Raw genomic sequence first — 57671 nt, 5'->3', positions numbered from 1 at the left:
AGCCGAAGGATTGTCTGTAACAATATCGCGATCGATGTACTCAACCCCATGCTCGTCCAACCAGGCCTTGGCCTTTTTACACGTCGAGCATTTGGGATATTCAACAAACAGTACGGTCATGGGGATTCCCTTCTTAGAAAAGACAAGTGTCTGGCAAACAGCGCATCGATGGCCATCTGCGACCGATGCCGATATTGTAGCCAGCGCCGACGTGCAGGCGGTCGTGGTTTTCCATCTTGAGGTTAACGTCTCGCATGGGCGCCAATGGGACAGGTCGCGCGCTGAACCAGCACTGACACCAGCAGCACCAGCAGCATGGCGACAACGTAACCCGCGGCATCAAAGCCTAAGTCGATAACGTCGAAATGTCTTCCGGGAACAAAAATCTTATGCACCTGGTCCCCGACGGAGCATACGGCGCAAAAGGCCAGGACGGGCACACACCGCAATCGGGTGAGCAACATGCGCTTATCCAAGCACACCGCCGCCGACGAGGCAAACAGCCCAACAAAGAAGAACTCTACGGTATGGGCGACACGACGGATGTTGATGCCCATCCACATGCGAACGGGGGCAATCGGATCGGGATGGGCGACGGTAGCCGCTGAGCCCGCATCCCCGGCGGCATCTCCCGCCTGGGTCTCCCCCGCAGTCTCGGGCTGCACGCTGGCGCTTTGCCCCTCCACCACGTGCGCGGTAGACTCGCTGAGCGACGATGTCTGCTCCACGCTCTGCTCCGTCAGCATCCAAATACTCGCCAGCGTCACGACAAGCAGGACAACCGATATCCATCCGACTATATGCTTCGCGCGCGCCAAGGGCTAACCTCCGTCTGTTATTGAGCAGCAGCGAGTGTACCCCCAAATGTCACCGTCGCCATAGCGGAATCCCAAATGTTCAAAACAAGGCGCCAGATGGCTGCGGTGTCCCTACTCCGTCTCGCGCATCCAGCGATCGAAGGTCCCCACGCACACACCTAAACGCTTTGCCGCCTGACTCCGGGTAATATTGCCCGCCTCATAGATATCGCGCACTCGTTCAAATTGCGGAGGGCACGGCTTGCGGGGTCGACCAAAACGCACGCCGCGCGCCCGCGCCGCCGCGATTCCCTCCGCCTGACGACGGTGGATGTTCTCTCGTTCCACCTGCGCCACGTAACTCAACAACTGCAAAACGATATCGGCGATCAGCGTGCTGGTCACATCCGATCCGCCGCAATCTCTCGCACGCGTATCGAGCAACGGCATGTCCAGCACAACGATGGCCGCACCAAGTTCCTTGGTTATACGACGCCATTCCTCGAGTATCTCGCTGTAGTTTCGACCCAGCCGATCGATGGAAAGCACCACCAACACGTCGCCGGAAGCCAAGGCATGAAGCAATTCCCGATACTGCGGGCGATCAAAGTCCTTACCGCTCGCACGGTCGGCAAAGACATTCGCCGGCTCCACGCCATAGGCGCTCAGCGCATCCAACTGGCGATTCAAATTTTGATCGCGCGAGCTCACCCGCGCATACCCATATACCGTTGCCACAACATCCCCGCTTTCTCGTAAACCCGCCAAAAAGGGACAGGTTTGTTTTGGTAGGTCCTATCTCCCAAAAGCATATGAAGAAGCGGCCGAGCTCATGGCAGGGCAATTAAGAGACACGCAAAGAGGGCGGCCCCGAAAGACCGCCCCCTTTGCTTTGCCGATACTCACTGCGTGCCGGTTAATGAATGAGCTTAAAGTCCAAATGTCCGCGAGTAGTGTTGACGCGCGAGACCTCGATAATCACGCGCTGTCCCAACTCAAAACGACGCCCCGTGTCGGCACCCGTCAACGTGAGCGCGTCCTCGTCAAACTCAAACCACTCGTTACCCAGGCTCTTAATGGAAACCAGCCCCTCAACCTGCGTCAAATCGAGACGCACGAATAATCCCATGTTGCTGACCCACGAGACCGTTCCGGCATAGCGCTCGCCCAGGCGGTCCTCGTAGTACTGCGCAATCTTGATTTTTTGCGTCGCATGGCTGGCAGCGTCGGCCGCACGCTCGGCGTCGCTGCACGCGCGGCAGATTTGCGGCAGGATGCGCGGAAGCGACTCTCTGCCTTTTCCGATCAACCTCGGCGTACGCACTAAGGCGTCTTTTCCGCCCAGCTGCTCGTATGCCAGCTGCAGCTTGAGCACGCGATGCACCACCAGATCGGGATAACGGCGAATGGGGCTTGTAAAGTGGCAGTAGCACGGCGCGGCGAGCGCAAAGTGACCCTCGTTGCGCGGCTTGTACAACGCACGCTGCATGCTGCGCAAAAGAAGCGTGTTGACGAGCGGCGCGTTAGCCGTGCCGGCAGCGGCATCAACCGTCGCCTGTAACTCGTCGGGATTTCCCAGAGCAATGCCCGCCGCGCGGCGATCATCGATGATACCGAGCTGCGCCAGCGCCACAGCAGCACCATGTAGGCTGTCGGGGCTGGGGTCATCGTGCACGCGATAGCATGCCTCGATATCGCGGTCGGCCAGCCACTCGGCAACGCACTCGTTAGCCAGCAGCATTGCCTCCTCGATAAGCGAGGTTGCGCAGGAACGCTCGCGTGCCACAATCCGTACGGGCACGCCGTCCTCGTCCAGCAGCGCGCGAATCTCGGCCGTATCAAAGTCGACCGAACCGCGTGCGCGACGTATGCGACGCCGAAGCTCTGCGAGTTCGTTTGCGGCGACCAGGAAATCGGCCAGGTCGACGTTACAGCTACGAGCAGTGTCCTCGCACGCAAGCCCGCGCTCAAGCGCTTTCTCGCGCGAGGCTTCGGCCGCAGCGACATCTTCCGCAGCGCCCTCCAACACGGAATACTCAACAGCGCCGGCACGCACCAGCAGCGCCTCGGCGCCGTCATAGTCCATACGCACACGCGAACGAATCACACTGGGATAGGGATCGTAATGGCGCACACGGCCCTGCGCGTCGAGCTCGATATCGACGGTAAACGCCAGGCGATCCTCATCGGGGCGCAGGGAACACAGGTCATTAGACAGGCGCTCGGGCAGCATGGGGAGTACACGGTCGGCAAGGTAGACCGACGTCGTGCGGTGGCGGGCCTCCAGGTCGATATGCCCATCCCAGGCAACATAATGCGAAACATCGGCAATATGTACGCCCAGCTTATAGCCACCCTCGGGCGTGCGCTCGAGCGAGATGGCATCGTCAAAGTCGCGCGCATCAACCGGGTCGATGGTGATGACAAAGCGATCGCGCAGGTCACGACGAAGCGGGTCTTTAAGCGCTGCAGTCACATCGAGCGAAAGCGCCTCTGCCTCTGCCAGCGCCGCCTCGGGATAGCTGTCGGTATAGCCATAGCGTGCCATAACGTATTGGACGCCCAGATCGGGCGCATCGTCACCGCCGATGCGGCGCTCAAGAGTCACCGTTCCCGACTCCAAGCGCGTCGGGTAGGTCAATATGCGCGCGACGACGACATCGCCAGGGCGCACGCCCAGGCGCTCCGCCGAAGTGTCCTCGGGCAAAATAAAGAAGTCAGCCTTCAGGCGCGAATCGAGCGGCTCGATCACGCCAAGCGGGCCGGCCATCTGATACGTACCCACCACGCTGATGGCGGCACGTTCGACGACGCCTTCAATCACGGCGCGACGTTCACCATGCGGGCTGTTCTTAATGCTCACGGCAACGGTATCGCCATCCATGATCTCGCGCTTGCCGCGGCCCATGACCTTGTAGTCGCCGTTCTCGGTTATGACATAGGCACTGTGCTCATGGAGCTGCACGCGGCCAGTCAGGCTCGGACGACGCTCGCTGCGCACCGGCCCACGCTTATTGCGAGCTCCACGCTTATGCTTGTTATTGCGCCCCATGGCGCCTCCTTACTATCGATAGCCGTTTACACCCCAAGAGTCTACCCAAATGATCCCTAGGGGACGGCAGGATTGCGAATCACTCGAATCGACCGACCCCCTAAGTGATCCGTTTTCCTCCGTCCCCAAGGGATCAAAAAACGGGCCGTCCCAAAAGGAACGACCCGTTGGAAGGAACGAATTCCAAGCATGCCTACACGCGCAGGTAACGGCGCATGGCGATGGCAGAGCCAAAGAGGCCGATGAGCACGCCGACAAGAATCAGTGCGGCGTAGGTCACCAGATAGTACTGCATCGGCAGCGTAAACGACATCCAGCCGACACTCTCCTGCAGGCGCGGAACCAGCAGGTTGCGCAGCAACTCCAAAACACCGATGGAAAGCAGCGAGCCCAGAATGGCCTGAAGCACGCCCTCGGTAATGAACGGCCCGCGAATGAAGCCGTTGCTGGCGCCCACCAGGCGCATAATCGCAATCTCGCGACGACGCGCCGTGATGGACAGGCGAATCGTGTTGTTGATAAAGATGAACGCGATAAAGGTCAGCAGGCCGACGAGCACCACGGCGGCGATACGGATGTAGTTGGTCACCTGGAACAGGCGGCTCACTTCCTCCTGGCCATACAGCACGCTCGCGTTGACGTCGCCGTCGTCCGCGATCTTTTGGAAGTCGGCGTTCTTCTTGAGCTTCTTGGCCGTGCTCTCGACCTGAGACGGGTCGTCCATCTCAATCGCGAACGAGGCCGGCAGCGGGTTCTGGCCGTCGAGCGCGCTCATGGTGGCGTCGGCGTTGCCCGACATCTTGCTCGTGTACTCGGCCAGCGCGGCGTCCTTATCCTTATAGGTCACGGACTTGACGTTGCTCCACGTCTTGAGCTCGGCCTCAAAGGCCTGGACGTCTGCCTGATCGGCGTCATCGCTAATAAAGGCATTGATGACAACCTGATCCTCGACGGTACCGATCACGGAGTTCAGCATCGCGGAACCCATAATGAACAGGCCGATGATAAACAGCGAAAGGAAGATCGTGATGACGGCGCCGAGCGAGGTGGTCCAGTTACGGAAGAAGTGGCTGATAGCCTCTTTGAGCGAATAGCCCACGTTAGTTGGTGCCATAGTTGCCGTAACCTCCCCTCTCCTGGTCGCGGATTACGTGGCCGCCCTCGAGGGCGATCACGCGACGGTGCATGCTATCGACCATCTCGCGGTCGTGCGTGGCAACGATCACGGTGGTGCCGGTACGGTTAATGCGCTCGAGCAGCTTCATAATGCCCAGCGAAATCGCGGGGTCGAGGTTGCCCGTGGGCTCGTCGCAGATAAGCAGCGGCGGACGGTTGACCATAGCGCGGGCAACGGCGACACGCTGCTGCTCGCCACCGGACAGCTGATCGGGCAGAGAGTCCATCTGATCGGCCAGACCGACCAGGCGAAGCACCTCGGGCACCTGGCTGCGAATGACGCCCTTGGGCTTGCCGATGCACTGCAGGGCAAACGCCACGTTTTCGTAGGCGGTCTTCTGCGGCAGGAGCTTAAAGTCCTGGAACACGGCACCGATCTGGCGACGCAAGAACGGAACCTTGCGGTTCTTGATCTTCATGAGGTCCTGGCCAGCGACCAAAATGCGGCCGCTCGTCGGCTTGACGTCGCGGTTGAGCGTCGACAGCAGCGTGGTCTTACCCGAGCCGGAGTGACCGACCAAGAAGACAAACTCGCCAGGATAGATCTCGATGTTGATGTCGTCGAGCGCGGGCTTGTTGGGCTGTGCCGGGTAGATCTTGGTGACATGCTCCATGAGGATGACGGGCTCGACACCGGCCTGCTTGGCCATCTTCTTGCGGCTGGCCTGCGGATCGATGGGCGCAAACACCGACGTAAAGTCGGGGTTGTTGAGCGCATTGTCGAGGCTTGCGACCTCGGCGGCCTGATCGCTCTCGACTACGGGAGCCGCGGGCTGCGTAGGATCGGGAATACCGGCAAAAAGACCGGACTGCGCAGGCTGTGGCGCCGGAGTCGCAGGAGCCAAGGGGTCGGGAATACCGGCCATGACAGGCTGCGGCGCAACAGCGTCCGCCTGGGGCTGATCCACGCGAGCGGTCACCTTCTGCACGGGCTCAAAACCCGCGGCCTCGGAAAGCTCGACATCATTGGTGGGATTGTAGGCAAAGGGATCTGATGCCGGCTGTGCCTGATCTGCCGGCTGTGCGGGGATCGGGCTAAACAGCTGATCCTCTGAATCCGGGGTGGCGAAACGAGTGCCCGCGGCGCCTGGCTGCGTCTTGGGGGCGTCATCGCCCGCACCGGAGGTACGGAAGTGGTTACCCACTGGTGCTCCTTATCGTCGTGCGTTTAAACTACATGAGCGCTTTGTATTTTAGCAGCATTAGCTTTGCTGCACATAAGAAGCATGGCGGGGTTTGGCCTCACCGGCCGGGCGCAGGGTTACCTCCCAAATCGTCCTCGGACATGTCGGAGCTCCCGCTGCGCACTACGTGCGGCGTGAGCTCCTCCGTCCTGCGGAAAGATTTGGGAGGTAACCCTGCGCCCGGCCTGCGGTAACTAAGGGGTCGCCGCGTTTTACTTGAGTGCAGCAGCGCTATGTTTGAGGGCTGAATTGTACTTGACTGGGATGGACCCTTATCCCAAAGGAGGCTTTTTCTTGATGTGGGCTTGATTTGATTGTTGCGCAACTTGGATTTGGATTGTCGATTTACAGTGGCCTCGATAGGAACGTCTATGGTTGTGGGGGCTGGTATGAATTGTCCTTATTGTGGAGCTGAGTTGCGCGATGGCGTGAGGTACTGCACGGTGTGCGGGGCTGTCGTCAATAGCATCTCTGCTGATTCTGAGCTTCGGGTAAAGCCTCGGAACCACGTTGCGGCCATCCTTGCCTGCATGCTAGTAATTGGCATTGTCGGTGGCAGCTATATGGGTCTTCATCTGCGACAGATATTGTCGCACTTTGTATCTGCCCATTCGGAGCACGCCATCGTGCTGGATGTCGCGGCTGCGGGCTGGGACACCGATAACGGAGCATCGCGCGTTCCGATACACATTACGGGCAAGACCATCGACGGAATAACGGTCGACAGGATTGAGTTCGTCGCCTCCGATGGCTCTGGCATCAATCTCACGCAAGGTGTATACACGCTTGAGGCAGCAGGTTCCCCTATCGCTGCGGACGGCACCATCTATCAAATTCCATGCACGAGTGCCACGCTCGTCCTCGATGACGCCTTTGCCATGAGCGAAACGATCGATCTGGCCGAGCTTGCAGAACAGGATTCGATTCTCACCTTCTGCCCCATTGATGCCGCCGATGTGACCAATGACGAAATCTATGATGCCGCTTTGCTCGCCATGACATACCGAGGCAGCGATGCCCCCGATGTCGCCGCACTGTGCCAAGCCGCAATCAATCGTCGCGACGGAGCCAGCACAAGCGGGAACGCCTTCGAAAGTTGCGGTGAAATACAGATTAATTGAGCCTTTAGGCTGGCAAAACAGTCCTTATTTCACCGCAACAGAAACAGGGGCGCTCTCCAAGAGAGCGCCCCTGCCGGGTTTCCATAGTACTGGCGAAGCAGTCCTTGAGATCCGCCTTGCCTTATGCCAGGAACTCCTTGGTGGTCGCCACGATGTTGGCGGCGTCCAGGCCGTACCTGTGCAGGAGCTCGGCACCCGGACCGGACTCGCCGAACGTGTCGTTGACGCCGATCTTCTTGAGCGGCGTCGGGCACTGCTCGCACAGGACATCGGCAACGGCGCTGCCCAGGCCGCCGATCACGGAGTGCTCCTCGACGGTCACGACGCGACCGGTCTTGGTGGCGCTCTTGACGATCAGGTCAGCGTCGATGGGCTTAATGGTGTGCATGTTGATGACCTCGGCGTCGATACCCTCGGCAGCAAGCTGCTCGGCAGCCTCGAGGGCCTCGCCGACCATCAGGCCGCAGGCAATGATGGTAACGTCGGCGCCCTCGCGCATGATGATGCCCTTGCCCAGTTCAAACTTGTAGGTCTCGGGGTCATTAATGACCGGCGAGGCCAGACGGGCAAAGCGCATGTACACAGGGCCGTCGCACTCGTAGGCGGCGCGCGTCACGGCGCGGGCTTCTACGTCGTCAGCGGGAACGATCACGGTCATGCCGGGGATAACGCGCATAAGGGCGATATCCTCGCAGCACTGGTGCGTGGCGCCATCCTCGCCCACCGAGATACCGGCGTGTGTGGCACCGATCTTGACGTTGAGGTGCGGGTAACCGATGGAATTGCGGACCTGCTCAAAGGCGCGGCCGGCGGCAAACATGGCAAAGGTGCTCGCGAAGGCAACGCGGCCGGTGGTTGCGATACCGGCGGCAACACCCATCAGGTTGCTCTCGGCGATGCCCACATCGAAGAAACGATCGGGACAGGCGGCCTTAAACTTGCCGGTCTGCGTGGCGGCGGCCAGGTCGGCGTCGAGGACCACAAAGTCATCGTGCTCGTTGGCGAGCTCGACGAGGGCCTCGCCGTAGCTTACGCGCGTGGCGATTTTCTTGACGTCTGCCATCCTAGAGCTCCTCTCCGGCGGCCGTGAGCTCTGCCATGGCCTGCTCAAACTGTTCATCGTTGGGGGCCTTGCCGTGCCAACCAACCTGGTTCTCCATAAAGGAGACGCCCTTGCCCTTTGTGGTCTCGGCGATAATGGCGGTCGGCTGACCCTTGGTGGCGCGAGCCTCGGCAAAAGCGGCGCGAATCTGATCGAAGTCGTTGCCGTCGGCGAGCTCCACCACATGGAACTTAAAGGCGCGGAACTTGTCGGCGAGCGGCATGGGGTCGTTGACCTCCTCGACGGGGCCATCGATCTGCAGACCGTTGTGGTCGACGATCACGCAGAGGTTGTCGAGCTGCTGGTTGCCGGCAAACATGGCGGCCTCCCAGACCTGGCCTTCCTCGCTCTCACCATCGCCCAGCAGGGCGTACGTGCGGTAAGTATCGCCCCAGTGCTTAGCGGCAACGGCCATGCCCACGGCGGCGGAAATGCCCTGGCCGAGCGAGCCAGTGGACATGTCGACGCCCGGGGTGTCGTTCATGTTGGGGTGACCCTGCAGGTGGCTGCCGATGTGGCGCAGCGTCTCGAGATCCTCCTTGGGGAAGAACCCGCGCTCGGCGAGCACGGCGTACAAGCCCGGAGCGCAATGGCCCTTGGAAAGCACAAAGCGGTCGCGATCGGCCTTGCGGGGATCGGCCGGGTCGACGTTCATTTCCTCAAAGTACAAATAGGTCATGATGTCGGCAGCGCCGAGCGAACCGCCCGGATGGCCAGACTTGGCAGCGTGCACGCCGGTGACGATGCCCTTCCTTACCTCGTTGGCAACCTTTTTGAGCTCTTCGTCGCTCATTGTGCCTTCCTTTCATCCTCTTAAGACAAGATGCGCACGGCACCGAAGGTAATCCCAACACAGCCGCAATGCACGTACGTCATTCATTATGCTGGAAACCGATGGCTTTACCAGAGTATTTATCATTATTTGAACAATTGAGCAGGCAGAATCGCTGATGAAACGGTTTACCAATGTGAACGTCTTTTGGATGGAACGTAGTCGGCCCTACGCGTTAATATCCTTGAATCCCTCACCGAAGGCTTCCGTAACGTCGGCGACCGTCACAATGGCGCGAGGATCGCGCTCACGCACGATCGTTTTGAGGGTGTTGAGCTCTCGACGGCTAACGATCACCATGATCACCGGCTTCTCGACGCCCGAATACATACCAGTCGCCTTTAATTTGGTGCAGCCGCGTCCCAGACCATACATGATGTCGGCCGCGATATCGGGAAAATTCTCCGAGATGATAAGTACCATACGGCGCTTATTGCCGCCATCGACCACAGCATCGATCACATAACCGCTAATGACCATCGAAAGGCCTGCATACAGCGCGTTTTCGACCGAGAATACCGGGGCCGAGAGCGCGCACACGGCAACGTCGATCGCCATGACGGTCGAGCCCACCGGCAGCGAGGTGTTACGCGAGATGATTTGGCCAATCGTGTCCGAGCCGCCGGTGTTGGCGCCGGCGCGCAACACCATGCCGTAACCGATGCCCGTGATAATGCCGCCCCACATAGCGGGAAGCATCAGGTCTGCATGTGCCAGAGGCGCTACAAACGGGGCAAACAGATCGGTAAAGAAGCCCAGCAGCACAAAGCCCGTCGCCGTCTGCACTACATAGAACATGCCGCCCTCGCGCATAACGATCAGCAGCAGCAAGGCATTCATCACGATGGTCTGGATACCGACAGGAAGCGACACGCCTCGCGCTGCGCCGACTGCCTGGATAATCGTCGCAAGGCCCGTAACGCCACCGGCTGCAAGACCGTTGGGAATCAAAAACAGGTCGGTCGCGATGGCGGCCAAGGCACACCCCAACATGATCTGGGGTAGATCGTGAAAGAAGTTCATCGAAAGAATGCGCTTGATGTCCAGACGATATGCCATGCTGCCTCCTTCAAAAAAGCGCACCCCATCGGATGCGCTTTGAACTTCTTCATGTATTCGATTCTACCGATTCGCCAAACAAAAACCACCCCTGTGCAGGGTATGTTCTGGATACAAAACCACCCTGCTCGGAGGGTTTTAATCCATTTCCACATAAACTGAGCGGTTTATGCAGACGGGGCCTCCGCGTCAGCGTTGCCGGTAGCCCAACGGTGATAGCCAATCACAAATGGATCCAGATCGCCGTCGTCAAGAACGGCCTCGACGTTGCTGGTCTCCACGCCCGTGCGCAGGTCCTTAACCATCTGGTACGGGTAGAGCACGTAGCTGCGGATTTGGTTGCCAAAACCAATTGTGGTCTTGGGCCCGCGAATCTCATCCAGGGCCTCGGCGCGCTTTTCGAGCTCAATCTCGTACAGGCGCGCCTTGAGGATCTGCATGCACGCGGCCTTGTTTTGAATCTGGCTGCGCTCGTTTTGACACGTGACCACGATACCGCTGGGGAAATGCGTTACGCGCACGGCGGAGTCGGTGGTGTTGACACCCTGGCCGCCCGGGCCGCTTGCATGGTACACGTCGACGCGAATGTCATCGGGGCTAATCTCGATATCGATATCGTCGGGCAGCACCGGAATGACCTCGACGCCGGCAAACGTAGTCTGGCGGCGCTTCTTGTCGTCGGTGGGGCTAATGCGCACCAGGCGGTGAACACCGGCCTCGGCACGAAGCATGCCAAAGGCATCCTTGCCTTCGACGGTAAAGGTCGCGCGATCGATGCCGATAACCTCGGCCGCGGGGCAATCGTTGATGGTGACCTTCCAACCGCGGCGCTGGCAGTACTTCATGTACATCTTAAAGAGCATGAAGGTCCAATCCTGGGCCTCCAAGCCACCCTGCCCGGGCTTGATGGTCACAATTGCGTCGCCGTGATCGAACTCGCCGGTAAACCAGCTCGCAAGCTCAAGCTCGTCGATGGCGCGGGAAAGCCGCTCCGCCGTGGCGGCAGCCTCCTCACGCAGCGCGGCAGCATCGGGGTCATCGCCCATTTCCTCGGCAAGCTCCAGCGCGGCGCGAGCATCGGAAAGCTCACCGCGCGCCGTATCCACGGCGGCGATGTCCTCCTTGGCGCGTGCAATCTCCTCCATCGTGGCGCGAGCGGCATCGGCATCGTCCCAAAAGCCCGGGGCGACGCTTTTGGCCTCGAGCTCCGCCACGCGGGCGCGCTTCTCGTCCAAATGGAGATACGACTCGACCTCGCCGAGTCGGTCCGCAAACGCGTCCAACTCGGCGGGAGTTACCTCTAGAGTCTCGGCCATTAACGATTCCTGCCGTGGCAGTACTTAAACTTCTTACCGCTACCGCAAGGGCACAGGTCGTTGCGGCCCACGTTGACATAGGGGTCATCGCTCTCGGACTTGCGATAGGTCGTCACCTTGCCACCGTTGTTAACGGCAGCCGGACCACCCTGGACGGCGGTGCGGGCCTGCACCTGAGCCTGCTTGCGCAGTACCGAATCGCTGTTGTCGCCATCGACCTCGGCGGGACCAGAGAAGCGCGCACCCTTAAGGGCGGGGTCCTCCTTGTGCTCCACAGCCTGCGGGGCAGCTTTGAGCTCAATGCGCAGAACAGTGCGCAGGTAATCCTCGTACATGGTATCGACGAGTATCTGGAACGCGCCGTAGGCCTCGGTCTTGTACTCAACCAGCGGGTCGCGCTGGCCAAAGCCGCGCAGGCCGATACCGGTCTTGAGGTAGTCCATCTCCTGCAGGTAGTTCATCCAACGCGTATCGATTACGCGCAGCATGACCTGGGTATTGAGCTCGCGCATCAGGTCCTCGCCCAGGCGCTCGGCCTTCATGTTGTAGCACTTCTCAACATAAGCCAAGACATCGGCGGCCAGGGCCTCAAAGTCCTCGTCGGGGAACTGAGGGGTATCGATATGCCCGGTCAGCTCGACGACCCATTTGCGCAGACCCTCAAGATCGCGCTCGCCCTCGTGGCTGTCCTTGGTGCAGAACTCCTGCACACAGCGGTACACGGTATCGTGCATGACCTCGGTGATGTGGTCGGTCAGGTCCTTGCCGTCCAGAATCTTGTTGCGCTCGGCGTAGATGACCTGGCGCTGCTTGTTCATGACGTCGTCGTACTCAAGAACGCTCTTACGCATGGAGAAGTTGATGCTCTCGACCTTGTGCTGGGCATTCTCGACGGCCTTGGAAATGATCTTGTGCTGGATGGGCATGTCGTCGCCCATGTCGGCCGTAACCATCATCTTGGAGACGCGGTCCATCCTGTCGCCGCCGAACAGGCGCATGAGGTCATCCTCGAGTGACAGGTAGAACTGGGTCTCGCCCGGATCGCCCTGACGACCGGAACGGCCACGCAGCTGGTTGTCGATACGGCGGGACTCATGGCGCTCGGTGCCGATAACGGTCAGGCCGCCGGCGGCAAGCACGCGCTCGCGCTCGGCCTTGCAGGTCTCCTTGGCCTCGGCGTTAAACTGCTCGAGCTGCTCGGGCGTCACGTCCTCCATGGTCAGGCCCTCGTGCTCCAGGCGCTCGCGCACCAGCTCGTCGGGGTTGCCGCCCAGCAAGATGTCTGTACCACGGCCGGCCATGTTGGTAGCGATGGTCACGGCGCCATAGCGACCAGCCTGGGCCACGATATGGGCCTCGCGCTCGTGGTGCTTGGCGTTGAGGACCTCGTGCGCGATACCGCGCTTAGTGAGGGCGGCGGACAGTTTCTCGGAGCTCTCGATGGAGACGGTGCCCACCAGGACCGGCTGGCCCTTGGCGTGACGACGCTCAACGTCGTCGGCAACGGCGTTGTACTTGGCCTGGATGGTGCGGTAGACCAGGTCCTCGTGGTCAACACGCTGCACGGGCTTGTTGGGGGGAATGACCTCGACGGGCAGCTTGTAGATCTCGCGGAACTCGGCGTCCTCGGTGAGCGCCGTACCGGTCATGCCGGAGAGCTTATCATACAGGCGGAAGTAGTTCTGCAGGGTGATGGTGGCAAGGGTCTGGTTCTCCTCGCGCACGAGCACGCCCTCTTTGGCCTCGATGGCCTGGTGCAGGCCCTCGGAATAGCGGCGACCCTCCATGATACGACCGGTGAACTCGTCGACGATCTTGACCTCGCCGTTGGTGACCACGTACTGCTTGTCGCGGTGGAACATGTACTGGGCCTTCAGCGCCTGCTGCAGGTGGTTGACCAGCTGGCCGGAGAGATCGGCATAGATGTCATCGATACCCAGGCGGCGCTCAATCTTCTTAAGACCGCGCTCGGTGGCGGCGATGGTGTGCTTGGCCTCGTCCATGACGAAGTCGCCCGTGGGCTCCACGTCCTCGGTGGCGGTGAGCATGTCGTGCGAGACGTCCTCACCGCGCTCAAGGCCGCGCACGGCGCGCGCGAAGTCCTTGTAAGTGCTGGCGGACTTGGTGCCGGCGCCCGAGATGATGAGCGGCGTTCTGGCCTCGTCGATCAGGATGGAGTCGACCTCGTCGACGATGGCGTAGCTGTGGCCGCGCTGAACACGCTGCTCGGGGCGGGTAACCATGTTGTCGCGCAGATAATCGAAACCGAACTCGGAGTTGGTGCCGTACGTGACGTCGGCCTGGTAGGCTGGGCGCTTCAGCTCGAGCGGCATGTTGTTCTGCAGCAGACCGACGGTCATGCCCAGATACTTGTAGATGCGACCCATCCACTCGGAGTCGCGCTTGGCCAGGTAGTCGTTGACGGTGACGACGTGCACGCCCTTACCGGCGATAGCGTTGAGATAGCCGGCCAGCGTGGAGACGAGGGTCTTGCCTTCGCCGGTCTTCATCTCGGCGATGTGGCCCTCGTGCAGCGCCATGGCGCCGATGAGCTGTACATCAAAGTGACGCATGCCCATGGTGCGCTTGGAAGCTTCGCGCACGGTAGCAAAGGCCTCGGGGAGCATGTCGTCGAGCGACTCGCCGTTGGCGTAGCGCTCACGAAACTTATCGGTCTGGGCGCGGAGCTCCTCCTCGGTCATCTTCTCAAACTGGGGCTCAAGACCGTTGATCTTGTCGACGATCTTGTAGTAGCGCTTCAGGTCCTTATCGGATCCAAAGGACAGCAGCTTTGACATGAATCCCATGTGGTTTTCCTTTTTGGCCATCGCCCGCGGCATGAAACCTTGGACGAGTTAAACACAGATATTTGTACTTTAGCCAAACAAGGCGCCGCCTATGCGGTCGACACGCTCGACCACGTAATAACTACGACAGCCTGCCAAAAAGGGACTGGTTTATTTTGGCAGCTTTTATCTGGGAAAACGCTGCCTCTCTGCCATTTGGTGCAAATCAACCTGTCCCATTCGCACCAACCTGGTGCAATGGGAACGGGTTAGCTTGCACCAATAAAAAGAAAAGGGCCGCGCACCCAAACGGATGCGCGACCCTTATGCCATGAATGCGAGTGTTTCCGCGGCGAGCTATTTACTCAGCAGCCTCGGCGGTCTCGGCCTCGGCAGCGACCTCCTCGACGGGAGCCTCTGCGGGAGCCTCGGCGGCCTGCTTGGCAGCCTCCTCGGCAAACTTAGCGGCACGCTTAGCCTTCTCGGCAGCCTTAGCCTCAGCGGCGGCCTTGCGAGCGGCCTCGGCCTCAGCAGCCTTGGCGGCCTTGGCAGCCTTGGCCTCCTCAGCCTTCTTGAGCTGGGCGGCAGCGGCGCCACCGAACTTGTCGGCGAAGCGCTGGACGCGTCCACCGGTGTCGACGAACTTCTGCTGGCCGGTGTAGAACGGGTGGCACTCGTTGCAAAGCTCGACCTTCATCTCGGACACGGTAGCGTGCGTCTTGAAGGTGTTGCCGCAGGAGCACGTCACCGTGCACTCGACATACTGGGGATGGATACCCTGCTTCATGGTAGGACTCCTTATTAGTCAGGCGCTGGTTACCGATCAGCGCATAAGGCGTCTTGGTTTCCGACCAAGACAACAAACTCGGCTATGATACCACGGCACCGCGCGTCCCACAAAAGGTTCACGGTCTTTGCGTTGTGCATCGCGCCCAAGGCACGGCAGACGACACGACGAATCGCGGCAAACGGGCGCCTTTGCCCCTTCTCCCATGTTGCAGACGTGTAACGCCGCAGCAAAGGTGCCCTTTTTTGCGCCAGACAGGTACAATGATGAACACTGTACCGTAGCGGAGCGCCCCGCGCGCGCCGCAATCACGCGAAAGGGTTTCCCATGGCCGAGATCTCGTCCTCCCGTATCGTCATCACCGTCCTTGGCAAGAACCGCCCCGGCATCGTCGCCGGCGTCACCCGTGTCCTAGGCGAGGCCAACGTCGACATCCGCGACATCACGCAGTCCATTATCGAGGACATCTTCACCATGACCATGCTGGCCGATACCGCCGAGTCCAAGCTCGACTTCGCCGAGCTGCAGAAGGCGCTGGCCGAGGCCGGCGAGCTTTCGGGCGTCAACGTGTCCATCCAGCGCGAGGACGTCTTCAACTTTATGTACCGCCTGTAGCGAGCAAGCCGCTGGGGATAGCCTGACGCGCGCATGCCCATGCAAGTCACCCCGATGCGGCCCGGAGAGGAGCGCGCATGGCCTACGACGCCAAGAAAATCTATTACCGCTTCGACGACCACCTGAGCCGCCTGGTCTTGGATTACGAAGCGAGCCGCCAGATTTCGCCCGAAAGCGAAAATCTCTACTATGGCCTGCCGACTGACCCTTATGACGAGGGCCTATTTGTTGAGCACAATGTCAAGCGCGGCCTGCGCAATGCCGACGGCTCGGGCGTGGTCGCGGGCCTCACTCGCATCTCGGATGTGCACGGCTACAACAAGGTCGACGGTAAGGTCGTGCCCGATCAGGGCAAACTCACGCTTCGTGGCTACAGCATCGAGGATCTGGTCAACAACGCCCAGGCCGAGAACCGCTACGGCTACGAAGAGGTCGCCTATCTGCTCATTACGGGCTCTCTGCCCACCAAGGAAGAGCTTGACGGTTTTTGCGGACGTCTGGGTGCTTTTAGGCACCTGAGCGACGAATACGTCCGCGAGTTCCCCATGACCACGGTGTCGTCGAGCATCATGAATGTGCTTCAGCGCGCCGTGCTGCTGCTCTACGCCTTCGACGCCGAGCCCGACGCCATTACACCCGAGCACGAAATCGATGTCGCCATCTCCATGCTCGCCCGTCTCCCCCGCATCGCCGCCTTCGCGCATATGGCCTCGGTCGCCAAGCGCCGCGGCTCCGAGGTTCATGTACCGCATCCCACGCCCGGTCTCTCCACCGCCGAGACCATCCTGCAGGTGTTGCGCGGCGGCATGGCATTCACCCGCGACGAAGCCATGCTGCTCGACGTGATGCTCATGCTGCATGCCGAGCACGGCGGCGGCAACAACTCCACGTTTGCCTGCCGCGTACTGTCCTCCTCGGCCACCGATCCGTATTCCGCCTACGCCGCGGCCATCGGCTCGCTCAAGGGCCCGCGCCACGGCGGCGCCAACGCCAAGGTCGTGTCCATGCACGAGGACATCCGTGCACATGTCTCCAATTGGGAGGACGAGGACGAGGTCGCAGCCTACCTGGGCAAGATTCTCGACAAGCAGGCCTTCGACGGCACGGGTCTCATCTACGGTATGGGCCACGCCGTCTACACCCTGAGCGACCCGCGCGCCGAGGTCTGCCGCCACTACGCACGTTCGCTCGCTGCCAAGAAAGATCTGGGCGAGGAATTCGCGCTCATCGAGCGCATCGAGCGCCTGGCACCGCAGGTGATGCGCGACCACGGCATGACCAAGCCTATCTGCGCCAACATCGACCTGTACACAGGCTTTATCTACAAGATGCTCGGCGTACCCGAGACGCTTTTTACGCCGCTATTCGCCGTCGCCCGCATGGCCGGCTGGTCGGCACACCGCATGGAAGAGCTCTTCTGCGCGCACCGTATTATTCGCCCGGCCTATCGTCCGGTGATCGAGCCGCTGGAGTACAAGCCGCTCGCCGACCGCTAGGACGCAGACCGTTATAGAACTCGAGCGTGGTCAGGGCATCACCGCCCTCGGCCACGCTTTTTATGCCAGCAGAAAGGGCTGCATCGAATGATTGTTTTTTCCGATATGGATGGAACGCTGTTGACGAGTGACAAGCAGATGAGCGACGCCACCTGGGCGATGCTCGACGAGCTCGCACGTCGCGGCATTGAGTTTGTACCGTGCACGGGACGTCCGCTGTCGGGCATCTTTGAGCCCATCCTCGCCCATCCCGCCGTACACTATGCCGTCTGTGCCAATGGCGCCAGCGTCTGGCAGCTCGACGACGATGTGTCCACCGATACCTCGCGCGCAACGCGCATCTTGAGCCGACCGCTCGATTGCGGCATTGCCCATCGCATCCACCGCATCGCCGCCGGCCACGATGTGACCTTCGATATCTTCGCGGATGGGCAGTGCTTCCTCCCCCGCTCGCTCTACGCGCGTCTGGATGAGTTCTGCGGCGGCGACCCCCACATCGCGGCTTCGCTCAAGCGCACACGAACACCGATCGACATGGATATCGACAGCAAGATCGACGAGGTCGAGACGCTCGAACGCATCGCCATGTACTGGCACGACCCGGCCGATCGCGACGCCATCGCGGCGGAGCTCGACACGCTCGGAGGCATTGAGGTCACGCGTTCGTACGCCATGAATATCGAGGTCATGGGCGAGGGCGCCACCAAGGGAACGGCCCTCACGTGGCTATGCGAGCACCTGGGCGAGCGTCTCGCCGACGCTTGGGCGTTCGGCGACAACATCAACGACATCCCCATGCTGCAGACAGCGGGCCACGGCATGGCCATGATCAACGGCGAACCCGAAGACCGCGAGGCCGCCGACGCCATCACCGAATACGACAACGACCACGACGGCGTCGCCCGCACCATCATGGCCGCCCTCGCCTAGCAGCATCAACCCGGCAGGGTAGCTAAGTAGTCGTTGGGGACACTCCTCGCGGGGCGCCGCAAAGACTGTCCCCGGCTGCCGACAGAAAAGGAACGTCTCCATCTGCCGAATTAGGCGAGACTCTCCAGCACGCGACGGAGCTCCTGCTGAACGGCGTGGTCGCGGTTGCAGCCTACGACGCGATCGGCAACCGCTTTGAGCGCGGGGCGCGCGTTTTCCATCGCGCAGCCCGTGCCGACAAAGCGAATGATCTCGTAGTCGTTCATCGAGTCGCCAAACGCCATGACCTCGTCGCGTCCAATGCCGTAGTGTTCCGCGAGCTGCGCGATGCCCGAGGCCTTCGACACACCGGGCTGCATAGCATCGATCCACGCGTTGCCCGAAGGCGCAAAAGTAAAGAGCTGACCAAGTTCGCGCTGTAGCACGTAGGCGCTGTCCATAACGACACCGTCATCGCAAAAGATACTCGCCTTGATGATATTTACGCTGGGATCGGGCAGCTCCCAAATACGCTCGGCATTGGGAAGGTCCTTATCGACCTCACGCACGAACTTGCACTCGTCATCGAGCAGGAAGGACTTGGTTCGGTCAAAGAGCGCAAGATGCAGATTGGGAAACGTCGCGACTGCTTGGGCGAGCTTTCGAATCGCCAGGTGCGAATACACCTCACGGTCTACCATTTTGCCGTCGGCGTAGACTTGGGCACCGTTAGCGGCGACAAAGTCCATCTTGTCGCGAACGGGCGCAAAGAACTCGCACAGGCGATCGTAGCGGCGACCTGACGATGCGGCAAAATGCACGCCATGCTCGTGTAGCGCCAGAATCAGTTCGTAGGTCTCGGGAGGCACCTGGCTGTTTTCGTCAAGCAACGTGCCGTCCATATCGGATGCAATCAGTTTAAACATGGAAAAGCTCCCTTCGGGCTTGTTGGAATCGAACGTGTATCCAATTCCAACGTACCCAAAGGGAGCTCAGGTAAGACTCCGCGGGCGCAAACGTTACAAGGACCTAGCAAATAGCTCACGCGCGTCAGAGGTCCCACGGTCGCAGCGCCAGGCAACACGTCAAAGAGTGTCGCAGGCGACTAGACGTTTAAGAACGTCCCCGATGACTAGTCGGCGTAGGTGAAGGTTGTGACGTCGAACATGCCCTCGGGGCGGATGCGGAGCGTCGGGATAACCGGCAGGGGCAGGAAGATGATGCCCATGATGGGGTCGAGCGGCGGCTCGATGCCCATGGCGCGCGCCTTGACCATAAAGTCGTCGTGCTGCGCGGCGACATCCTCGGCCGTGCCTTCGCTCATCAGGCCGCCGAGCGCCAGCGGGATGCGCGCCACGACCTCGCCGTTGCGCACCAGTACGTGACCGCCCTGGCCCACGGCCTCGACGGCAGCCATCATATCGGCGGCATTGTCGCCCACCACGCATACGTTGTGCGAGTCGTGACCGATCGTCGAGGCGATGGCACCGCCTGTGATGGTGAAGCCACGCACCCAGCCGCGACCGATATGCTTGCCGACAAGACCCAGGCCCGCAGGACCATCACCGTCGGCGCCCTCGGCCTGCAGCGACACGCCGCGGCCATGGCGCTCGATCAGCATAATGCGGCGCAGGCCCTCGGCACTCTCGGGGCGAACCATACCCGTGATGGCCTTACCCGGCACCACGTCGATCACGGCCTCGCCCGGCTTAAAGGCATAGTCGAACACGTCGAGCGAAAGCTTCGGCAGCTTAACGGAGGCGCGCAGCTCGTCGGCAAGGGCCGCAACCTCGGCCATCTCGGCTGCAATCTCGCCCACAAAGGTACCGTCCTGCGCCACCAGGGCACCGGCGGCATATACGCGATGCGGAGCCGTGGCAAACGTCAGGTCATTGAGCACCAGCAGGTCGGCACGCTTGCCCGGGGCGATGGCGCCGCGGAGCTCGTGCGGGTCGCGGCAGCCGTGATCCAGGCCAAACGCCTCGGCCGTGGAGAGGGACGCCATGGAGATGGCGACCACCGGGTCGATGCCGGCCTCGATAGCCACGCGGCAGGCATTGTCGATCATGCCGGTCGAAAGCGCGTCGGAAGGGGCGCGGTCGTCGGTCGCAAAGCAGCAGCGGCGGGCACGGGCGGGGTTTTCCAGCAGCATCGGCGACAGGTTGGCCAGGTCATGGCTGCACGTACCCTCGCGCAGCATCACGTACATGCCGCGAGACAGCTTGTCGAGCGCCTCCTCGGGAATCGTCGACTCATGGTCAGCGATAATACCTGCTGCGGCATAGGCGTTGAGGTCCTTGCCGGCAACGAGCGGGGCGTGACCGTCAACCTGTTTGGACGGCGTCTGGTTGGCAGCGTCGATACGAGCGCAGGTCTCGGGATCGGCCATAAAGACGCCCGGCAGGTTCATCATTTCGCCCAGACCAAAGACATCGCCCGGATGCTCGGCAAAAAACGCCTGCATATCAGCAGCGGTGATGACGGCACCGGCCTGCTCGTCGGGCAGCGCGGGCACGCACGAAGGCATCATGTACTTGATGGAAATAGGAGCGCGACGACCGTCCTCGATCATAAAGCGCAGGCCGTCCAAGCCAGAAACATTAGCGATCTCGTGGCTGTCGGCAATAGCGGTGGTGGTACCGCGCGTCGCCGCCATGCGCGCATACTCGGCAGGGCGGATGTTCGAAGACTCGATATGCAAGTGTCCGTCAATAAAACCGGGGGCAAGATAGCGGCCCTGGCAATCGATGACCTCGGTCGCCTCGTAGGTGCCGGCGGCATCGTCGCGACCATCGTAGAGCACACCGACGATCACGCCATCCTTGACGGCAACGCTACCGGGCGCCACGCGCTGACCGTACACATCGACAATCTGTGCGTTGGCAAACAGCGTGTCAACGGGCACGCGACCCTCGGCGGCCTCGATCACAGACCTCATGACCTCAACGGACATACATACTCCTTTAACCGTAGAAAAAAGCTGCGGAGCGGACATGCCTTCACCGCAGCAAACCAATAGCCATTGTATGCCCAAAAGGAGGCCGCCGATAACACCCCTTCCGCTTAACGGCACTGCCAAATGATCCCTTGGGGACGGAGGAAAACGGATCACCGGGCCAAACCGACCCCCTCGGTGATCCGTTTTCCTCCGTCCCCAAGGGATCATCTAAAAAGGCCGCAGTCGGGAATCCCGGCTGCGGCCCTATTGCACATGTTAGGTTGACCTACTTGCTAGACCAACTTAAAGCCCTTGCGCTTGCCCACGGAGAGGGTGTCGCCCAGCTTGAGGGCGCTGGGGTCGATGTTGTAGCTCTTGGGAGCCACGGCCTTGCCGTTGATCTTGACGCCGCCGCCGTCGATGTCGCGACGGGCCTGGCCGGCGCTGGCCGAAAGGCCCAGGTCCTTGAGCAGGCCGGCGAGGTAGATCTGGCCCTCGTCGTTAACAGTCAGCTCAATGTGCTTCTCGGGGAAGTCGGCGAGCTGGCCCTCCTTGAACACGCGGTCGAACTCGGCCTGAGCCTCGTCGCCTGCACCGGCGCCGTGGTAGGTGTCGCACAGGTCGCGGCCCAGAGCGCGCTTGAGCTCATAGGGATCGGCGGAGCCGTCGGCCAGGGCAGCGTCGATCTTGTCGACCTCGGCCGGGGTGAGCGAGCTCGCCAGGCGGTAGTACTTGCCGATCATCTCGTCGGGGATGGACATGGTCTTGCCGAACATATCCTTGGGCGCGTCGGTCAGGCCGATGTAGTTACCGTAGGACTTGGACATCTTACGGACGCCATCGGTGCCCTCGAGCAGCGGCATGGTGAGCGCGATCTGTGGCTCCATGCCCATCTTCTCCATGAGCTCACGGCCGGCAAGCAGGTTGAAGAGCTGGTCGGTGCCGCCCATCTCCACGTCGGCCTTGATCTGCACGGAGTCGAAAGCCTGCATCACGGGATACAGGAACTCATGCAGGGCGATCGGCGTCTGAGACTGGTAGCGCTTGGTAAAGTCGTCGCGCTCGAGAATACGGGCGACGGTGAACTTGGAGCACACCTGCAGCAGACCGGCCAGATCCATCGACAAGATCCAGTCACCGTTGTGCACGATGGTGGTCTTCTCGGGATCCAGGATCTTCATGGCCTGGCTCACATAGGTCTCGGCATTGGCCTCGATCTGCTCCTGCGAAAGCTGCGGACGGGTGGAATTCTTGCCCGAAGGGTCGCCAATCAACGCGGTACCGTTGCCGATGATGAGGGTGACGTTGTGGCCCAGGTCCTGGAACTGACGCATCTTGCGCAGCGGCACGGCGTGGCCCAAGTGCAGATCGGGGCTGGTGGGGTCGACGCCGAGCTTGATGTTGAGGGGCTCGCCCTTCTCAAGCTTCTTGCGAAGGTCGGCCTCGGGAACGATCTGCGCGGCGCCCGAGGTGATGATACGCATTTGCTCGTCAACAGACAGCATTGGGTATCCTCCTTTTGCTATAGCACCCTCGCCGAAAACGGCGGTGCTGGAAGTCCATAAACTCTCTTATGATAACAAACTGACGCGACGCAGCATCTACGACAGGAAAATCCTCGTCCTGCCGCATGCGTCGATGGCAACTGGCAGACGCGTACCGTCACGCTCGACCAGATATCGCACCTGCCGACGACGCAAGCAGTCGCGGCAACGGACCTGCCCCGTCGCATCGGTGGCACAGACGCCCTCGGCGGTCAGCAGGCAGTGCTCGCACACCATGAGCTCGGGACGGTCGGCGTCGACCGGACCCAAGACGCCGGGTTCAGCAGCCAGCTCGGCAATACGCTCCCTATCATTGCTGAGCAGCTCGGCAGGCAAGTATACCCACCCCGCGCCAAGCCCGCGCAGCCAGGCAAGCGTGGCCCGATTGGCACAGAACACCGGCGCCGCCACGTCAAACGCCGTGCCCAGCTCGCGGGCCATCGCCACCTGCCCCAGGTTGCGGCAAACCACACGCCCGGCACGCTGCATAAGCGCCCGAGTCCGCTCGATATCGCCTGCGCGGCACACTTCGTCGAGCACCACCGTCGCATCGGACAGATCCCGCTCATCGCGCGGATCCAAATCCATCAGCTCCCAGGCAAAGACCATTCGAGCAAAAGCCTCATGCTTTGCCGGCTCCGCCGGTCCCGCCAACTCCGTCGGTACACCGCCATCTGCCAGAACGCCCTCAAACGGCAGTACCCCAACGGACTGCTCAACAGGCGCGACCGCATCTGCCTCGACCCGCATGCGCTCCAACACCGTTGCCGTCTGCCCCAGCACGCCGGCACTGCGAATCAGATAGACCTCGCAGCCCGCGTCCACCTTGCGTTTGCAATGCACGACGATGCGCTCTCCCGCAGCGGCGTCCACGGGGCAAGGCACCTGTGGCCAGCGCTTGGGCACATCGGGACGCGCGTCGGCACCCGGGTAAAATCGGATCTCGAGCGTATCGCCCGCCGCCACGGCGGCATCAAGCTCAACCGTCACCTCTTCGTGACCCACCGCCACCAAGTGGCCCACGCGCACGCCCTGGTTGATCGCGCGCTCAAAGCTCATGAGCTCGGCGCCCGAACGACCCCGCAGATACGCATCGGTAAAGCCGCGGTTGAACGACCTTCCCAGCTCGCGCTCAAGCGCCGGCACCGCATCGGCATCCCATGTGCCGTCGCGCAGCATATTGAGCGCCCGACGCCACACCCTCACCACGTTAAAGACGTAGTCGGGATTCTTCATGCGGCCCTCGATCTTGAGCGATGCCACGCCGGCGGCAACAAGCTCGGGCAGATGCGCGATGCCCAGATAGTCACGCGGACAAAGCAGGCGATCCCCTTCGACAGCGACAACACTCTGCCCCGCCTCGTCCACCAGGTCATAGGATAGACGGCACGGTTGCGTGCAATCACCGCGCATCGCAGAGCGGCCACGTCGAAGGGCAGAGAACCCGCACGCACCCGAGTATCCAATGCAAATAGCGCCGTGGCAGAACACCTCGATGGGCACGCCAGTAGCACAAAGCGTCTCAATCTCTGCAACGCTCAGCTCGCGCGCAGTCGTCACGCGCTCAACGCCCAACTCCTTGGCAGCCAACCGCACGGCACCCTCGCTATGAGCGCCCGCCTGAGTGGACAGGTGAATCTCGACCCCCGGAATCGCCGCACGAAGCGCACAGGCCAGCCCGGCATCGGCCACAATCAACGCATCGGCACCCAACGCGCGCGCATGCGCCCCCAACGCCACGGCGTCGGCAAACTCATCATCGAACACGAAAACGTTGAGCGTCACGTACACACGCACGCCATGGGCATGGGCCACGGCACAACCGCGCGCGAACTCATCATCGCTAAAGCCATGCGCGCTCACTCGAGCGTTGAATCCGTCCAGCCCCGCATAGATGGCATCGGCACCCGCCGCAATCGCCGCGAGCATCTGGTCGAGCCCGCCAGCAGGCGCCAGCAGTTCGGGCAGCGCCACTTCAGCCGCCGCCAACTCGCTTTCGCATTGTTCGCTCGATTCCGTCGCCCAAATCGCCATCGGCAAACTCCTTACCAAGGTATGCAATCACTCTGTTAATTGCCGTCAACCAGCATACACGAGGCCTCGCGCGGCCCGATTGGTTTATCGTGTAATAACTTATGTCCATCCTGCCCGACGCATACCCGCCGCCTGGCACGACATACTTGGAGGTCAATATATGGGTCCTCGCCAACGACAGGGACACGGTCGCTCTAAGACGCACGCCCTGCCCGTCATCCTGCTCTCGCTTTTGGGCTTTTTGCTCATCGCGGGCGTAGCATTTGGCATCGGCATGATCGGCAACGTCAACCGCTGGCTGTCCGACCTGCCCGACTACACCGACGCCAACGCCTATCTGGTCAGCGAGCCTACCGAAATTGTTGACTGCAACGGCAACAAGATCGCCAGCTTCTATACGCAAAACCGCAAGTCCATCACCAAGGACCAAGTGTCCCCGTACGTGCTGCAGGGCACCGTTGACGTTGAGGACGAGCGCTTCTACGAGCATGGCGGCATCGACCTCTGGGGCATTGCACGCGCATCGGTGGCAACCCTCACCGGCGGCCACGAGGGCGCATCGACCATCACCCAGCAGCTGGTTCGCAACACCATCTTGCAGGAGGAACAATTCGACTCGACCATCGAGCGTAAGGTGCGCGAGGCCTATATCGCCATCAAGATGGAGGATATGTACTCCAAAGACGAGATCCTCATGATGTACCTCAACACCATCTACTACGGCCATGGAGCATATGGCATCGAGGCCGCCGCCGAGACCTATCTGTCCAAGACCGCCGCCAACCTCACCCTGAGCGAGGCCGCGCTGCTCATCGGCCTTCCCAACTCGCCCTCGCAGTACGACCCCACGGTTAATCCCGACTTGGCGCTGTCCCGCCGCAATAAGGTTCTGGACAACATGCTGCGTCTGGGCCACATCACGCAGGAAGAGCACGATGCCGCACAGGCTGAGCCCATCACGCTTAACGTGACCGAGATTTCGGGCAGTGGCGTCGATGTGTACTCTCAGCCCTACTTTGTCTCCTACGTTAAGCAGCTGCTTGAGCAGGAGTTCTCCACCGACGTGCTCTTTAAGGGCGGTCTGACCGTCAAGACCACCATCGACCCCACCATGCAGCAGGTGGCCGAGGAGGCTGTGCGCTCGCAGCTCGACACGCTTTCGCTCGACGGCCTGGACATGGGCATGGTCGTCGTTGACCCCAAGACCGGCTACATCAAGTGCATGGTAGGCGGCTACGACTACAACGCCGACGAGAATCACGTGAACCACGCTACGGCAAAGCGCCCCGTGGGCTCCACGTTTAAGGCCTTTACGCTGGCAACTGCCATCCAAAACGGCATGAACCCCAACGTCACCCTCAACTGCAACTCGCCGCTCAAGGCCAAGGGCACCACGACCGAGGTGCAAAACTACGGCAACCAGAGCTATGGCAACATCACGCTCAAGCAGGCAACGGCATACTCATCCAACACCGGCTACATTCAGGTGGCCGAAGCCATCGGCAATGACAAGATCATGTCGCTCGTCAAAAAGCTCGGCATCGATCCCGCCAAGGACAATATTGAGGACGTTCCCGTCATGACGCTCGGCACCGGGTCCATCTCACCGCTCGAGATGGCATCTGCCTACGCAACGTTTGCCAACGGTGGCTACTACCGTCAGCCCATCGCCATTACCGAGATCGACTCGCGTACCGGCTCGGTTCTGTACCAGCACACCGACAATCCCACGCAGGTGCTCACCGAAGGCGAGGCTGCCGCGGTTACCGATGTTCTATCCGGCGTCATGCAGGGCAGCGGCACGGGTGCCGCCGGCGCGCTGAACGTCAACCAGCCCTATGCCGGCAAGACGGGCACCACTGACAACACCACCAACCTGTGGTTCTGCGGCTTCACGCCGCAACTGACATGCGCCCTGTGGACCGGTTATTCCGCAGGCGAGATTCCCATCCAAAAGTACGGTTCGGACCTGCTGGGCGACAGCACCAACCTGCCCGTCTTTAAGAAGTTCATGAACACCGTTCTTGCGGGCACCGAGCGCGAGGAATTCCAGACCGGAACGGCTCCCACGTACAAGAACAATAACGTCTGGAAGTTCTACGGCACAAACAACAAAAAGAAAGACGAAGAGGATAAAGACGAGGAAAAAGAAGAGGAAGAGACCACGACCACCACAACGACAACGACAACCACGACCACTGAAACCCCGGGCGGCAACACCACCGGCGATAGCGGTACGACAGGTGGCGACGGTGGCACGGGTGGCAATGGTGGCACGGGTGGCGACGGTGGCACGGGTGGCGACGGTGGCACGCCGACGCCTACCCCCGATCCTACGCCCACGCCCGACCCCTCTACGGGCCAGTAGACGCAAAGCGGCATCTGACACCAAGGCGCCCGAGCAGCACGTACGCTGCTCGGGCCTTCTTTATTTCGGCAGATGTCACAAGATGCCACGACGGCCCCGGCTGCAGGACCGATAGAGCAACGGGTGCCGGCATGCAAAAGGGCGCTGACCTTCGTCAACGCCCTCGGCAATTACCTATAGCAACAATCGGCACAGCAGCAGTGCCACGCATCCCCTACTTGTGAGAGTTACTCAGCTTGTTGATGAGCGCCTCAAGGCGTTCGCCGTCCTCGGCCGTCTGCGCAATGACTAAGATCGTGTCGTTGCCGGCAAGCGAGCCGAGTACGTCGGGCAGCTCCGCGGCATCGACCGCTGCGGCAATACCAGAAGCCGTACCGGGCTGCGCCTTGATCATAACCAGATTATCGGTGCGCAGTACGCCGGTAACCAGCTCGGAAACCATGCGCTGCAGATGCAGGTCCTCGGCAAGGACATAGATGCCCTCGGGGAGCTTACGCAGTCCCATGTCCGCGATGTCGCGCGAAACGGTCGCCTGCGTGCAATCGAAACCCATGGCGCGAAGCTCGTCTACCAAAACGCGCTGCGTACGTACGTCCTTATTGCGAACAATATCTCTGATGGCATCCTGGCGCCCATTGCGTTTTTTGGCCATACAAAACCTCACTCCAAAAGATGGCGGAGACAATCACTTAGTAATTGAATAGTTTAGCGCTATTTGAGGGTTTTAGTGAATAAGAACGCATTTCGAAACAATTCCATGCAATTTATTTCGAAAATCACGCTACTGGACAGTCCTGACGCCCGAACGATTGAAAAAGGCCGCCAGATGCGTATACAACGCACACCGCATAGGCTTGGCACTAGCTATCGAACCATAGAGCAGACCTAAGCCCCGATGATTGCCCTTAAGAGCCACAACCATCTGACGGGTACGCTGCGCTTCGAGCATATCATGCAAACGGGCCGAACGCTCTATTGAAGACACCCCATGGGGGCTCAGACACAAATTTTCGATGCAGGCAACCAGGCCGGCGTAGTAATACCGCTGGCAGACCTGCTTCAACTGATCGCCACCGCCCGCGACGGCAAGCGAGTCGGCAAGCCTGTCGAGCGCCCCGATATCATCAGAAAGCCTGGCAAACATCGTGGGGTCAAACGTCTCCGTAATCGACGGCGCCACTGCATGAAAACGGGCACGGCCACATCCCGAAACGCGCTTTGCCTGCGAAAGCGCGAACGTCAAAAAAGACACCGTGCGAAACGCATCGCCATGCGCAAGGCACGCCTCAAAAAGGGCGCGATCATACAGCACGCCAGAGGTCTGTCGGATTAAACCACAGGAAACCAATTGGGTCAGGCAAGCCGCCCGGTCCTCATCTTCAGAAACGGATGTCGCGTCCAAAACTCGGGAATGACGTTCGCGGTGAACATCGTAGCGATCGAGCGAAACAGAGGGAAACACGATGTCAGCAGAAGCGTCGCAGGAGCTTTCGACCATCTGCGAAAGGGACTGCGGCGCAAACCACTCATTGGCATTCATCGCAATGATCTGGGAGCCGCGCGAAGCCGCAAAGCCGGCACGCAGGCAGGCACCAGGCGCTGGGTCCTCAACATCAATCAAATCAATATGAATGTCCCTGTCGGCGGCAACTTCGAGCGAATGGCGCACACCGGCTACCACGCCGCGGCAAACGACGACAATTTGCAAATCGTAGAGGTCTTGGTTTTGGATGCTCTCGAGTGCGCGCATCGCATAGCTGGGCGAACCCTCAACAATCAGGATCACCGAAAGTCGCGGATGCGAACCACGTCGAACCAAGTTTTTCCGTCCTCTCGACAGCTAGTAACAAACTGTCGTTCATGGTACACCCCGTTAATTAATGCGGGCGGTCGCCCGTCGCGATGCACGTCAAGAACAGATGTTGCACACGCCCCGCCCACAGGCGCCGCACACAAAGATCGCCGTCAGGCAGCCACTTCCCTAATCGAGCACCACAAGCTCGGCGGGGTCGTAGTCCACGCCCATAAAGGTAAGACCGCATGCGGGCGCCGTAGGACCGGCAGCGGAGCGATCGCAGGCATCAATTACCTCGCGCATCCACTCGGGATCGCGGCGATGCATGCCGATCTCGACAAGGGTGCCCACAATGGTTCGAACCATCGAATGCAAAAACGCATTGCCCTCGATGGTAAACGTGAGGATGTCCTCGCCAAAGGCGACCTCATGGCCAAACTCGGCACGCATTACGCAGCGGTGCGTAGGTTTGCCCACGGCAGAAGCGACCTTGCAAAAGCTCTTAAAGTCCTGCTCGCCCAAAAGCGCAGGGCAGGCGGCCGCCATCGCATCGACGTCGAGGGGATAGCGATGCCACCACACTGCACCGCGTGACAGCACGGGTCGCGCATCACGGTCGGCGATGCGATAAGTGTACGTGCGAGAACGCGCGTCAAAACGTGCAGAAAAGCCTTTACGGGCCCTGTAGACCTCGTTTATGGCGATATCTTTGGGCAGCAGAGCATCCATAGCCCGCAGCCACCTACGGCGCGTCAAGGCGAGCTCAGCGTCCGTTACGGGCACGCTGATGTATTGGGCCACCGCATGCACGCCGGCATCGGTACGTCCCGCGCACGTCAGATCGATTGGGCGACGCAGCAACGTCTCGATTGCACGGCGCAACTCACCCGCAACCGTCGTCTGGCCCGGCTGCTCGGCAAATCCGCTATAGGAGGAGCCATCATAGGCCACACGAAATACAAGGGTGGCGTCGAGCTCGGGGGTCGAATTGAAATCAGACGGCGCAGTCATGGGCGCTCCCTACAAACAAGCAACGGTATTGCGACAAAAAAAGAGGGGTACGCGAACGTACCCCTCGAATATAGCCTATGCAGACGGAATGTCTACTCAGCAGTCTCCTCAGCAGGAGCCTCCTCGACAGCCTCGACCTTCTTGGGAGCAGCGGCCTTCTTGGGGGCCGGAGCAGCCTTCTTGGCCTTGGGCGTGCAAGGCTCGGTGACGAGCTCCATGATAACGATCGGAGCGTTGTCGCCCTTGCGGTTACCGAGCTTCATGATGCGGGTGTAACCGCCGTTGCGGTCCTGCCACATGCCCTGAGCAGCCTTGTCGAAGATCTCGGCAACGAGCTGCTTATCGCCGAGCTTGGCGATAGCCAGACGACGAGAGTGCAGGTCGCCCTTCTTGGCCCAGGTGATGATCGGATCGACGACCGAACGCAGCGCCTTAGCGCGGGTCTCGGTGGTCTTGATGCGGTCGTTCTCGAAGAGGGCCTTAGCAAGGCTCTTCTTCATGGCCTTGGTGTGGCTCGCATCGGTGCCGAGCTTCAGGCCCTTCTTAACGTTGTGACGCATGGTCTAGTTTCTCCTCAAATATGCGAAGCATTAAGCCTTCAGGCTCAGGCCCATGGACTCAAGCTTGTCCTTCACTTCCTCGATCGACTTAACACCGAAGTTACGGATGTTGAGCAGATCGTTCTCCGAGAACTCAACGAGCTGACGGACCGAGTGAATGCTGGCGCGCTTAAGGCAGTTGTAGGAACGGACGGAAAGGTCCAGATCCTCGATCTGCTTGTCCAGCTCGGCGTTGTCGTTGGTGACCTCGGGAGCGAAGATCGAAGCCTCCTCCTCGACCTCGGGGGTCTCGGCAAGGTTCATAAAGGCGGCCATATGCTGGTTGATGATATTGGCAGCCTGGACCACGGCGTCGCGAGGGGCGATGGAGCCGTTGGTCTCGATCTCGAGGACAAGGCGGTCGTAGTCGGTGTGCTGACCGACACGGCAAGCCTCAACGAGCTTGGCGCAACGGGAAACCGGCGAGTACAGCGAGTCGACGTGGATCACACCGATGGGATCGTTGTCGCGCTTGTTGGCCTCGCCAGAAACATAGCCGCGGCCATAGCCGATGCGCATGCTCATGGTGAGATGGCCGCCCTCAGTGAGCGTAGCAATGTGCTGCTCGGGGTTGACCAGCTCAAACTCGGACGGAATAAAGAAGTCCGCACCGGTGACCTCGCAAGGGCCGTCAACCGAGATGGTGGCGGTTGCCTCGTCGGTCGTGCCGAGAGCCCTGAAGACAAGACCCTTGACATTCAGGACGATGTCGGTGACATCCTCGACCATGTTAGGGATGGTCATGAACTCGTGCTGCGCACCATCGATCTGAATGGCCTCGACGGCGGCACCCTCGAGCGAGGACAGAAGAACACGACGAAGCGAGTTACCCAGCGTATCGCCGTAGCCACGCTCGAGCGGCTCGACGGAGACACGAGCAGAGATCTCGTTGATCTCTTCGACCTGAACCTGAGGCCTAATGAATTCTGACATGTATTACCTCCAGCCTCAGCAGCCCGGATGGACTACTTAGAGTAGAGCTCGACGATGAGCTGCTCGTTGATATCACCGCTGATCTGCTCACGCGTCGGCAGAGCGAGCACGTTACCAGACAGCTTCTCGATATCGACCTCGAGCCAGCCAGGGACCTCAAAGCGCTCGGAGGAAATCAGGGCCTCCTTGATGGGGAGGAGGTCACGGAACTTCTCGCCGACAGCGACGACGTCGCCGGCCTTGACGCGGTAGGACGGAATGTCCACGCGCTTGCCGTTCACGGTGAAGTGACCGTGACGGACGGACTGACGAGCCTCTTTGCGGGTGCGGGCAAAGCCAAGACGGAAGACGACGTTGTCGAGGCGAGACTCAAGGATGATCATGAGGTTCTCACCGGTGACGCCGTTCATCTTACGGGCCTTGTTGAAGTAGCCGTGGAACTGCTTCTCCAGAACGCCATAGATAAACTTGACCTTCTGCTTCTCACGCAGCTGCATGCCGTACTCAGATTCCTTGCGACGGCGCTTGGGCTGACGGATAGATTCCTTCTTGCTGCTGTAACCGAGCTCAGCGGGATCGATCCCGAGCTGACGGCAGCGCTTAAGAACAGGAGTCCTGTCGATTGCCATATTGATACGATCCTTTCAGTTACACGCGGCGACGCTTCTTGGGGCGGCAGCCGTTGTGCGGAATGGGGGTCTTGTCCTGGATGCTCGAGACCTCGAGGCCAGCAGCCTGGAGGGAGCGGATGGCGGTCTCACGACCGGAGCCGGGGCCCTTGACGAAGACGGAAACCTTCTTCATACCGTGCTCCATGGCCTGCTTGGCAGCAGCCTCGGCAGCCATCTGGGCAGCGAACGGCGTGGACTTACGGGAGCCCTTGAAGCCCACCTGGCCAGCCGACTTCCAGGAAATGACGTTGCCCTGGGGATCGGTGATCGAAACGATCGTGTTGTTGAACGTAGAACGAATGTGAGCCTGGCCCACGGAAATGTTCTTACGGTCCGCGCGCTTCAGACGGGCAGCGCGAACGTTCTTCTTAGCAGTAGCCATCTATCTAGCGCTCCTTATTTCTTCTTCTTAGCACCGATCTGACGCTTCGGGCCCTTGCGGGTACGAGCGTTAGTGTGGGTGCGCTGGCCGCGGACCGGGAGGCCCTTGCGGTGACGAAGGCCGCGGTTGCAGCCGATGTCCATGAGGCGCTTGACGTTCTGGTTGCGCTCACGGCGGAGGTCGCCCTCAACCATGATCTGATTCTTATCGATATAATCGCGGATGGCGTTAACCTCATCCTCGGTGAGGTCCTTAACGCGCGTATCCACGTTAACGTTGCACTCGACGCAAATCTTCGTCGCAGTGGTGCGGCCGATGCCGTAAATGTAGGTCAGACCGATCTCAACGCGCTTCTCACGCGGGAGGTCGACACCATTAATACGGGCCAACGTAGTCTCCTCTCTTAACCCTGACGCTGCTTATGACGGGGGTTCTCGCAAATGACGAGGACCTTGCCATGGCGCCTAATGATTTTGCACTTATCGCACATCTTCTTGACCGAAGGACGTACCTTCATCGTTCTTCCTTTCGGTAGCGCTCAAACTACTTCCCTACTATCTACTCGCCCAGCCGCAGGCGTTTAAAACTATGGCTGGTCTTCACACGCAAACCGACCGTAGGTTGAGCTAAGCCTGCAGTCGGAAAAGAGCGTGTATGCGTGTCGCTATTTATAGCGATAGGTGATGCGACCGCGGGTCAGGTCGTACGGGGAAAGCTCCACGACAACCCTGTCACCGGGGAGAATGCGGATGTAATTCATTCGGATCTTGCCAGAAATGTTGCACAGAACCGAATGACCGTTCTCGAGCTCGACCTTAAACATGGCGTTAGGCAGCGGTTCCTTTACCGTACCCTCGAGCTCAATTGCGTCTTCCTTCTTCACAAGCAATCATCTTTCTCTAGAAAACGACAGCGATTGAGTATTCTACAACACGCATGCACGTATCGTAATATCTTCGTAATGGCTCCACATCTAAGTGAAACTTGTTACATTTGAAATGTAAATGCCGACGAATTTGAACGCGGCCTCTACATCTCGCCTCCTTGCAAGGAGCACCAAGCACCCTGGGCATCCGTGGTAAGAATCACCGGGCCGTCATTAGTAATGGCGACGGTGTTCTCGTAGTGCGCGGCGGGCAGATGGTCGTTGGTCGTAACGATCCAACCATCGGAGCCTGTGCTCACATGATTGGAACCCATCGTTACCATCGGCTCGATGGCGATGACCATACCAGCCTGAAGGCGAACGCCTCTCCCCTTCTTTCCATAATTTGGAACGTTGGGATCCTCGTGCATCACACGGCCGATACCATGCCCCACGTAATCGCGAAGCACGCCGTAACCGTGAGACTCGGCAAGGGACTGAACGGCATAGCCGACGTCCCCGATATGGTTACCGGGAACAGCCTGCTCGATGGCAGCCTTTAGGCAATCGCGCGTAACCTCGCACAGGGCCTTGGCCTCGGGCGTGGGCGTGCCGACGAAAAACGTCCAGGCGTTATCGCCAACCCAACCGTCAACGACAGCTCCCGTATCGATGGAGATGATATCGCCATCACGCAGGATCATGTCGGGGTTGGGAATACCGTGGACCACGGCATCGTTGATCGATGCGCAAATGGTCCCCGGGAAACCGCCGTAGCCCTTAAAGGCAGGGGTGCCGCCATGCATGCGGATAATCTGCTCCGCAAGCTGATCGAGCTCGAAGGTCGACACGCCGGGGCGAACCATGGCTCCAACGTGGCGGAGCGCCATCTTAGATAGCGCTCCTGCCTTCTTCATCTGCTCAATTTGCGTTGCAGACTTAATCTTGATCATAGACCGAGAGCCTCTTTGACATCCCCGTACACGGTCTCGCGAGCCTGGTCACCGTTGACCGACTTGAGCAGACCCTGGCCACGATAGTAGTCGACGAGCGGGCTCGTGGACTTCTCGTAGACGTCGAGACGGTTCTTGATGGTCTCGGGCTTGTCGTCGTCGCGCTGATACATCTCGCCGCCGCACTTGGGGCAGGTGGCATCGGCAGCGGTGCCGGTGTAACCGCAGGCGCGGCAGGTGCGACGCGAAGACAGACGATCGATGATGACCTCGGGCGCCACGTCGACCAGAAGAGCGCAGTCGATCTCGCGACCCATGGCGGAGAGCTCGGAATCGAGCGTCACAGCCTGGGCGGTGTTGCGCGGGAAGCCATCGAGGATGAAGCCCTGCTGGGCGTCATCGGCAGCAAGGCGCTCCTTGACAAGGTCGATCACGAGCTGATCGGGAACGAGCTCGCCAGCGTCCATGTACTTCTTAGCCTGAATACCAAGCTCGGTGCCACCCTTGACGGCAGCACGCAGCAGGTCGCCCGTGGAAATGTGAGCGACGCCAAACTCGGCGACGAGCTCCTGTGCGACGGTGCCCTTACCGGCACCCGGAGCTCCGAGCAATACGAGGTTCATGAGCAATCCTCCTCTAGCCTATTTAAAGAATCCATCGTAATCATACATCTTGATCTGGCCTTCGAGCTTATCGACCGTGTCGAGCACGACGCCGACCATGATGAGGATGGACGTGCCGCCAAATGCCTGGATCAGATGGTTACCCGTGAAGGAGAAGATGATCGAAGGCACGATGGCGATGAGCGCCAAAAAGACAGCGCTGGGAAGCGTGATCTTGTTGAGCGCGTTCTTGATGTAGGCCGCGGTAGCCCTACCCGGACGGACGCCCGGAATAAAGCCACCCTGCTTCTTAAGGTTGTCGGCCGTGTCATCGGGGTTGAACACCATAGAGGTGTAGAAGTACGCGAAGAACACGATGAGGACAACGTTAAGCACCCAGTTGAGCCAACCGGTCGAAAGCGCAGAGGCAACTGCCTGAATCCAGCCGATGCCGGGGAAGAACACGGCAATCTGAGCCGGGAAGTACAGCAGCGCCGAAGCGAAGATAATCGGCACGACGCCCGCAGTGTTGACCTTGATGGGCAGGTAGGTGGTCTGGCCACCCATCATGCGACGGCCCACGACGCGCTTAGCATAGGAGACCGGGATGCGGCGCTGGCCGCGCTCAAGGAAAACGATCAGCGGGATGACCAGCAGGATGATGGCGCAAATGATCACCATGGTGATGATGCCACCGGCATTGCCCTCGGTGCTGGAGAAAATCGCCTGCGGCAGGCCGGCCATGATGTTCGCAAAGATGATCAGCGACATGCCATTGCCGATACCGCGCTGGGTGATGAGCTCACCAATCCACATAATCAGCATGGCGCCCGCGGTGAGCGTGCCGACGATCATGAGGTCGAAGATGATCTCGGGAGCGCCGGCGCCAGTAAAGCTGATGCCGAAGCTCTTAAAGAGGAAGAGGTAACCCACGGAGTTGAGGATTGCCAGAGCCAGGGTGAGGTAACGCGAATACTGCGTAATCTTTGTCTGACCGACCTCGCCCTCGCGGGCAAGCTCATGCAGGGAAGGCACAACGGCCTGGAGCATCTGGAGGATGATCGAGCTGGTGATGTAAGGCATGATGCCCAGGGAGAACACCGAAACATAGCTCAACGCGCCACCAGAGAAAAGATTCAGGAGGGCCATAGCACCTGCGGCGACCGAATTGTTATCGGTCGAGAAAAGGCCCAGCATCCCCTGGAAGGGAATGCCGGGCACAGGAACGTGCGCACCAATGCGGTACACGACGAGCATAGCTATGGTAAAAAGAATCTTTTCGCGCAATTCTTTGATGCGGAAAGCATTCTTAAGACCATTTAGCACGGCAGCTCGACCTTTCCGCCGGCGGCCTCGATCTTGGCCTGCGCAGAAGCGCTGACCTTGTCGACCTTGACCGTGAACTTCTTGGTGAGCTCACCATTGCCGAGCACCTTGACGGGCTCGAACTCGCTCTTGGTGATGCGAGCGGCCTTAAGAGCGGCACCGTCGATCACAGCGCCATCCTCGAACTTGCGCTCGAGACGCTCAACGTTAACAGCGGTGTACTCGATGCGACGGGGGTTGCGGAAGCCCGGAAGCTTGGGCAGGCGCATAGCCAGCGGAGTCTGGCCACCCTCGAAGCCGGCACCCTTGGTGCCGCCAGAGCGGGAACCCTGGCCCTTCTGACCGCGGCCAGAAGTGGTGCCGTGACCCGAAGAATTGCCACGGCCGACGCGCTTGCGGTTCTTGGTGGAACCGGGCGCGGGAGTAAGATCGTGAAGCTGCATTTGCTACTCCTCTACAATCTCGACAAGGTGCTTGACCTTGAAGATCATGCCGCGGACGGACTCGTTGTCAGCAATCTCGCGAACCTCGCGGATCCTGTGGAGACCGAGGGCACGGACAGTACGGACCTGGTCCTGCTTGCAACCATTGGTGCTGCGGACCTGCTTGATCTTGATGGTGTCAGCCATGCTTAGTTCTCCTTACCGACGAACATCTCGGAGACCGTCAGGCCACGGCGAGCCGCGACGTCCTCAGGGCTGGAGAGCTCCTTGAGGCCCTCGACGGCAGCCTTGATGATGTTGAGGCCGTTGTCGGTACCGAGGGACTTGGACAGGACGTTCTTGATGCCAGCAAGCTCGAAGAGGGGACGCACAGCGCCGCCGGCGATAACGCCGGTACCCTCGACAGCGGGCTTGATGATGATGCGGCCGGCACCAAAGTGACCGAGAACCTCGTGCGGAATGGTGCCCTGCTCGGTCACCGGCACGTGGAACATGTTCTTCTTGGCATCGAGAGACGCCTTGGAGATGGCCATGGGCACCTCAGCGGACTTGCCCATGCCAACGCCGACGTTGCCCTTGCCGTCGCCAACGACGACGAGAGCGACGAGGCTCATGCGACGACCACCCTTGACGGTCTTCGACACGCGGTTGATGTAAACGACGCGCTCCTCGAACTCGGAGGCCTCGCGCTGCTGCTTCTGATTACGAGCCATGTGCTACATACCTCCTAGAACTCGAGACCGGCGGCACGAGCACCGTCGGCGAGGGCCTTGACGCGGCCATGGTAGATACGGCCACCACGATCGAAAGCGACCTTGGTGATGCCGGCCTCGATGGCACGCTTGCCAACGAGCTGACCGACCTTCTCCGCAGCCTCCTTGTTCGAGGTGTGGGTGCCCTTGAACTCGGCCTCGAGGGTCGAGGCAGAGACGAGCGTCAGGCTGGAGCCCTTGCTGTCGTCGATGATCTGGGCATAGATGTTGGCGTTAGTACGGGTCACGCGAAGACGCGGACGCTCGGCGGTACCCGAGACCTTGCCGCGAACACGACGCTGACGACGCTTGAGGCCTTCCAGCTTCGCCTTATGCTTGTTCATACGTAAACTCCTAAAAAGGTTGATCTTGCCAGCACCTAACGGGGTGCTGGTCTTATGCGAGTGAGTCGGTTACGACTACTTGGCGGCCTTACCCAGCTTGCGGCGGATGTGCTCGCCAACATAGTGGATACCCTTGCCCTTGTAAGGCTCGGGAGGACGATGGCCGCGGATCTCAGCGGCGATCTGACCGACCTGCTGCTTGTTGATACCCTTGACGTTCACGTGGGTGTTGTCGGGAACCTCGAAGGTGATGCCCTCGGGAGCCTCGACGATCACGGGGTGCGAGAAGCCCAGGGAGAACTCGAGGTTCTTGCCCTTCTGCTGCACGCGGTAGCCGACGCCGGCGAGCTCGAGCTTCTTCTCGAAGCCCTCGGAAACGCCAACAACCATGTTGTGGATGAGGGCGCGGGTGAGGCCGTGGCGGGCACGGGTCTCACGCTCGTCGTCGGGACGGGAAACGGTGAGGACGTTGTCCTCGACGTTGATGGTGAGCTTCTCAAAAACATCGAGCTCGAGCTGGCCCTTGGGGCCCTTGACGACAACGTTGTTGCCGTTGACTGCCACTTCGACTCCGGCGGGAATCTGGACAGGCTTATTACCGATACGAGACACGGTGATCTCCTTTCCTTCTACCTACCGAGCGAATTACCAGACGTAAGCGATGATCTCGCCGCCGACGTTGTGCTTGCGAGCATCGCGGTCGGTCATGACGCCATGGCTGGTGGAAATAATGGCGGTACCAAGGCCACCACGGACGCGGGGCATGTCGGCAACGCCGGTGTACTTACGCAGGCCCGGCTTGGAAATGCGGCGGATGCCGTTGATGACCTTAGCCTTCTTGGGACCATACTTAAGCGTGATGTGCAGAGTCTTCTGGGGAACGGTGTCCTCGACATCGTAGCCCTCGATGTAGCCCTCCTCGTGCAGAACACGAGCGATCTCGACGAGCTTCTTGCTGCTCGGCATGGAGACCGTGGCCTTGTTCACAGAGTTAGCGTTACGGATGCGCGTAAGCATATCTGCGATCGGGTCTGTAAGGTTCATACAGATTCTCCTTCGTTCTTGATGAACACGTGCTCTTGGTTCTTCGCCGCCCTTAACGGCAAAGCCTATTTAGCGCGTTTTCCCTGTTCCAAACGGATGCTTGAAACGCTGGTAGTGACTTACCAGCTGGCCTTCTTAACGCCGGGAAGCTCGCCCTTGAGTGCAAGCTCGCGGAAGCAGACACGGCACAGGCCGAACTTGCGGTACACAGAGTGCGGACGGCCGCAGCGCTGGCAGCGCGTGTACTCACGAGTAGAGAACTTCTGCTTGCGATTGCACTTGACGATCATCGATGTCTTAGCCACTTATATCCTCCTCACATAGAGTATTGTTCGCCCCCAAGCGCCGCCCCCTTTGTGGGAACGGCGCTTATAGGGCAGGTGAACCTATTTCTTGAACGGGAAACCGAAGGCGTCCAGAAGGGCCTTGGCCTCCTCATCGGTGTTGGCGGTGGTCACGAAAGTGATGTCCATACCACGCTGGTGATCGACGGAGTCGAAGTCAATCTCGGGGAAGATGAGCTGCTCGGTGACGCCCATGGAGAAGTTACCACGGCCGTCGAAGCTCTTGGCGGAGATGCCGCGGAAGTCGCGGATACGGGGGATCGCGACGGAGGTCAGACGATCGAAGAACTCCCACATACGGTCGCCACGCAGGGTAACCTTGCAGCCGATCGGCATACCAGCGCGCAGGCGGAAGGTAGCGATGGACTTGCGGGCACGGGTGATCATCGGCTGCTGGCCGGTGATGGCGCGCAGGTCGCGCACGGCACCGTCGATGGCCTTGGAATCGGTAGCGGCCTCGCCGACACCCATGTTCACAACGATCTTCTCAAACTTGGGGATCATCATGACGTTCTCGTACTGGAACTTGTCCTGAAGCTGCTGCTTGACCTCGTTGTTGTACTTGGTCTTCAGACGCGGCACATACTTCTCTTCTGCCATTGTTCACTCCTTCTTGGGGTTTTAAGCACGGGGCGTGGCCACGATGGGTTGTCCTCGTGCCTCCTGGCTGCATCCGCGCCGCTCATGGCATTTACGCGGTTTGGACTCGACGCAGCAGGAGCCGACAAAACAATCGGTACTATACGCGCATCGGGAGCGTATTTCCAGAAAAACCTCGTCTGCCTGCACAACTCCACAACTCCCCCGCACAAATTGGTCTCAACAAGCAGTTGCGGTGAAATAGGGACTGTTTGGCGGCCTAACAGGCTTAAACAATCCGTATTTCAACGCAACTCATATATGAGGCGTTATTTTTGGCGAGGCAGGACCAGGTTGAGGACGACGGCAACAAGTGCGGCGACGGCAATGGAGGATCCGCCAAAGACGGTGCCGACCCATGCGGGGAATCCAGCGCCAGCAAGCGCGCCGGCCGTGCGCTCAATGCCCGTGCCAAAGGCGATAGAGAGACCCATGAGCGTGGTATCGCGCTGAGACAGGCCGTGACGGGCAAACATGACAACGCCGTTCATGCCGATGGTCGCGAACACGCCGATCGTGGCGCCGCCGATTACCGGCTGCGGAATGGACGTGAGCACTGCCGCACACTTGGGCAGCAGACCCGCGATGAGCAAGATGGCGGCGGCAAGCGTAAAGACCATACGGTTGACGACCTTGTTCTCGGCGATAATGCCCACGTTCTGGCCAAAGGTTGCCGTGGGGACGCCGCCAAAAAAGCCCGACAGCATACCGACCAGGCCGTTGGCGATCAGGCCACCCGAGATCTGGCTATCGGTCGCAGGGGTATCGAGCGCAGCGGACGAGACAGCGGCAAACTCACCCATAACCTGCACGGCGTTGACAATGGCGACGACGCCCACGACGGCGCACGCGGCCGGGTCGAACACCAGGCGATGGGCGCCCAGGGCCGGCGGGGCGAACCAGCTGGCAGTCGCGATGGCCGAGAAATCGACCATGCCCAACACCGCAGCCAAAACAAAGCCCGCGCAGATACCAGCCAGGATGCTGCCCAGCCTAAGCGCGCCCTTGCCGTAGTTGCCGGCCATAAAGGTAACGACGAACGTCACGAGTGCGACGGCCCAGTTGGTGACACTGCCAAAATCGGCCGCGCCCTCCCCGCCCGCCATGGAGGCAACTGCCACTGGGCATAGCGACAGGCCAATGACAAAGATAACGGTGCCAAGCACCGGAGCCGGGAACAGAAAACTCACGCGCCTAAACAGTAGGCCGAATAGCACGACGAGCGCGCCGCCGATTACCTGGGCGCCCAGCACGGCCTCAAAGCCAAGCTCAAGACCGACTGCCTTGAGCGCCGGCACGAAGGTAAAGCTCGCACCCATCACAATGGGCAGGCCCGAACCGACGACGCCTTTTATGGGGAACTGTTGAAGGAAAATGTCGAGCGCCGAGAGGACGAGCGACGCCTGGATGACGGCGGCCTCCTCTTGAGGGGTAAAGCCACAGACCGACGCGATGATGATGGCGGGCGTGACGATACCCGCGAATGCCGCCAGCACATGCTGCAGTGCATGGGGCAATACCTGCACAAAAGATACTTTTCCCGTACGCTCGAACAGGGCATCCCCTGCTGCCGACTCTGCCATTTGCGCCTCCCATACCCTAGGCAGCGGCCCCATGCCGCTCAACGGTCGGACATTATAGGGCATATGGCACAGGTAGCATTTTGACCCGCATGCGGCAGAGGGCTGGGGCAGCTCATTTGGGATGCGACTAGCGCTTGCGGGGGACGAGTTTGGTGCGACGCAGGTGGATCATCTCGGCGGCGATGGAGATGGCGATCTCCTCGGGGTCCTCGGCCTCGATGGCAACGCCGATCGGCAGGTGCAGCCCGTCGATCTGGTCCTGCGTAAAGCCCTCCTGCTCCAGGCGGGCGCGCACAAAGGCCGTCTTACGGCGCGAACCCAAGCAGCCCAGATAGGCTGGCTTGGCGCGCATGGCCTGAATCACCACGTCGATATCGGACTTGTGACCCGCCGTGGCGACGACCACTAGGTCACGCGGGCCGATGGGGCACTGCTTGCTCAGGCTCTTGTAGTCGACCAGACGACGGTCGTAGACACCGGGCACCCATTCGGGGGTCAGTGTGCCGGGGCGGTCGTCGCAAGCCACAACGGCAAAGCCCGCCGCCGTGAGCACCCGCGCCGTCGCAGCACCCACGTGGCCGCAGCCAAAGATATAGGTCAGGCCCTCGGGGCAGAGCGTCTCGATGTGCGCCGCGGGAATCTCGGAGGCCGCGTTGGTGTAGGTGACCTTACTCCCCTCCTCCACCAGCGAAAGCTCGGGGCAGCCCATTATGGTGCGGCGCGACTCCTCGCCATGGTACTTGGCCACATCGCCCTCGAGCGCGCTCGCGATAAACGGCTCAAAGTCGATGACGAAGTCGCCGATGCGTCGATACGCCAAGACGTCGGCAATCGACTGGAACAACGGCGCCTGCGATACATCCAGGTGCAGATAGCACAGGCAGATGGCTCCGCCGCAGATCATGCCGGTATCGGAGTTCTCGCCGCCCATGGTGTAGCGGACCAGACGCGATTGCCCTGCGCCCAGCAGCTCGCGCGCCTCGTCCAGCGCAAAGAGCTCAATCTTGCCGCCGCCGATGGTGCCCGCTTGGCTGCCATCGGCAAAGACGGCCATCCAGGCGCCCACGCCGCGCGGCGATGACCCCGCCGTGCCGGCCACGACCACGAGCTCGCACGTCTCGCCAGCACGCAGGGCGGCAAGCGCCGCATTCACCACATCGAGCTTTTCCATTGCCGCCTTCTATCCTCTAAAGACATCGGTGAGCATAGCGAGTGCCTCGAGCACGCCGCCGCCGACCGACGTCGCCTTGTCCGAAATATAGTTGATATAGCTGGCATCGCCGCGCGGATCGACGTCGGCGCATTTAAAGCCCTCAGTCACCTGCACGCCGTTCGCCAAAAGCCCGCGCAGACAGCCATCGATCTGCGTGACCATGGGAGTATCACCCGCATACCCGATCACGTCTCCGGCGCTCACGATGTCGCCGATGGTGCGGTCGGACCGAAACATGCCGGCGGCGGGGCTGTGGATAACGCGCTCCTTGCCATAGCCGGCGATCATGCCCGGCACGCCCGTGTTGGGCTGGGGCGAACCTTGGGTAATGACACGGCCGAGAAAATGCCCGCGCATGGTCTCGACCACGGCGTCGCAGTCAACCGGCGCGGTAAAGCCCGGCCCCACGGCGATGACGGCAGGCGCCATGTCGCGCGTGGTGCCCAAGTTGCGCTTAGCCAAAATCGCGTCGACCACAGCCACGGGTTTCAACTCGCCGAGCATCTTGGCCTGGGGGTCCACTACAACGGCGACGTCTCCAGCCTCGGTAATCGCAAGCGCCTCAGCCGGCGTCTGTGCCAAGCGAGCGCGAATGCCTTCGACCTCGACCTCGCCCAGGCGAATGGCCTCGCAAAAACAGATTGTGCGACGGATGCACGTGGGAACCGCGATATCGGCCATAACGACCGACACGCCGGAGCGCACCAAGCGAGCGGCGACGCCCGTGGCGATATCGCCGGCGCCGCGAACATAAACGAGCATTCCCGGGGCACCTCCCTGTGCTACGGTTTGAGCAGAGCAAAAGCGGTTCGACCGCTACTCTGATGATTATTTATTATCACAGTATTATACGGCGGTGAACAGATGGAAACGGTTAGCGGCAATCTTGTCTCGGCGCTCAGGATCGAGCCAGGCATTACCGCGATTATCGGCAGCGGCGGCAAGTCGACGTTGCTGAAGACGCTGGGTCTTGAGCTCATGCGCGCTGGCGGCCGCGTGCTCCTCTGCACCACCACGCATATGTTTCCCGTCGCCGGCGTGCCATGGGACGGGTCGAATCGTCGCCTGGACGCCGCGCCTTGGAAGCCGGGCGCCGCGCATGTCCCCGGTTGCACCTGCGAGGCCTGCACGGGCCTTGTGCACGGAAGCATCTGCCAGGCAGGCGTCTTGGACCCGGAGACAGGCAAGCTCTCCGCCCCCGCCGAGCCGCTCGGCGAGCTGGCACGGCGCTTTAACTATGTGTTGGCCGAGGCAGATGGCAGCAAGCGACTCCCGCTCAAGGCGCATGCCGCCTGGGAGCCGGTAATTCCCGCCGCCACGGCAAACGTTGTCTGGGTCGTCGGCGCCTCGGGGCTGGGCAAGCCCGTCGCCGAGGTTGTCCACCGCCCCGAGCTCTTCTGCGAGCGCTGCGGCTGCGAGCCTACCGACATCGCCACGCCCGAGCGCGTCGCCCAGGTGCTCAATGCCGAGATGCAGGCGCTGGGACTCAGCACCGCACGCGTCATGCTCAACCAAGCCGACACGCTTGCCGACCCAACAATGGCAGATCGCTTCGAGGCAGCCCTCAACCGCCCCCTCATCGCCACCAGCCTCCAGGGGTAGCAAATTTGGGACGGGGCTCTTTTTGCTACCCCGTCCCAAAAATCATCTCCCAAATTAGCTACCCCGGCGGTCTTCCCGTTAGCGGGGCACGTAGCGGCCGGGTTGGGCTCCGGTGGGCTCGCCGTCGCGTGCCGCCAGCACGCCGTTCACAAACACGGCCTTGGCGCGGCCATGCGCCTCAAAGCCCTCGAGCGGCGTGTAGTCCACGGCCTGATGCTGCGTCGCGGCGCTGATCGTCCAACGCGCGCACGGATCCCACACGCACACGTCGGCATCGGCGCCCTCGGCAAGACAGCCCTTGCGCGGATACATGCCAAAAACGCGCGCCGGATTCTCGCTCATCAAGCGGCACAGATCCTCGGGACCCAGCTGTCCCTCAAAGCTCGTGGCAATCGCAACGGGACGATGCTCCACGCCGGGCCCGCCGTTGGGAATCGCGCGGAAATCATCGCGTCCTCGGTCCTTTTGCCCGTGCAGGTTAAAGCTGCAATGATCGGTCGCAATAGTATCGATCTCGCCAGCCACAAGCGCCTCGCGCAGCGCGGCACGGTCACCGGCATGGCGCAGCGGCGGGCTCATCACATACTTGGCGCCCGCAAAGCCGTCCTCTCCCTGTTCAAGGTAGCAGGTGTCGTCGAGCATCAGATACTGAGGGCAGGTCTCGACATAGATGTTCTTCTGCCCGTGCGCTTTGGCAGCGCGAATGGCCTCGAGCCCCAGCTTGGTCGAAAGGTGCACCACGTTGACCGGAGCGTCCCCGGCCAAGTGCGCCAGATACAGCAGGCGGCTCACGGCCTCGGCCTCACACACGTCCGGACGGCTGAGCGCATGGCCCTCGGGCCCGTGGATACCCTGCTCAAACACGCGCTTCTGCAGCGCGTTGACCAACGTGCCGTTCTCGCAATGCACGCACAGGATACCGCCCACGCGCTTGAGCTCCTCCAGCACCTCGAGCGTCTCGGCATCGTCCAGGCGCAGATGGTCGTAGGCAAAGTAGGTCTTAAACGACGACACGCCCGCCTCGCGCATGGCCGAAAGATCGGCGCGGTTGCGCTCATTCCACTCGGCAAGCGCCATATGGAAGGCATAGTTGGCGGTGCAGGTGCCGTCGGCGCGATGATGCCACTCGACCAAGGCATCGGGCATGGTCACGCCGCGATCGGCCGTCGCGTAGTCCACAATGGTCGTCGTGCCGCCGCAGGCAGCCGCGCGCGTGCCGGTCTCAAAGCTATCGGCTGTCCAATCCATGCCGGTCCAGCACTGCATGTGCGTGTGCCCATCGATAAAGCCCGGGAACACCCAGCAGCCCGCGGCATCCTCGACAGTATCGCCCTCGGCCGGCTCAATCGCCGCGGCGATCCGCACGATCTTATCGCCATCCATGGCAAGATCGGCGCGACGAAGCCCCTGGGGCGTCACGAGCGCGCCGTTTTTGATGATGATCATAATTGCTCCTTATTGATTGATGCAGTTGGCCACGCGATCAAAATACGAGCAGGCGGCGATATGCTCCGTTATGCGTCGCTGTCCCTTGACGGTATCGACGTCCCACAGTTCGTAAGCACGCGCATCAACCAGCACCACGTCGATACGGTCCTTGAGGATCGAGCCGCCACCGTCCTTGCCCTCAAGACACATAAGTGCATCGAACAGTTCCGCCGGAAAGAGCACCGGGCTCGAAGGCTCACCGTTGCACGCAAGACGCACCGGATACTTGCGGCCACGCTCATCAAACGCGCGAACCATGGCCTCAAAAGAATCCGAACTCACGAGCGGCTGGTCGCCCGGCAAAAAGAGGCAACCCTTCCAGCCGCGGCTCGCCCCCCACGAAAGGCCCGCACGGACGCTTTCGCTCCTGAGCTTGCCATCGTGCAGCACGCACGGGCAATGCTTGTCCTCGCAAATCTGGGCGACCTCGGGCCAACGCGTCGAAACCACGACGTCAAAGCCCCGGGGAACCGAATCGATAGTCCGGGCAATCAGCGGCTTGCCATAGATATCGGCAAGCATCTTGTTAGAGCCAAACCGCTTGCCCTCGCCCGAAGCCATAATGACGCAACCGAGTTTCATGGCGATACCTCCCCTGAAACCATCGTACCCATAACTCGCGTCGCGGGGCATCTACATCGAAAGCGCTTATCCCGCACGCCCACGATGCAAAAAGGGGCACCCCGCCGGTTGGCAGAGCGCCCCCTTTACATGGCTTACCTCAGCGCGGCTTTAGGCCTGGAACCAACGGGCGGTGTTGCGCTCGTCGAGGGCCTTGAGGGTAGCGGCGGGATCGGCAACCTTCTGCAGGAACATCATGGCTGCGATGGCGTACGGCTTGTAGCTGGCCTCCTTGTACATGCCCACACGGTGCATGTCGAAGACGTCGGCGTTGACCTCGCCGTGCTCGCAGGAGACACCGGAGATGTCGGCGGGCAGCGGATGCATAAAGATGGTGTCCTGGCCGTTGGCGGTCTTCTCCATGAGCTCGGTCGTGGAGCACCAATCCTGATGCGTAGCGTTCTGGGCGAGCAGCTCCTTCTCGAGCGCTGCGATGCCGGCGTCGTCGCCCTCGGCGTACAGGTTGGTGCGCTTCTCCATGGCGGCAAACGGAGCCCAGCTCTTGGGGATCACGATGTCGGCGCCCTCGAAGGCCTCGGCCATGGTGTTGACCTGCTTAAAGGTGGTGCCGGACTCGGCGGCATAGCCGCGGGCGCGCTCAACGACCTCGGGCATGAGGTCGTAGCCCTCGGGGTGAGCCAGGGTGACGTCCATGCCAAAGCGGGGCAGCAGGCTGATCAGCGACTGCGGGCAGGACAGCGGCTTGCCGTAAGAGGGCGAATAGGCCCAGGTGACGGCAACCTTCTTGCCCTTGAGGTTCTCAAGGCCGCCAAACTCGTTGATGAGGTAGAGCATGTCGGCAGAGGACTGCGTGGGGTGGTCGGAGTCGGACTGCAGGGAGATGAGCGTGGGACGGTGATCCAGAACGCCGTCCTCGTAAGCCTGCTGGACAGACTCGGAGACCTCGGCCATGTAGGCGTCGCCCTTGCCGATGTACATGTCGTCGCGGATGCCGATGACGTCGGCCATGAAGGAGATCATGGTAGCGGTCTCGCGGACGGTCTCGCCGTGAGCGATCTGGGACTTCTTCTCGTCCAGGTCCTGCAGCTCAAGGCCGAGCAGGTTGGCGGCCTTAGAGAAGGAGAAACGCGTACGGGTGGAGTTGTCGCGGAATAGGGAGACGGCCAGACCCGAGTCGAAGATCTTGGGAGAGACGTTGTTCTCGCGCAGCTGGCGCAGGGCGTCGGCGACGATGTAGAGCGCCTTGAGCTCATCGGTGGTCTTATCCCAGGTGTGCAGGAAGTCGCTGCCGTACATACCCTTAAAATCGAGGCCGTTCAGCTGCTCGACGAGCTCGGTAAACTTGGCGTCCATGGAAATGTCCTTTCTAAAGATGAAACGATCGCAATGAGTAGATGCGCTCCGGCATGCGCGTGTGGCTAGAACATGCAGAGCGCTATGACGAGGACCCGCTACCGTCGAGGAAGCATGGGAGATAACGACCGCGGGCCCCAAGTCGACAGGGGGTGCCGGGGACGCGAGCGGCCCCCGGCTCAACAAAATCGAGGAATGGGACTAATCGATCTTGTTGTTGGTCAGACCGGCGCGGAACACGGTGGCGTCGCCATCGGCCTGGCTCGGATCGTAGAGGTTCAGGGCAGCCACATACATGGCGGCAGCGGTGACCAGGTCGTCCTTGTAGGTGACCTCGTTGGGAGCGTGAGCCTGAGACTCGGCACCCGGGCCAAAGCCCACGCAGGGGATGCCGTAGCGGCCCTGGATGGAGACGCAGTTCGTGGAGAAGGTCCACTTGTCGCACAGCGGACGACCGGTGCGCTTGTCCATGCTGGGCTCGCAGCCGATGCGCTCGTCACCAAACATGGCCTTGTGAGCGTCGACGAGGGCCTTGACGTGCGGAGCAGTCTCCTTGTTGATCCACGTGGGGAAGTAAGCCTCGGTCTCGTAGACCTCGCCGGTCCAGGACGGACGGTCGTACATGTACATGGAGACCTTCACGTCGTCGCCGTACTTCTTGGCGGCCGGCAGGTTACGAATCTCGTCCAGGCAGGACTCCCAGGTCTCACCGGCGGTCATGCGACGGTCGATGGAGATGGCGCAGGAGTCAGCGACAGCGCAGCGGCTGGGGCTGGTGTAGAAGATCTGGCTGACGGTGCAGGTGCCGCGGCCCAGGAAGCGGGCGTCCTCGAAGTGCTCGGGGTTGTACTTGGGGTCGAGCATCTTGACGAGACCCTTGATGTCGGTCGACTCGTCGCAGCCGTTGTTGTTGAGGGCGCGGACGTCGGCGATGATGTCGGCCATCTTGTAGATGGCGTTGTCGCCGCGGTCGGGAGCGGAGCCGTGGCAGGAGGTGCCGTGAACGTCGACACGGATCTCCATGCGGCCGCGGTGACCGCGATAGATGCCGCCGTCGGTGGGCTCGGTGGAAATGACGAACTCGGGCTTAATGCCGTCCTTGTTGTAAATGTACTGCCAGCACATGCCGTCGCAGTCCTCTTCCTGGACGGTGCCGACGACCATGATCTTGTAGCCCTCGGGGATAAGGCCCATGTCCTTCATCATCTTGGCAGCGTAGGTAGCAGAAGCCATGCCGCCCTCCTGGTCGGAGCCGCCGCGGCCGTAGATGATCTCGTCGGTCTCGTAGCCCTCATAGGGATCGGCATCCCAGTTCTCGATGTTGCCGATGCCGACGGTGTCGATGTGGGAGTCGATGGCGATGATCTTGTCGCCCTCGCCCATAAAGCCCATGACGTTGCCCAGGCCGTCGACCTTGACCTCGTCATAGCCAAGGTTCTCCATCTCGGCCTTGATGCAGGCGACAACCTCGCCCTCCTCGCAGGACTCAGAGGGGTGGGAGATCATAGCGCGCAGGAAGCGAGTCATATCAGCACGGTGAGACTCGGCAGCGTTTTTAATTGCCTCGAAATCGAGTTCCTTAGTCATAACAGTTAACCTTTCTACAAGGGTTTACCTACAGGTAGATTTCTTTCAGATAGATCACTTGTGCCAAGCAGCGTGAGGTCGAGTACCCGGCAATCAAGTAAACGTAGGGCGGCGGAGCATATGTTTGCTCCGTCGCGAGTTCCGCACGAGCCGGAGAGCACTTAATGTGCTCTCCGTGCGAGCAGGACTGTTCGAGCAGGGAGCAAACATATGCTCCGCCGCCCGGACAGGTCATCCTGCTAGCAGGTCGGATACTCGCCCTCCCAGACGATGCGACGGTACTGATCCGGATCGGTGTCGCCCTCGGTGGAGAAGCAGAGCACAGAGCTCGTCTTGTCCAGGCCGATGAGCTCCTTGAGCTCGGCGTACTCGGGATCAAGCATGAGGGTCTCGACCAGGCCGGTGGTCACAGCGCCGGACTCGCCGGAGATGACGCGCGGGTCGCCCTTCTCGGGAGCGCCCAGGGTGCGCATGCCGCGAGCGGTGACCCAGTCGGGGCAGGACACGAAGGCGGTGGTGTGGTTGCGCAGGATATCCCAGCCCAGGATGTTGGGCTCGCCGCAGCACAGGCCGGCCATGATGGAGGGCATGTCGCCGTCCACGATGCGCGGATCGCCGTCGCCGGCGGCAGCACCCTTGTACAGGCAGGCGGCCGGAGCGCACTCGACCACAACGAAGGTGGGCGGGTTATCGGGATACAGGTTGGTGAAGTAGCCCACCACGGCGCCGGCCAGCGAGCCCACGCCAGCCTGGACAAAGACGTGCGTCGGGCGGTTGATGGCCATCTCGCGCAGCTGCTCGGCAGCCTCGGAAGCCATGGTGCCGTAGCCCTCCATGATCCAAGACGGGATCTTCTCGTAGCCCTCCCAGGCAGTGTCCTGAACGATGACGCCGCGCTCGCAGGCATCGGCCTCGGCGGCGGCCATGCGCACGCACTCGTCGTAGTTGACCTCTTCGATGGTCACCGTGGCACCCTCGGCGGCAATGTTATCGAAGCGGGGCTTGGTGGAACCCTTGGGCATGTGCACGACGGCCTTCTGGCCCAGCTTGTTGGCAGCCCACGCCACGCCGCGGCCATGGTTGCCGTCGGTGGCGGTAAAGAAGGTGGCCTGGCCAAAGTCCTTGGCAAGCTGATCGGAGGTCAGGTAATCGAAGGTGCACTCGGCAACGTCCTTGCCGGTCTCGTCGGCAATGTAGTTGGCCATGGCAAACGAACCGCCCAGAACCTTAAAAGCGTTGAGGCCAAAGCGATAGCTCTCGTCCTTAACGCACAGGTTGGACAGGCCCAGGCGCGCGGCCTGGCCGTCCAGGCGGGCAAGCGGAGTGACGGTGTACTGGGGGAACGACTGGTGGAAGGCACGGGCCTTCTTCACGTGGTCGAGGCTCATGATTCCCAAGTGCTTGTCATCGCTCTTGGGCATCGTGTTGCCCGCCCACTGGATCTTATCGGCCATACGGTGAACTCCTTAAGTCCTCTCTTGCCGGCCCCCGCATACGCGTTTCAGCCCATTCCCATTCCTGCGACTGAACTTTTATGTGGATGCCAAACAAAAAGTTTGTTAGCACTGTTCTATCACACTTTTTGATTGGAAAACCTAACAAATTGTTTGTTGCCGTAATCGGTACCTTTTTCCCGCCGAACGGTCAGATAACGCAGCGACGCTTTCGTTATTTGCGAACAAGTGGGGTTTATGGCAAAGTGAGCCCAAACTAATTTTTAGGAAGGCACCCATGACCCCCGCACAGATTGAGTTTTACAAGCGCCTCGCACACGGTCTGGCGCTCCAATTTGGTCCCAACTGCGAAGTCGTCGTCCACGATCTGGAGACCGAGGATGTGGACCACTCCATCGTAGTGATCGAAAACGGCCACGTCAGCGGGCGCAAACTGGGTGACGGCCCCAGCCATATTGTGCTTGAGTCCATGCACGAGGGCACCGCCGACGTGCACGACCGCGAGCCATACCTCACCAAAACCGCCGATGGCAAGCTGCTCAAGTCCTCGACCATCTTTATCCGCAACGACGAGGGCAAGCCCGTCGGCATTTTGGGCATTAACTTTGACATTACGCTCATGAAGGCTTTTGAGCGCTCGCTCGATGCCTTTACCGGCATCGGCGGCACGGGCTACACCGAGCCCGAGCCCATTACCAAAAACATCGGCGACCTGCTCGAAGACCTGCTGCGCGAGTGCGAACAGTTTGTGGGCAAGCCCGCGGCGCTCATGACCAAAGACGAGCGCATCCGCGCCATTGGCTACCTCGACCGTCGCGGCGCCTTCCTCATCTCCAAGTCGAGCGAACGCGCCTGCGAGTTCTTTGGCATCTCCAAATACAGCTTCTATAGTTACCTCAACGAGGCAAAGGCTGCCGCCGGCGACAAATAGTCAGCGCGCCTGCGCCCCTCCCCTTTTGGGCGCGAGTTCTGGAATGCGCGAATCCGAGAGTCGGCCGCAAGGCAAGTTCCATATAATCGATGAATGCGAGCATTTCGAAAGGATGGGACAAAATGGGGTCGAGCAACGCATCACGCAACGGCTGCGGAGGCTTCGCTTCTGCCGCCAGGCATGCGAAACGCGCGTTTGACGAGGGCGAAGACGATCTGTTTGCGTTGAGCCTCGACGACGTGATGAGCGACCGCCCTTGGACCGCCGATGAGCTCATGGGCGGCGGGGTTCGCCCGGCAGGCCCAAAGCCTACGTCGGCCGCTGCTCCCGCTCCGGCCACTACGCCTGCGCCAGCATCCGTGCCCGCAGATGACTTTGCCACCCGCCCCACCAGCGATCCGTCCGAGACGGCGGCGTTCCTTGCCGCGGCGGCACAGCGCCATGCGCCCAGCAGCACACCCGCGTATGCCACCCCGCAGCAGCCGACACACGCGGCTCCCGAACCCCAGCCCGAGCCCGAACTCGAGCCGCCCGTTATGGATCTGGACGACCTCGCCAACCGCCAGTTTGCCTTCGATTCCTGGGCCGCGGCCGACTTGGACGAGACCTCGGCCGGCATGCCGGCGCTCGATATTCCGGTCAACCCGCTGTTTGCAGCTGCCGAGGAGCGCGACTCCGATTACAACGAAACAACAGCGCACGATGACCGCTTTGATGCCGCGCCCCGCGCCTCCCGCATTGAGACCGAGAGCTACGGATCCGCATCGAGCGCATGCGATAACGGCCCGCTTGCCAACGCGTCCGCTCCTGAGCACAACAAGGCTGGCGTAAAGGCCGCATCGGCATCGTCGTATACCCGCGGCACCGACGACGAGCGCTTTGCCGACTTCTACACCGAGGAAGAGCCGCCGCACTTCTCTGAGTTTCCCCAAGCGGCAAAGATCGTCTTTATCGCGATTATCGTGGCCCTACTCGGCGTGATCGCATTTGAGGGATTCCAGCTATTCCGCAGCCCCACCGCGTCCGAATCGGCAACGCAGCAAAAAGAGGACGACAACCAGTACCTGGACATCAACACCCTCAAGGGCGACCCCAACGACGGAGACGAGTAGCGGGGGCTGGGGCGGCTGAAGCGTCCATATGTAGCACCAGCTTCTACGTGCTGTTTTGTCATCCGGTTACACTTTTCCGGATGTTGAGACCGTCGGATTCGACACTTTTCCGTACTTTTGAGGTGCCGATTTCGACACTTATCCGAATACAGGTCGAATATTCGCCACGCAATCAAGCAGCGCTTGCACGTCATTTCGCAGGCGGCGCTTGGTTTCTGTCCGCGTGCGCTGATAGACCCCATCGTGCCCGCAAGTGGCGGGCGCGTTTTATCCAGAGTCGGGGTAGAGAGTTGGCTCCACGATCCCGACGCCAACCGGCCAAGAGGCACGGTGGCCCTGCCAACATCGATGAAAGGAGTCCGTATGGACAATTTCTCTGTGCGCAGTGAGCGCAACTTCCACAACCTGGCAGCCAAGCCAAAACGAATGCATCTTCTCGACGAGCCGAGCAGCTATGCCTCGGCCATGGTCAAGAGCAGCCTCTCCCACCAGATGCGCTTTACCGTGCAGATGCTCGAGGAAGAGCTCTGCGCTGCCGGCAATCCGCACGTACTGCAGATCAAGCTGCTCGGAGACGACTCGCGTGAGCCGTCCAGCTGGAAGCTCTTTGCCGACGGCACGTGCGTTGCGGATGGATCCGGCGCCTTTGCACGCGAGTGCTTCTACGAGGGAGCCGAGGTATTCCTGGACCTGTGCCGCGAGGCCGTACGCGCGGCCGAGCTGCGCCAGTGGAGCCAAAGGGAGTACGAGCTGCTGAGTGCCGCGCGCGGGATTGTGGGGGAGGTGTAGACGAAAGCACCCGCCACGCGAGACCGCGACAGCGTTGTTGGCAGGATTGTCCCTGCCTGACTCTTTGATTCCACGGCTGACCATATTGCCGTTCACCCGTTCGCCTCAACAGTCGCCAGCAATGCAACGCTATAATTCTGTAAACGCATTTGTATTGCATTTCGAGTGACGGGAGCACAGATGCCTGATAACTACAAGGAACTCATTAAGAGCAGCCCTGACGAAACTGAGATCAGGAGCTTCCTGGTGAACGGTAATCAAGTCTCCGTGACCCTGCGCATCCCCGACACCCTGCGTGACGCCGCGAAGGAAGAGGCGGCTCTCCGGGGCATGAGCTTCTCCGCCTTCGTGCGCACGTGCATGATCGAAGAGCTCGCGAAGAAGGGGGCGTGAGCATGATCCGGGTCAAGACTCTCACCGTCCAGCTCATAGACGCGCAGCCGGACCGCATCCGCATCTGTCGCATCGACGGCGAGTCGCTTGTGACCGTCGTCGTTCCGAGGGAAGACCTCGCCGGGGCGAAGTCGCTACCGAACATCCCGTAGCGCGGCGTCTACTACCTGCTCGACGAGGACCACGGCAACTGCTAAAAAACGCGGGCGTCGTGGCCGCGCGCAGGGAAATCTTCGGCGATTCGGGCGGCATTGCAGTGCTCGCCGAGGACCTCGAGTTCCCGACGCCCAGCGCCGCGGCGGTGTTCGTGCTCGGCGGCAGCCAGAACGGCTGGACCGAATGGGTAAGCGACGACGGAGAAACACTCAACCAAGTCTATAGAAGTGAGGAAAACTAGATGAACAAGCAGCAGCTGGCCTCCAAGATATGGGAGTCCGCCAACAAGATGCGATCCAAGATCGAGGCTAACGAGTACAAGGACTACATTCTAGGATTCATCTTCTACAAGTTCCTGTCCGAGACCGAGGTTGCCCGCCTGAAGGCGCGCGACTTCGCCGAGGAAGACCTGCCCAGCCTGGTGGAAGACGACGAGGAGACGGTCGAGTTCGTCAAGGGCGAGTGCGGCTACTTCATTGCCTACGAGAACCTCTTCTCCACCTGGGTGGCAAAGGGCGGCGACTTCGAGATTTCGAACGTTCGCGACGCGCTTTCCGCCTTCAGCCGCAATATCGATCCTGCACGCAAGCGCGTCTTCGACGGCATCTTCGACACGCTGCAGACGGGCCTCTCCAAGTTGGGTACCGATGCGCGTAGCCAGTCCAAGGCCGCCCGCGACCTCATCTACCTCATCAAGGACATCCCGATGGACGGCCGCCAGGACTACGACGTGCTCGGCTTCATCTATGAGTACCTCATCAGCAACTTCGCCGCCAACGCCGGCAAGAAGGCCGGCGAGTTCTACACGCCGCACGAGGTGTCCATGCTTATGAGCGAGATAGTCTCGTGGCACCTGGCCGGACGCGAGAACATCACTATCTACGACCCCACGAGCGGATCGGGCTCGCTGCTCATCAACATCGGCAAGGCTGTGGCGCGCCGCAATGGCGACCCGGACTCCATCAAGTACTACGCTCAGGAGCTCAAGGAAAACACCTACAATCTCACGCGCATGAACCTGGTGATGCGCGGCATCCTTCCCGACAACATCGTGGCCAGAAACGGCGACACGCTCGAGGACGACTGGCCGTGGTTCGACACGGTGGAGAACAAGGACGAGACCTACGACCCGCTGTTCGTTGATGCCGTGGTATCGAACCCACCCTATTCTCAAAACTGGGATCCGGAAGACAAGGAGCTCGACCCGCGCTTCAAGTTCGGTGTGGCGCCCAAGTCCAAGGCAGACTACGCCTTTTTGCTGCACGACCTATACCACCTGCGCCCCGACGGCATCATGTGCATCGTCTTGCCGCACGGCGTGCTGTTCCGCGGCGGCGAGGAGGGCACCATCCGCAAAAACCTGGTGGAGAACCGCCATATTCAGGCAATTATCGGGCTTCCCGCCAACATTTTCTTCGGCACCGGCATCCCAACAATCGTCATGGTGCTCCGCAAGCAGCGCGAGAGCAGCGACGTGCTGGTCGTGGATGCGTCGAAGCACTTTGTGAAGGAAGGCAAAAACAACAAACTGCGCGCAAGCGATATACGCCGCATCGTGGACGCAGTCACGACTGGAGCGACCATCGACAAGTTCAGTCGCCTGGTGACCATCGACGAGATACGCGCCAACGATTACAATCTCAACATTCCGCGCTATGTTGATTCGTCCGAAGCTGCTGAAAGCTGGGACGTGTACGCCACTATGTTCGGCGGAGTTCCGAAGGCCGAGATCGACGCTCTCGACCGCTACTGGAAGGTGTGGCCGAGTCTGAAGGGCCAACTGTACGGTGAGGACGGTAGGTCGTGCCTTGCTTCCGTGACGGACGACGTGGCAGCAACGGTGAAGGCCAACGCCGACGTCGTCTCATTTCTGGGCGGCTATCGGGATGCACTGTCGCATCTGCCTGCTGAGCTGCAGAAGAGGTTGGTGGACGGTGCGTCGCAGGTCGACGCCGTGGCCGAAGAAGAGCATATTGCGGCGCAACTTCACGATGCCCTTTCCGGTATCGCGCTTGTTGACGAATACGATGCCTATCAGGCTCTTGATGATGCATGGACGGGCATTTCCGGTGACCTCGAGGTTATTCAAGCCGAGGGCAGGGAAGCCGTGCGTAAAGTCGATCCAAATATGGTGATTAAGAAGAAGAGTGGCAAAGACGTTGAGGTGCAGGATGGCTGGACAGGCCGCATTTTGCCGTTTGCGCTTGTCCAAGAGCAGCTGCTCGCTGATGATGTCAAGGAAATTACTGCGCGCGAATCCCGTTTGAATGAAATATCTCAAGAGCTTGACGAGATTCTTGAGAATCTTGATGAGGAGGAGAAAGGCTCGAGCGATGTTTTTGACGATGACGGCATGCTTGTGGCAGTATCCCTCAAGAAAGCCGTGAAGAGCATCGGCAAGCATCCGAATGGCGACTTTGAGATGGCGCTTGTTCGTGCTCAGACTCTGCTCGATGAGGAGAAAGACCTCAAAAAGGCAAGCAAAAAGGCGCTTGTCGCGCTCGAAGAGACGACAAAAAAGGTTATTGAGGGCTTGACTGATGTCCAGTGTGACGAATTGCTGGCTGCGAAATGGATTGAGCCGCTGCAGTCTGATTTGCTCGAACTGCCCAATGCCGTTATAGGCAACTTCATTGCGAAGATTGTGGCGTTGAATGCAAAGTACGCGACAACCTATTCGGACGTGTGCAATCAGATTAATGAGGCGGAAAACGAGTTGGCAGCGATGTTGGGCCAGCTCACGGGCAATGAATTCGATATGGCGGGCATTGCTGAACTGCGGAAACTGTTGGGAGGTGAATAGCGTGACGGAAAAAACTAATGTACCCGAAATTCGTTTTGCCGGTTTTACGGACCCTTGGGAACAGCGTAAGCTGGGCGAGATTGCGCCCGTAACAATGGGACAATCCCCAAATGGAGCTTGCTACACGGACAATCCAAACGATGCAGTTCTCGTTCAGGGGAACGCCGATTTAAAAGATGGCTGGGTTTCTCCTCGCGTTTGGACAACGGAGATCACAAGGACAGCCAAATCTGGAGATCTAATCATGAGCGTTCGCGCTCCCGTCGGCGCAATGGGAAAAACCGCTTATGACGTGGTCCTTGGCCGCGGTGTCGCTGGAATTGCCGGCAATGAGTTTCTGTTTCAGGCCCTATCTAAGAAAGAAGCTGAGGAATATTGGTCGACCGTTTCCGCTGGTTCGACTTTTGATTCTATCAATGGAGATGAACTCAGGAATACGCTGGTCGATTGTCCTCGCAGCGAGTTGGAGTGTGAGACGATTGGCGACTGCTTGTCTAAGGTTGACTCCCTCATCACCCTTCATCAGCGTAAGCATGAGAAGCTCGTTCAGCTGAAGAAATCGATGCTTGATAAGATGTTCCCCAAGCCGGGTGAAACTGAGCCCGAAATTCGCTTCGCCGGTTTTACGGACCCTTGGGAACAGCGTAAGCTTGGCGATGTGGCCGCAGTCTATGATGGAGTTCATCAAACTCCTGACTATCAGGACGAAGGTGTTATGTTCTTATCAGTCGAGAATATAGAGACACTTATATCGCAGAAATTCATCTCACGGGAAGCTTTTGCCAGAGATTATCCAGTGTATCCAA

Annotated in this window: 59 protein-coding genes and 1 riboswitch (2 of these 60 running past the window's edge); of the genes, 14 read left to right on the top strand and 45 right to left on the bottom strand. The window is 60.4% G+C overall.

The features are described 5' to 3' along the window. From AAAX73_RS02805 to ftsE, 6 genes are all read right to left on the bottom strand, one after another. Window positions 1–126, bottom strand: the beginning of a protein-coding gene (locus AAAX73_RS02805; protein ID WP_349124955.1) for an arsenate reductase family protein. The gene continues 240 nt to the left of window position 1, outside the view; the window shows 126 of its 366 coding nt (coding positions 1–126); its start codon is at window positions 124–126; its stop codon lies beyond the left edge, outside the window. Window positions 127–242: 116 nt separating this feature from the next. Next, the gene (locus AAAX73_RS02800) at window positions 243–818 is read right to left on the bottom strand and encodes a VanZ family protein (protein WP_349124937.1); all 576 of its coding nucleotides are present in this window, start codon (window positions 816–818) and stop codon (window positions 243–245) included. Window positions 819–929: 111 nt separating this feature from the next. Then, complete coding sequence (locus AAAX73_RS02795; RefSeq protein WP_271748299.1) at window positions 930–1535, bottom strand: recombinase family protein; 606 nt, start codon at window positions 1533–1535, stop codon at window positions 930–932. Between the two features lie 178 nt (window positions 1536–1713). Continuing rightward, entirely contained in the window at window positions 1714–3849 is a 2136-nt protein-coding gene (locus AAAX73_RS02790) for an RNB domain-containing ribonuclease (RefSeq protein WP_349124936.1), read from the bottom strand. A 193-nt stretch (window positions 3850–4042) separates the two neighbouring features. Beyond that, window positions 4043–4963 carry a permease-like cell division protein FtsX gene (ftsX, locus tag AAAX73_RS02785; protein WP_118079469.1) on the bottom strand — a complete coding sequence of 307 codons (921 nt, stop codon included), beginning with the start codon at window positions 4961–4963 and terminating at the stop codon, window positions 4043–4045. Further along, window positions 4950–6170: a cell division ATP-binding protein FtsE gene (gene ftsE, locus AAAX73_RS02780; protein ID WP_118079467.1), complete on the bottom strand. Its 1221-nt coding sequence runs from the start codon at window positions 6168–6170 to the stop codon at window positions 4950–4952. The genes ftsX and ftsE overlap by 14 nt, the downstream gene beginning before the upstream one ends. Window positions 6171–6772: 602 nt before the next feature. Here ftsE and AAAX73_RS02775 point away from each other — a divergent pair. Then, complete coding sequence (locus AAAX73_RS02775; protein WP_349124935.1) at window positions 6773–7330, top strand: hypothetical protein; 558 nt, start codon at window positions 6773–6775, stop codon at window positions 7328–7330. Window positions 7331–7451: 121 nt separating this feature from the next. Here the strand turns inward: AAAX73_RS02775 and AAAX73_RS02770 are convergent, their stop codons facing one another. The 6 genes from AAAX73_RS02770 to rpmE form a co-directional block, all read right to left on the bottom strand. Then, complete coding sequence (locus AAAX73_RS02770; protein WP_118079463.1) at window positions 7452–8393, bottom strand: transketolase family protein; 942 nt, start codon at window positions 8391–8393, stop codon at window positions 7452–7454. 1 nt (window position 8394) lies between these two features. Further along, entirely contained in the window at window positions 8395–9225 is an 831-nt protein-coding gene (locus AAAX73_RS02765; RefSeq protein ID WP_118079460.1) for a transketolase, read from the bottom strand. A 207-nt stretch (window positions 9226–9432) separates the two neighbouring features. Beyond that, entirely contained in the window at window positions 9433–10323 is an 891-nt protein-coding gene (locus AAAX73_RS02760; RefSeq protein WP_118079458.1) for a YitT family protein, read from the bottom strand. A gap of 167 nt (window positions 10324–10490) precedes the next feature. Further along, on the bottom strand, window positions 10491–11639 hold the full coding sequence (gene prfB / locus AAAX73_RS02755) for a peptide chain release factor 2 (protein ID WP_118079456.1): 1149 nt from the start codon (window positions 11637–11639) through the stop codon (window positions 10491–10493). Then, window positions 11639–14446 carry a preprotein translocase subunit SecA gene (gene secA, locus AAAX73_RS02750; RefSeq protein WP_118079454.1) on the bottom strand — a complete coding sequence of 936 codons (2808 nt, stop codon included), beginning with the start codon at window positions 14444–14446 and terminating at the stop codon, window positions 11639–11641. The genes prfB and secA overlap by 1 nt, the downstream gene beginning before the upstream one ends. A 340-nt stretch (window positions 14447–14786) precedes the next feature. Continuing rightward, entirely contained in the window at window positions 14787–15212 is a 426-nt protein-coding gene (rpmE, locus tag AAAX73_RS02745; RefSeq protein ID WP_118079452.1) for a 50S ribosomal protein L31, read from the bottom strand. A 327-nt stretch (window positions 15213–15539) separates the two neighbouring features. Here rpmE and AAAX73_RS02740 point away from each other — a divergent pair, with 327 nt between their 5' ends. The 3 genes from AAAX73_RS02740 (at window position 15540) to AAAX73_RS02730 (ending at window position 18253) form a co-directional block, all read left to right on the top strand. Then, complete coding sequence (locus AAAX73_RS02740) at window positions 15540–15827, top strand: ACT domain-containing protein (RefSeq protein ID WP_006235289.1); 288 nt, start codon at window positions 15540–15542, stop codon at window positions 15825–15827. 77 nt (window positions 15828–15904) lie between these two features. Then, a complete protein-coding gene (locus tag AAAX73_RS02735; protein WP_118079450.1) occupies window positions 15905–17323 on the top strand; it encodes a citrate synthase in 1419 nt (472 codons plus the stop codon). An 87-nt stretch (window positions 17324–17410) separates the two neighbouring features. After that, window positions 17411–18253 carry a Cof-type HAD-IIB family hydrolase gene (locus AAAX73_RS02730; RefSeq protein ID WP_118079448.1) on the top strand — a complete coding sequence of 281 codons (843 nt, stop codon included), beginning with the start codon at window positions 17411–17413 and terminating at the stop codon, window positions 18251–18253. 110 nt (window positions 18254–18363) lie between these two features. Here AAAX73_RS02730 and AAAX73_RS02725 read toward each other — a convergent pair whose 3' ends face one another. From AAAX73_RS02725 to AAAX73_RS02710, 4 genes are all read right to left on the bottom strand, one after another. After that, entirely contained in the window at window positions 18364–19158 is a 795-nt protein-coding gene (locus tag AAAX73_RS02725; protein WP_346963640.1) for a Cof-type HAD-IIB family hydrolase, read from the bottom strand. Between the two features lie 206 nt (window positions 19159–19364). Then, entirely contained in the window at window positions 19365–21185 is a 1821-nt protein-coding gene (locus AAAX73_RS02720) for an adenine deaminase C-terminal domain-containing protein (RefSeq protein WP_349124934.1), read from the bottom strand. Window positions 21186–21463: 278 nt separating this feature from the next. Next, a complete protein-coding gene (gene tyrS, locus AAAX73_RS02715) occupies window positions 21464–22675 on the bottom strand; it encodes a tyrosine--tRNA ligase (RefSeq protein WP_118079442.1) in 1212 nt (403 codons plus the stop codon). A gap of 96 nt (window positions 22676–22771) precedes the next feature. Next, window positions 22772–24748: a U32 family peptidase gene (locus tag AAAX73_RS02710; RefSeq protein ID WP_118079440.1), complete on the bottom strand. Its 1977-nt coding sequence runs from the start codon at window positions 24746–24748 to the stop codon at window positions 22772–22774. 160 nt (window positions 24749–24908) lie between these two features. On the opposite strand from AAAX73_RS02710, the gene AAAX73_RS02705 reads away from it, so the two are divergent. Next, window positions 24909–27116, top strand: a complete 2208-nt coding sequence (locus AAAX73_RS02705) for a PBP1A family penicillin-binding protein (RefSeq protein WP_118079438.1) — start codon at window positions 24909–24911, stop codon at window positions 27114–27116. Window positions 27117–27330: 214 nt separating this feature from the next. Here the strand turns inward: AAAX73_RS02705 and AAAX73_RS02700 are convergent, their stop codons facing one another. The 24 genes from AAAX73_RS02700 to yqeB all read right to left on the bottom strand — a co-directional run bounded on the left by AAAX73_RS02700 (window position 27331) and on the right by yqeB (window position 43377). Further along, window positions 27331–27768, bottom strand: a complete 438-nt coding sequence (locus AAAX73_RS02700) for an arginine repressor (protein ID WP_022094272.1) — start codon at window positions 27766–27768, stop codon at window positions 27331–27333. 129 nt (window positions 27769–27897) lie between these two features. Next, the gene (locus AAAX73_RS02695) at window positions 27898–28902 is read right to left on the bottom strand and encodes a glycosyltransferase family A protein (protein WP_349124933.1); all 1005 of its coding nucleotides are present in this window, start codon (window positions 28900–28902) and stop codon (window positions 27898–27900) included. 195 nt (window positions 28903–29097) lie between these two features. After that, window positions 29098–29922, bottom strand: coding sequence for a tRNA pseudouridine(38-40) synthase TruA (truA, locus tag AAAX73_RS02690; protein WP_118079434.1), 825 nt, complete (start codon window positions 29920–29922; stop codon window positions 29098–29100). A gap of 92 nt (window positions 29923–30014) precedes the next feature. Further along, window positions 30015–30482, bottom strand: coding sequence for a 50S ribosomal protein L17 (gene rplQ, locus AAAX73_RS02685; protein ID WP_006235277.1), 468 nt, complete (start codon window positions 30480–30482; stop codon window positions 30015–30017). 30 nt (window positions 30483–30512) lie between these two features. Next, the gene (locus tag AAAX73_RS02680) at window positions 30513–31454 is read right to left on the bottom strand and encodes a DNA-directed RNA polymerase subunit alpha (RefSeq protein ID WP_349124932.1); all 942 of its coding nucleotides are present in this window, start codon (window positions 31452–31454) and stop codon (window positions 30513–30515) included. Window positions 31455–31486: 32 nt separating this feature from the next. After that, window positions 31487–32083 carry a 30S ribosomal protein S4 gene (gene rpsD / locus AAAX73_RS02675; RefSeq protein WP_006235275.1) on the bottom strand — a complete coding sequence of 199 codons (597 nt, stop codon included), beginning with the start codon at window positions 32081–32083 and terminating at the stop codon, window positions 31487–31489. A 19-nt stretch (window positions 32084–32102) separates the two neighbouring features. Beyond that, on the bottom strand, window positions 32103–32507 hold the full coding sequence (gene rpsK / locus AAAX73_RS02670; RefSeq protein ID WP_006235274.1) for a 30S ribosomal protein S11: 405 nt from the start codon (window positions 32505–32507) through the stop codon (window positions 32103–32105). 14 nt (window positions 32508–32521) lie between these two features. Continuing rightward, window positions 32522–32896, bottom strand: a complete 375-nt coding sequence (gene rpsM / locus AAAX73_RS02665; protein ID WP_022094275.1) for a 30S ribosomal protein S13 — start codon at window positions 32894–32896, stop codon at window positions 32522–32524. Between the two features lie 14 nt (window positions 32897–32910). Further along, window positions 32911–33024, bottom strand: coding sequence for a 50S ribosomal protein L36 (gene rpmJ, locus AAAX73_RS02660; RefSeq protein ID WP_006363204.1), 114 nt, complete (start codon window positions 33022–33024; stop codon window positions 32911–32913). 147 nt (window positions 33025–33171) lie between these two features. Then, window positions 33172–33390: a translation initiation factor IF-1 gene (infA, locus tag AAAX73_RS02655; protein WP_035137443.1), complete on the bottom strand. Its 219-nt coding sequence runs from the start codon at window positions 33388–33390 to the stop codon at window positions 33172–33174. Between the two features lie 146 nt (window positions 33391–33536). Further along, complete coding sequence (gene map / locus AAAX73_RS02650) at window positions 33537–34325, bottom strand: type I methionyl aminopeptidase (RefSeq protein ID WP_006235270.1); 789 nt, start codon at window positions 34323–34325, stop codon at window positions 33537–33539. Further along, window positions 34322–34948: an adenylate kinase gene (locus tag AAAX73_RS02645; RefSeq protein WP_006235269.1), complete on the bottom strand. Its 627-nt coding sequence runs from the start codon at window positions 34946–34948 to the stop codon at window positions 34322–34324. Before AAAX73_RS02645 ends, map begins: the two co-directional genes overlap by 4 nt. 18 nt (window positions 34949–34966) lie before the next feature. After that, a complete protein-coding gene (secY, locus tag AAAX73_RS02640; RefSeq protein ID WP_117775826.1) occupies window positions 34967–36253 on the bottom strand; it encodes a preprotein translocase subunit SecY in 1287 nt (428 codons plus the stop codon). Then, window positions 36247–36696 (bottom strand): 50S ribosomal protein L15, encoded by a 450-nt coding sequence (gene rplO / locus AAAX73_RS02635; RefSeq protein WP_006235267.1) that lies wholly within the window; start codon window positions 36694–36696, stop codon window positions 36247–36249. Before rplO ends, secY begins: the two co-directional genes overlap by 7 nt. Before the next feature lie 3 nt (window positions 36697–36699). Continuing rightward, window positions 36700–36882, bottom strand: a complete 183-nt coding sequence (gene rpmD, locus AAAX73_RS02630) for a 50S ribosomal protein L30 (protein WP_006235266.1) — start codon at window positions 36880–36882, stop codon at window positions 36700–36702. 2 nt (window positions 36883–36884) lie between these two features. Then, entirely contained in the window at window positions 36885–37409 is a 525-nt protein-coding gene (gene rpsE, locus AAAX73_RS02625) for a 30S ribosomal protein S5 (RefSeq protein ID WP_006235265.1), read from the bottom strand. A 14-nt stretch (window positions 37410–37423) separates the two neighbouring features. Then, window positions 37424–37792, bottom strand: coding sequence for a 50S ribosomal protein L18 (gene rplR / locus AAAX73_RS02620; protein WP_055252235.1), 369 nt, complete (start codon window positions 37790–37792; stop codon window positions 37424–37426). A gap of 75 nt (window positions 37793–37867) precedes the next feature. After that, on the bottom strand, window positions 37868–38404 hold the full coding sequence (rplF, locus tag AAAX73_RS02615; RefSeq protein WP_118079428.1) for a 50S ribosomal protein L6: 537 nt from the start codon (window positions 38402–38404) through the stop codon (window positions 37868–37870). Window positions 38405–38437: 33 nt separating this feature from the next. Then, the gene (gene rpsH, locus AAAX73_RS02610) at window positions 38438–38836 is read right to left on the bottom strand and encodes a 30S ribosomal protein S8 (protein ID WP_006235262.1); all 399 of its coding nucleotides are present in this window, start codon (window positions 38834–38836) and stop codon (window positions 38438–38440) included. 119 nt (window positions 38837–38955) lie between these two features. Then, window positions 38956–39141, bottom strand: coding sequence for a type Z 30S ribosomal protein S14 (locus AAAX73_RS02605; RefSeq protein ID WP_022094280.1), 186 nt, complete (start codon window positions 39139–39141; stop codon window positions 38956–38958). Between the two features lie 81 nt (window positions 39142–39222). Beyond that, complete coding sequence (gene rplE / locus AAAX73_RS02600; protein ID WP_006235260.1) at window positions 39223–39780, bottom strand: 50S ribosomal protein L5; 558 nt, start codon at window positions 39778–39780, stop codon at window positions 39223–39225. A gap of 308 nt (window positions 39781–40088) precedes the next feature. After that, window positions 40089–41402, bottom strand: coding sequence for a solute carrier family 23 protein (locus AAAX73_RS02595; RefSeq protein ID WP_195644097.1), 1314 nt, complete (start codon window positions 41400–41402; stop codon window positions 40089–40091). Between the two features lie 127 nt (window positions 41403–41529). Then, window positions 41530–42573 carry an XdhC family protein gene (locus AAAX73_RS02590; RefSeq protein ID WP_349124931.1) on the bottom strand — a complete coding sequence of 348 codons (1044 nt, stop codon included), beginning with the start codon at window positions 42571–42573 and terminating at the stop codon, window positions 41530–41532. Between the two features lie 9 nt (window positions 42574–42582). After that, window positions 42583–43377: a selenium-dependent molybdenum cofactor biosynthesis protein YqeB gene (yqeB, locus tag AAAX73_RS02585; protein WP_349124930.1), complete on the bottom strand. Its 795-nt coding sequence runs from the start codon at window positions 43375–43377 to the stop codon at window positions 42583–42585. Between the two features lie 102 nt (window positions 43378–43479). Between yqeB and yqeC the strand changes: the two genes are divergently transcribed. Further along, complete coding sequence (yqeC, locus tag AAAX73_RS02580) at window positions 43480–44217, top strand: selenium cofactor biosynthesis protein YqeC (RefSeq protein WP_117758831.1); 738 nt, start codon at window positions 43480–43482, stop codon at window positions 44215–44217. Between the two features lie 78 nt (window positions 44218–44295). On the opposite strand, the gene hydA is transcribed toward yqeC, so the two are convergent. The 5 genes from hydA to dpaL form a co-directional block, all read right to left on the bottom strand. Further along, window positions 44296–45663 carry a dihydropyrimidinase gene (gene hydA / locus AAAX73_RS02575; RefSeq protein ID WP_117758830.1) on the bottom strand — a complete coding sequence of 456 codons (1368 nt, stop codon included), beginning with the start codon at window positions 45661–45663 and terminating at the stop codon, window positions 44296–44298. 9 nt (window positions 45664–45672) lie between these two features. Further along, window positions 45673–46287, bottom strand: coding sequence for a nucleotidyltransferase family protein (locus tag AAAX73_RS02570; RefSeq protein WP_158561624.1), 615 nt, complete (start codon window positions 46285–46287; stop codon window positions 45673–45675). 150 nt (window positions 46288–46437) lie between these two features. Then, window positions 46438–47640: a knotted carbamoyltransferase YgeW gene (ygeW, locus tag AAAX73_RS02565; protein ID WP_349124929.1), complete on the bottom strand. Its 1203-nt coding sequence runs from the start codon at window positions 47638–47640 to the stop codon at window positions 46438–46440. Window positions 47641–47841: 201 nt separating this feature from the next. Next, entirely contained in the window at window positions 47842–49227 is a 1386-nt protein-coding gene (locus tag AAAX73_RS02560) for a YgeY family selenium metabolism-linked hydrolase (protein WP_117861979.1), read from the bottom strand. Window positions 49228–49466: 239 nt separating this feature from the next. Beyond that, window positions 49467–50681 carry a diaminopropionate ammonia-lyase gene (dpaL, locus tag AAAX73_RS02555; protein ID WP_055252227.1) on the bottom strand — a complete coding sequence of 405 codons (1215 nt, stop codon included), beginning with the start codon at window positions 50679–50681 and terminating at the stop codon, window positions 49467–49469. 277 nt (window positions 50682–50958) lie between these two features. On the opposite strand from dpaL, the gene AAAX73_RS02550 reads away from it, so the two are divergent. The 8 genes from AAAX73_RS02550 to AAAX73_RS02515 all read left to right on the top strand — a co-directional run. Next, window positions 50959–51612, top strand: coding sequence for a helix-turn-helix transcriptional regulator (locus tag AAAX73_RS02550; protein ID WP_349124928.1), 654 nt, complete (start codon window positions 50959–50961; stop codon window positions 51610–51612). Between the two features lie 122 nt (window positions 51613–51734). After that, window positions 51735–52724 carry a hypothetical protein gene (locus AAAX73_RS02545; protein WP_349124927.1) on the top strand — a complete coding sequence of 330 codons (990 nt, stop codon included), beginning with the start codon at window positions 51735–51737 and terminating at the stop codon, window positions 52722–52724. Between the two features lie 264 nt (window positions 52725–52988). Further along, a riboswitch (SAM riboswitch) is annotated at window positions 52989–53079 on the top strand. Window positions 53080–53087: 8 nt separating this feature from the next. After that, window positions 53088–53513, top strand: a complete 426-nt coding sequence (locus AAAX73_RS02540) for a hypothetical protein (protein ID WP_349124926.1) — start codon at window positions 53088–53090, stop codon at window positions 53511–53513. 180 nt (window positions 53514–53693) lie between these two features. Continuing rightward, the gene (locus AAAX73_RS02535) at window positions 53694–53906 is read left to right on the top strand and encodes a YlcI/YnfO family protein (RefSeq protein ID WP_349124925.1); all 213 of its coding nucleotides are present in this window, start codon (window positions 53694–53696) and stop codon (window positions 53904–53906) included. 2 nt (window positions 53907–53908) lie between these two features. Next, window positions 53909–54058 carry a hypothetical protein gene (locus AAAX73_RS02530; RefSeq protein ID WP_349124924.1) on the top strand — a complete coding sequence of 50 codons (150 nt, stop codon included), beginning with the start codon at window positions 53909–53911 and terminating at the stop codon, window positions 54056–54058. Window positions 54059–54117: 59 nt separating this feature from the next. Beyond that, on the top strand, window positions 54118–54303 hold the full coding sequence (locus AAAX73_RS02525) for a DUF4357 domain-containing protein (RefSeq protein WP_349124923.1): 186 nt from the start codon (window positions 54118–54120) through the stop codon (window positions 54301–54303). Continuing rightward, a complete protein-coding gene (locus AAAX73_RS02520) occupies window positions 54304–56865 on the top strand; it encodes a type I restriction-modification system subunit M (protein ID WP_349124922.1) in 2562 nt (853 codons plus the stop codon). Between the two features lies 1 nt (window position 56866). Next, window positions 56867–57671 carry the 5' portion of a restriction endonuclease subunit S gene (locus tag AAAX73_RS02515; RefSeq protein WP_349124921.1) on the top strand. Its footprint extends 380 nt past the window's final position, so 805 of the gene's 1185 nt are visible here — the first part of the coding sequence; it begins with the start codon at window positions 56867–56869; its stop codon lies beyond the right edge, outside the window.

The organism is Collinsella sp. CLA-ER-H9, from assembly GCF_040092295.1.
In the GTDB taxonomy this organism is placed as follows: domain Bacteria; phylum Actinomycetota; class Coriobacteriia; order Coriobacteriales; family Coriobacteriaceae; genus Collinsella.
The sequence above is the reverse complement of the archived record's forward strand: the minus strand, read 5'-3'. Positions and strand labels throughout refer to the sequence as shown.

Bases quoted from the DNA above. Each gene is read 5' to 3' on its own strand.
- rpsE (WP_006235265.1), bottom strand. From the start codon at position 37,409: ATGGCTCGTAATCAGAAGCAGCAGCGCGAGGCCTCCGAGTTCGAGGAG.
- rpmD (WP_006235266.1), bottom strand. From the start codon at position 36,882: ATGGCTGACACCATCAAGATCAAGCAGGTCCGCAGCACCAATGGTTGC.
- AAAX73_RS02645 (WP_006235269.1), bottom strand. From the start codon at position 34,948: ATGAACCTCGTATTGCTCGGAGCTCCGGGTGCCGGTAAGGGCACCGTC.
- rplO (WP_006235267.1), bottom strand. From the start codon at position 36,696: ATGCAGCTTCACGATCTTACTCCCGCGCCCGGTTCCACCAAGAACCGC.
- hydA (WP_117758830.1), bottom strand. From the start codon at position 45,663: ATGATCATCATCAAAAACGGCGCGCTCGTGACGCCCCAGGGGCTTCGT.
- AAAX73_RS02680 (WP_349124932.1), bottom strand. From the start codon at position 31,454: ATGTCAGAATTCATTAGGCCTCAGGTTCAGGTCGAAGAGATCAACGAG.
- rplR (WP_055252235.1), bottom strand. From the start codon at position 37,792: ATGAACAAGCATAAGGCGAAGCTGGAAGGCCTCAAGCGTCGTCAGCGT.
- yqeC (WP_117758831.1), top strand. From the start codon at position 43,480: ATGGAAACGGTTAGCGGCAATCTTGTCTCGGCGCTCAGGATCGAGCCA.
- AAAX73_RS02730 (WP_118079448.1), top strand. From the start codon at position 17,411: ATGATTGTTTTTTCCGATATGGATGGAACGCTGTTGACGAGTGACAAG.
- ftsX (WP_118079469.1), bottom strand. From the start codon at position 4,963: ATGGCACCAACTAACGTGGGCTATTCGCTCAAAGAGGCTATCAGCCAC.
- AAAX73_RS02540 (WP_349124926.1), top strand. From the start codon at position 53,088: ATGGACAATTTCTCTGTGCGCAGTGAGCGCAACTTCCACAACCTGGCA.
- AAAX73_RS02770 (WP_118079463.1), bottom strand. From the start codon at position 8,393: ATGGCAGACGTCAAGAAAATCGCCACGCGCGTAAGCTACGGCGAGGCC.
- AAAX73_RS02760 (WP_118079458.1), bottom strand. From the start codon at position 10,323: ATGGCATATCGTCTGGACATCAAGCGCATTCTTTCGATGAACTTCTTT.
- map (WP_006235270.1), bottom strand. From the start codon at position 34,325: ATGATCAAGATTAAGTCTGCAACGCAAATTGAGCAGATGAAGAAGGCA.
- AAAX73_RS02720 (WP_349124934.1), bottom strand. From the start codon at position 21,185: ATGTCCGTTGAGGTCATGAGGTCTGTGATCGAGGCCGCCGAGGGTCGC.
- rpmE (WP_118079452.1), bottom strand. From the start codon at position 15,212: ATGAAGCAGGGTATCCATCCCCAGTATGTCGAGTGCACGGTGACGTGC.
- dpaL (WP_055252227.1), bottom strand. From the start codon at position 50,681: ATGGCCGATAAGATCCAGTGGGCGGGCAACACGATGCCCAAGAGCGAT.
- AAAX73_RS02570 (WP_158561624.1), bottom strand. From the start codon at position 46,287: ATGAAACTCGGTTGCGTCATTATGGCTTCGGGCGAGGGCAAGCGGTTT.
- rpsK (WP_006235274.1), bottom strand. From the start codon at position 32,507: ATGGCTACTGCTAAGAAGAACGTTCGCGCTGCCCGTCTGAAGCGCGCG.
- AAAX73_RS02740 (WP_006235289.1), top strand. From the start codon at position 15,540: ATGGCCGAGATCTCGTCCTCCCGTATCGTCATCACCGTCCTTGGCAAG.
- AAAX73_RS02790 (WP_349124936.1), bottom strand. From the start codon at position 3,849: ATGGGGCGCAATAACAAGCATAAGCGTGGAGCTCGCAATAAGCGTGGG.
- AAAX73_RS02520 (WP_349124922.1), top strand. From the start codon at position 54,304: ATGAACAAGCAGCAGCTGGCCTCCAAGATATGGGAGTCCGCCAACAAG.
- AAAX73_RS02530 (WP_349124924.1), top strand. From the start codon at position 53,909: ATGATCCGGGTCAAGACTCTCACCGTCCAGCTCATAGACGCGCAGCCG.
- truA (WP_118079434.1), bottom strand. From the start codon at position 29,922: ATGACTGCGCCGTCTGATTTCAATTCGACCCCCGAGCTCGACGCCACC.
- prfB (WP_118079456.1), bottom strand. From the start codon at position 11,639: ATGGCCGAGACTCTAGAGGTAACTCCCGCCGAGTTGGACGCGTTTGCG.
- AAAX73_RS02560 (WP_117861979.1), bottom strand. From the start codon at position 49,227: ATGACTAAGGAACTCGATTTCGAGGCAATTAAAAACGCTGCCGAGTCT.
- ygeW (WP_349124929.1), bottom strand. From the start codon at position 47,640: ATGGACGCCAAGTTTACCGAGCTCGTCGAGCAGCTGAACGGCCTCGAT.
- AAAX73_RS02710 (WP_118079440.1), bottom strand. From the start codon at position 24,748: ATGGCGATTTGGGCGACGGAATCGAGCGAACAATGCGAAAGCGAGTTG.
- secA (WP_118079454.1), bottom strand. From the start codon at position 14,446: ATGGGATTCATGTCAAAGCTGCTGTCCTTTGGATCCGATAAGGACCTG.
- rplE (WP_006235260.1), bottom strand. From the start codon at position 39,780: ATGGCAGAAGAGAAGTATGTGCCGCGTCTGAAGACCAAGTACAACAAC.
- AAAX73_RS02590 (WP_349124931.1), bottom strand. From the start codon at position 42,573: ATGGAAAAGCTCGATGTGGTGAATGCGGCGCTTGCCGCCCTGCGTGCT.
- yqeB (WP_349124930.1), bottom strand. From the start codon at position 43,377: ATGCTCGTTTATGTTCGCGGCGCCGGCGATATCGCCACGGGCGTCGCC.
- AAAX73_RS02550 (WP_349124928.1), top strand. From the start codon at position 50,959: ATGACCCCCGCACAGATTGAGTTTTACAAGCGCCTCGCACACGGTCTG.
- rpsH (WP_006235262.1), bottom strand. From the start codon at position 38,836: ATGAACCTTACAGACCCGATCGCAGATATGCTTACGCGCATCCGTAAC.
- rplQ (WP_006235277.1), bottom strand. From the start codon at position 30,482: ATGCGTCACAACGTTAAGAAGGGCCTGAAGCTCGGCACCGATGCGAGC.
- AAAX73_RS02725 (WP_346963640.1), bottom strand. From the start codon at position 19,158: ATGTTTAAACTGATTGCATCCGATATGGACGGCACGTTGCTTGACGAA.
- AAAX73_RS02775 (WP_349124935.1), top strand. From the start codon at position 6,773: ATGGGTCTTCATCTGCGACAGATATTGTCGCACTTTGTATCTGCCCAT.
- AAAX73_RS02765 (WP_118079460.1), bottom strand. From the start codon at position 9,225: ATGAGCGACGAAGAGCTCAAAAAGGTTGCCAACGAGGTAAGGAAGGGC.
- AAAX73_RS02700 (WP_022094272.1), bottom strand. From the start codon at position 27,768: ATGGCCAAAAAACGCAATGGGCGCCAGGATGCCATCAGAGATATTGTT.
- AAAX73_RS02535 (WP_349124925.1), top strand. From the start codon at position 53,694: ATGCCTGATAACTACAAGGAACTCATTAAGAGCAGCCCTGACGAAACT.
- AAAX73_RS02545 (WP_349124927.1), top strand. From the start codon at position 51,735: ATGGGGTCGAGCAACGCATCACGCAACGGCTGCGGAGGCTTCGCTTCT.
- AAAX73_RS02735 (WP_118079450.1), top strand. From the start codon at position 15,905: ATGGCCTACGACGCCAAGAAAATCTATTACCGCTTCGACGACCACCTG.
- AAAX73_RS02595 (WP_195644097.1), bottom strand. From the start codon at position 41,402: ATGGCAGAGTCGGCAGCAGGGGATGCCCTGTTCGAGCGTACGGGAAAA.
- tyrS (WP_118079442.1), bottom strand. From the start codon at position 22,675: ATGCTGTCTGTTGACGAGCAAATGCGTATCATCACCTCGGGCGCCGCG.
- AAAX73_RS02705 (WP_118079438.1), top strand. From the start codon at position 24,909: ATGGGTCCTCGCCAACGACAGGGACACGGTCGCTCTAAGACGCACGCC.
- rpsD (WP_006235275.1), bottom strand. From the start codon at position 32,083: ATGGCAATCGACAGGACTCCTGTTCTTAAGCGCTGCCGTCAGCTCGGG.
- rpmJ (WP_006363204.1), bottom strand. From the start codon at position 33,024: ATGAAGGTACGTCCTTCGGTCAAGAAGATGTGCGATAAGTGCAAAATC.